General features: G+C 67.5%; 55 protein-coding genes, 1 tRNA gene and 2 pseudogenes (1 of these 58 only partly in view). 21 read left to right on the top strand and 37 right to left on the bottom strand.

Translation table 11 applies throughout. From position 1 onward, the window contains the following. Both CXY79_RS03220 and CXY79_RS16845 read left to right on the top strand, forming a co-directional pair. On the top strand, positions 1-393 hold part of the coding region annotated (locus CXY79_RS03220; protein WP_233191193.1) for a molybdopterin-dependent oxidoreductase (this coding region is incomplete at its 5' end). Its footprint begins 1,120 nt before the window's first position; 393 of 1,513 annotated nt are visible. A gap of 183 nt (positions 394-576) precedes the next feature. Further along, entirely contained in the window at positions 577-969 is a 393-nt protein-coding gene (locus tag CXY79_RS16845; protein ID WP_104099715.1) for a TraR/DksA C4-type zinc finger protein, read from the top strand. Between the two features lie 79 nt (positions 970-1,048). Here the strand turns inward: CXY79_RS16845 and CXY79_RS03210 are convergent. From CXY79_RS03210 to CXY79_RS03195, 4 genes and pseudogenes are all read right to left on the bottom strand, one after another. Continuing rightward, positions 1,049-2,164: pseudogene (locus tag CXY79_RS03210) on the bottom strand (ABC transporter ATP-binding protein); the annotation flags it as partial. Then, positions 2,163-3,746 (bottom strand): annotated as a pseudogene (locus CXY79_RS03205) (ABC transporter ATP-binding protein); the annotation flags it as partial. The pseudogenes CXY79_RS03210 and CXY79_RS03205, both read right to left, overlap by 2 nt. A gap of 8 nt (positions 3,747-3,754) precedes the next feature. Beyond that, complete coding sequence (locus CXY79_RS03200; protein ID WP_104099714.1) at positions 3,755-4,345, bottom strand: TetR/AcrR family transcriptional regulator; 591 nt, start codon at positions 4,343-4,345, stop codon at positions 3,755-3,757. Between the two features lie 70 nt (positions 4,346-4,415). Next, the gene (locus CXY79_RS03195; RefSeq protein WP_104099713.1) at positions 4,416-5,378 is read right to left on the bottom strand and encodes an aldo/keto reductase; all 963 of its coding nucleotides are present in this window, start codon (positions 5,376-5,378) and stop codon (positions 4,416-4,418) included. 83 nt (positions 5,379-5,461) lie between these two features. Here CXY79_RS03195 and CXY79_RS03190 point away from each other — a divergent pair, with 83 nt between their 5' ends. From CXY79_RS03190 to CXY79_RS03180, 3 genes are all read left to right on the top strand, one after another. After that, entirely contained in the window at positions 5,462-6,580 is a 1,119-nt protein-coding gene (locus CXY79_RS03190) for a N(5)-(carboxyethyl)ornithine synthase (protein WP_166785906.1), read from the top strand. Positions 6,581-6,676: 96 nt separating this feature from the next. After that, positions 6,677-7,177 carry a methylated-DNA--[protein]-cysteine S-methyltransferase gene (locus CXY79_RS03185; protein WP_104099711.1) on the top strand — a complete coding sequence of 167 codons (501 nt, stop codon included), beginning with the start codon at positions 6,677-6,679 and terminating at the stop codon, positions 7,175-7,177. After that, on the top strand, positions 7,174-7,794 hold the full coding sequence (locus CXY79_RS03180; protein WP_104099710.1) for a DNA-3-methyladenine glycosylase I: 621 nt from the start codon (positions 7,174-7,176) through the stop codon (positions 7,792-7,794). Before CXY79_RS03185 ends, CXY79_RS03180 begins: the two co-directional genes overlap by 4 nt. Positions 7,795-8,184: 390 nt before the next feature. Here CXY79_RS03180 and CXY79_RS03175 read toward each other — a convergent pair whose 3' ends face one another. From CXY79_RS03175 to prmC, 14 genes are all read right to left on the bottom strand, one after another. Next, the gene (locus CXY79_RS03175; RefSeq protein WP_104099709.1) at positions 8,185-9,165 is read right to left on the bottom strand and encodes a malate dehydrogenase; all 981 of its coding nucleotides are present in this window, start codon (positions 9,163-9,165) and stop codon (positions 8,185-8,187) included. A gap of 44 nt (positions 9,166-9,209) precedes the next feature. Continuing rightward, positions 9,210-9,980: a YaaA family protein gene (locus CXY79_RS03170; protein ID WP_104099708.1), complete on the bottom strand. Its 771-nt coding sequence runs from the start codon at positions 9,978-9,980 to the stop codon at positions 9,210-9,212. A 5-nt stretch (positions 9,981-9,985) separates the two neighbouring features. After that, complete coding sequence (locus tag CXY79_RS03165) at positions 9,986-10,252, bottom strand: F0F1 ATP synthase subunit epsilon (protein WP_104099707.1); 267 nt, start codon at positions 10,250-10,252, stop codon at positions 9,986-9,988. Positions 10,253-10,254: 2 nt separating this feature from the next. Continuing rightward, entirely contained in the window at positions 10,255-11,718 is a 1,464-nt protein-coding gene (atpD, locus tag CXY79_RS03160) for a F0F1 ATP synthase subunit beta (RefSeq protein WP_104099706.1), read from the bottom strand. A gap of 18 nt (positions 11,719-11,736) precedes the next feature. Then, complete coding sequence (locus tag CXY79_RS03155) at positions 11,737-12,639, bottom strand: F0F1 ATP synthase subunit gamma (protein WP_104099705.1); 903 nt, start codon at positions 12,637-12,639, stop codon at positions 11,737-11,739. Between the two features lie 103 nt (positions 12,640-12,742). Then, positions 12,743-14,380 (bottom strand): F0F1 ATP synthase subunit alpha, encoded by a 1,638-nt coding sequence (gene atpA, locus CXY79_RS03150; RefSeq protein WP_104099721.1) that lies wholly within the window; start codon positions 14,378-14,380, stop codon positions 12,743-12,745. An 86-nt stretch (positions 14,381-14,466) separates the two neighbouring features. Then, positions 14,467-15,264, bottom strand: a complete 798-nt coding sequence (locus CXY79_RS03145; RefSeq protein WP_104099704.1) for a F0F1 ATP synthase subunit delta — start codon at positions 15,262-15,264, stop codon at positions 14,467-14,469. After that, positions 15,264-15,806, bottom strand: coding sequence for a F0F1 ATP synthase subunit B (locus tag CXY79_RS03140; protein ID WP_104099703.1), 543 nt, complete (start codon positions 15,804-15,806; stop codon positions 15,264-15,266). Before CXY79_RS03140 ends, CXY79_RS03145 begins: the two co-directional genes overlap by 1 nt. 11 nt (positions 15,807-15,817) lie before the next feature. Beyond that, positions 15,818-16,048 carry an ATP synthase F0 subunit C gene (gene atpE / locus CXY79_RS03135; RefSeq protein ID WP_174720104.1) on the bottom strand — a complete coding sequence of 77 codons (231 nt, stop codon included), beginning with the start codon at positions 16,046-16,048 and terminating at the stop codon, positions 15,818-15,820. 51 nt (positions 16,049-16,099) lie between these two features. After that, positions 16,100-16,882, bottom strand: a complete 783-nt coding sequence (gene atpB, locus CXY79_RS03130) for a F0F1 ATP synthase subunit A (RefSeq protein WP_104099701.1) — start codon at positions 16,880-16,882, stop codon at positions 16,100-16,102. A gap of 179 nt (positions 16,883-17,061) precedes the next feature. Beyond that, on the bottom strand, positions 17,062-17,547 hold the full coding sequence (locus tag CXY79_RS03125) for a hypothetical protein (protein ID WP_104099700.1): 486 nt from the start codon (positions 17,545-17,547) through the stop codon (positions 17,062-17,064). Next, entirely contained in the window at positions 17,544-18,767 is a 1,224-nt protein-coding gene (locus CXY79_RS03120) for an MraY family glycosyltransferase (protein WP_104099699.1), read from the bottom strand. The genes CXY79_RS03125 and CXY79_RS03120 overlap by 4 nt, the downstream gene beginning before the upstream one ends. A gap of 2 nt (positions 18,768-18,769) precedes the next feature. Further along, positions 18,770-19,573, bottom strand: coding sequence for an L-threonylcarbamoyladenylate synthase (locus tag CXY79_RS03115; protein WP_104099698.1), 804 nt, complete (start codon positions 19,571-19,573; stop codon positions 18,770-18,772). A gap of 40 nt (positions 19,574-19,613) precedes the next feature. Continuing rightward, a complete protein-coding gene (prmC, locus tag CXY79_RS03110) occupies positions 19,614-20,495 on the bottom strand; it encodes a peptide chain release factor N(5)-glutamine methyltransferase (protein ID WP_233191194.1) in 882 nt (293 codons plus the stop codon). A 140-nt stretch (positions 20,496-20,635) separates the two neighbouring features. Between prmC and cysK the strand changes: the two genes are divergently transcribed. The 3 genes from cysK to CXY79_RS03095 are packed head-to-tail and all read left to right on the top strand — an operon-like array spanning position 20,636 to position 23,206. Next, positions 20,636-21,574, top strand: a complete 939-nt coding sequence (gene cysK, locus CXY79_RS03105) for a cysteine synthase A (RefSeq protein WP_104099697.1) — start codon at positions 20,636-20,638, stop codon at positions 21,572-21,574. Between the two features lie 29 nt (positions 21,575-21,603). After that, on the top strand, positions 21,604-22,182 hold the full coding sequence (epsC, locus tag CXY79_RS03100; RefSeq protein ID WP_104099696.1) for a serine O-acetyltransferase EpsC: 579 nt from the start codon (positions 21,604-21,606) through the stop codon (positions 22,180-22,182). A gap of 13 nt (positions 22,183-22,195) precedes the next feature. After that, positions 22,196-23,206: an isopenicillin N synthase family oxygenase gene (locus CXY79_RS03095; protein WP_104099695.1), complete on the top strand. Its 1,011-nt coding sequence runs from the start codon at positions 22,196-22,198 to the stop codon at positions 23,204-23,206. A gap of 51 nt (positions 23,207-23,257) precedes the next feature. Here CXY79_RS03095 and pdxH read toward each other — a convergent pair whose 3' ends face one another. The 10 genes from pdxH to argS all read right to left on the bottom strand — a co-directional run bounded on the left by pdxH (position 23,258) and on the right by argS (position 36,145). Beyond that, positions 23,258-23,899 (bottom strand): pyridoxamine 5'-phosphate oxidase, encoded by a 642-nt coding sequence (gene pdxH, locus CXY79_RS03090; RefSeq protein WP_174722130.1) that lies wholly within the window; start codon positions 23,897-23,899, stop codon positions 23,258-23,260. Between the two features lie 106 nt (positions 23,900-24,005). After that, on the bottom strand, positions 24,006-25,085 hold the full coding sequence (gene prfA, locus CXY79_RS03085) for a peptide chain release factor 1 (RefSeq protein WP_104099694.1): 1,080 nt from the start codon (positions 25,083-25,085) through the stop codon (positions 24,006-24,008). After that, positions 25,085-27,649 carry a transcription termination factor Rho gene (rho, locus tag CXY79_RS03080; RefSeq protein ID WP_369827928.1) on the bottom strand — a complete coding sequence of 855 codons (2,565 nt, stop codon included), beginning with the start codon at positions 27,647-27,649 and terminating at the stop codon, positions 25,085-25,087. Before rho ends, prfA begins: the two co-directional genes overlap by 1 nt. A gap of 545 nt (positions 27,650-28,194) precedes the next feature. Then, the gene (gene thrB / locus CXY79_RS03075; RefSeq protein WP_104099692.1) at positions 28,195-29,148 is read right to left on the bottom strand and encodes a homoserine kinase; all 954 of its coding nucleotides are present in this window, start codon (positions 29,146-29,148) and stop codon (positions 28,195-28,197) included. Next, positions 29,145-30,266 (bottom strand): threonine synthase, encoded by a 1,122-nt coding sequence (thrC, locus tag CXY79_RS03070; protein WP_104099691.1) that lies wholly within the window; start codon positions 30,264-30,266, stop codon positions 29,145-29,147. Before thrC ends, thrB begins: the two co-directional genes overlap by 4 nt. Continuing rightward, complete coding sequence (locus CXY79_RS03065) at positions 30,266-31,603, bottom strand: homoserine dehydrogenase (RefSeq protein ID WP_104099690.1); 1,338 nt, start codon at positions 31,601-31,603, stop codon at positions 30,266-30,268. Before CXY79_RS03065 ends, thrC begins: the two co-directional genes overlap by 1 nt. Next, complete coding sequence (lysA, locus tag CXY79_RS03060) at positions 31,600-33,048, bottom strand: diaminopimelate decarboxylase (RefSeq protein ID WP_104099689.1); 1,449 nt, start codon at positions 33,046-33,048, stop codon at positions 31,600-31,602. The genes CXY79_RS03065 and lysA overlap by 4 nt, the downstream gene beginning before the upstream one ends. A gap of 207 nt (positions 33,049-33,255) precedes the next feature. Next, positions 33,256-33,543, bottom strand: a complete 288-nt coding sequence (locus CXY79_RS03055) for a hypothetical protein (protein ID WP_104099688.1) — start codon at positions 33,541-33,543, stop codon at positions 33,256-33,258. 143 nt (positions 33,544-33,686) lie between these two features. Beyond that, positions 33,687-34,466 (bottom strand): DUF2993 domain-containing protein, encoded by a 780-nt coding sequence (locus CXY79_RS03050; RefSeq protein WP_104099687.1) that lies wholly within the window; start codon positions 34,464-34,466, stop codon positions 33,687-33,689. 2 nt (positions 34,467-34,468) lie between these two features. After that, the gene (argS, locus tag CXY79_RS03045) at positions 34,469-36,145 is read right to left on the bottom strand and encodes an arginine--tRNA ligase (RefSeq protein WP_104099686.1); all 1,677 of its coding nucleotides are present in this window, start codon (positions 36,143-36,145) and stop codon (positions 34,469-34,471) included. Between the two features lie 53 nt (positions 36,146-36,198). On the opposite strand from argS, the gene CXY79_RS15615 reads away from it, so the two are divergent. Beyond that, positions 36,199-36,846, top strand: coding sequence for an iron ABC transporter ATP-binding protein (locus CXY79_RS15615; RefSeq protein WP_134415485.1), 648 nt, complete (start codon positions 36,199-36,201; stop codon positions 36,844-36,846). Between the two features lie 168 nt (positions 36,847-37,014). Then, positions 37,015-37,086: transfer RNA gene (locus tag CXY79_RS03035), tRNA-Arg, on the top strand. Positions 37,087-37,985: 899 nt separating this feature from the next. On the opposite strand, the gene CXY79_RS03030 is transcribed toward CXY79_RS03035, so the two are convergent. Beyond that, the gene (locus tag CXY79_RS03030; protein WP_158250213.1) at positions 37,986-39,542 is read right to left on the bottom strand and encodes a DUF222 domain-containing protein; all 1,557 of its coding nucleotides are present in this window, start codon (positions 39,540-39,542) and stop codon (positions 37,986-37,988) included. A gap of 349 nt (positions 39,543-39,891) precedes the next feature. On the opposite strand from CXY79_RS03030, the gene CXY79_RS03025 reads away from it, so the two are divergent. Beyond that, positions 39,892-40,107: a GYD domain-containing protein gene (locus CXY79_RS03025; protein WP_233191191.1), complete on the top strand. Its 216-nt coding sequence runs from the start codon at positions 39,892-39,894 to the stop codon at positions 40,105-40,107. 476 nt (positions 40,108-40,583) lie between these two features. Further along, positions 40,584-41,492, top strand: a complete 909-nt coding sequence (locus CXY79_RS03020) for a hypothetical protein (protein WP_104099683.1) — start codon at positions 40,584-40,586, stop codon at positions 41,490-41,492. A gap of 94 nt (positions 41,493-41,586) precedes the next feature. On the opposite strand, the gene CXY79_RS03015 is transcribed toward CXY79_RS03020, so the two are convergent. After that, positions 41,587-41,784, bottom strand: a complete 198-nt coding sequence (locus CXY79_RS03015; protein ID WP_369827927.1) for a hypothetical protein — start codon at positions 41,782-41,784, stop codon at positions 41,587-41,589. 118 nt (positions 41,785-41,902) lie between these two features. On the opposite strand from CXY79_RS03015, the gene CXY79_RS03010 reads away from it, so the two are divergent. Further along, positions 41,903-42,256 carry a hypothetical protein gene (locus CXY79_RS03010; RefSeq protein ID WP_104099682.1) on the top strand — a complete coding sequence of 118 codons (354 nt, stop codon included), beginning with the start codon at positions 41,903-41,905 and terminating at the stop codon, positions 42,254-42,256. Between the two features lie 60 nt (positions 42,257-42,316). On the opposite strand, the gene CXY79_RS03005 is transcribed toward CXY79_RS03010, so the two are convergent. From CXY79_RS03005 to CXY79_RS02980, 7 genes are all read right to left on the bottom strand, one after another. Continuing rightward, on the bottom strand, positions 42,317-42,673 hold the full coding sequence (locus CXY79_RS03005; RefSeq protein WP_347232367.1) for a GntR family transcriptional regulator: 357 nt from the start codon (positions 42,671-42,673) through the stop codon (positions 42,317-42,319). Continuing rightward, positions 42,670-43,617 (bottom strand): hypothetical protein, encoded by a 948-nt coding sequence (locus tag CXY79_RS03000; protein WP_104099681.1) that lies wholly within the window; start codon positions 43,615-43,617, stop codon positions 42,670-42,672. The genes CXY79_RS03005 and CXY79_RS03000 overlap by 4 nt, the downstream gene beginning before the upstream one ends. 182 nt (positions 43,618-43,799) lie before the next feature. Continuing rightward, positions 43,800-43,937 (bottom strand): hypothetical protein, encoded by a 138-nt coding sequence (locus CXY79_RS15875; RefSeq protein ID WP_158250212.1) that lies wholly within the window; start codon positions 43,935-43,937, stop codon positions 43,800-43,802. A 52-nt stretch (positions 43,938-43,989) separates the two neighbouring features. Next, positions 43,990-44,433, bottom strand: a complete 444-nt coding sequence (locus CXY79_RS02995) for a DUF1294 domain-containing protein (RefSeq protein WP_104099680.1) — start codon at positions 44,431-44,433, stop codon at positions 43,990-43,992. A gap of 23 nt (positions 44,434-44,456) precedes the next feature. Next, positions 44,457-45,788: a M20/M25/M40 family metallo-hydrolase gene (locus tag CXY79_RS02990; protein WP_104099717.1), complete on the bottom strand. Its 1,332-nt coding sequence runs from the start codon at positions 45,786-45,788 to the stop codon at positions 44,457-44,459. A gap of 76 nt (positions 45,789-45,864) precedes the next feature. After that, positions 45,865-46,437, bottom strand: a complete 573-nt coding sequence (locus CXY79_RS02985; RefSeq protein WP_104099679.1) for a GNAT family N-acetyltransferase — start codon at positions 46,435-46,437, stop codon at positions 45,865-45,867. A 35-nt stretch (positions 46,438-46,472) separates the two neighbouring features. Next, the gene (locus CXY79_RS02980; protein WP_104099678.1) at positions 46,473-47,321 is read right to left on the bottom strand and encodes an aldo/keto reductase; all 849 of its coding nucleotides are present in this window, start codon (positions 47,319-47,321) and stop codon (positions 46,473-46,475) included. Positions 47,322-47,654: 333 nt separating this feature from the next. Between CXY79_RS02980 and CXY79_RS16795 the strand changes: the two genes are divergently transcribed. From CXY79_RS16795 to CXY79_RS02940, 8 genes are all read left to right on the top strand, one after another. Then, positions 47,655-49,739, top strand: coding sequence for a TPM domain-containing protein (locus CXY79_RS16795; protein WP_104099677.1), 2,085 nt, complete (start codon positions 47,655-47,657; stop codon positions 49,737-49,739). A 151-nt stretch (positions 49,740-49,890) separates the two neighbouring features. Next, positions 49,891-50,622, top strand: a complete 732-nt coding sequence (locus CXY79_RS02970; RefSeq protein WP_104099676.1) for a PspA/IM30 family protein — start codon at positions 49,891-49,893, stop codon at positions 50,620-50,622. A gap of 67 nt (positions 50,623-50,689) precedes the next feature. After that, positions 50,690-51,337 carry an NADPH-dependent F420 reductase gene (locus CXY79_RS02965; RefSeq protein WP_104099675.1) on the top strand — a complete coding sequence of 216 codons (648 nt, stop codon included), beginning with the start codon at positions 50,690-50,692 and terminating at the stop codon, positions 51,335-51,337. A 73-nt stretch (positions 51,338-51,410) separates the two neighbouring features. Beyond that, positions 51,411-52,256: an arginase family protein gene (locus tag CXY79_RS02960; RefSeq protein WP_104099674.1), complete on the top strand. Its 846-nt coding sequence runs from the start codon at positions 51,411-51,413 to the stop codon at positions 52,254-52,256. 44 nt (positions 52,257-52,300) lie between these two features. Beyond that, positions 52,301-53,107, top strand: coding sequence for a crotonase/enoyl-CoA hydratase family protein (locus CXY79_RS02955; RefSeq protein WP_233191189.1), 807 nt, complete (start codon positions 52,301-52,303; stop codon positions 53,105-53,107). 67 nt (positions 53,108-53,174) lie between these two features. Then, entirely contained in the window at positions 53,175-54,647 is a 1,473-nt protein-coding gene (locus CXY79_RS02950) for an NAD(P)/FAD-dependent oxidoreductase (protein ID WP_104099673.1), read from the top strand. A gap of 149 nt (positions 54,648-54,796) precedes the next feature. Next, entirely contained in the window at positions 54,797-55,156 is a 360-nt protein-coding gene (locus tag CXY79_RS02945; RefSeq protein ID WP_174720223.1) for a Fe-S oxidoreductase, read from the top strand. 15 nt (positions 55,157-55,171) lie between these two features. Continuing rightward, positions 55,172-56,014, top strand: a complete 843-nt coding sequence (locus CXY79_RS02940) for an SDR family NAD(P)-dependent oxidoreductase (protein WP_104099671.1) — start codon at positions 55,172-55,174, stop codon at positions 56,012-56,014. The last annotated feature ends 194 nt before the right edge of the window (positions 56,015-56,208 follow it).

Raw genomic sequence — 56,208 nt, 5'->3', positions numbered from 1 at the left:
CGCTTCGACCGGGAGACCGCCTACTGGACGACGCGCGGCTGGACCGCCCGAGGACCGGTCAAGCTCTCCTCCCGGATCGATGTGCCGAGCCGGAACACCGACGTCGCGGCCGGACCGGTGATCGTGGCGGGTGTGGCCTGGTCGCAGTACGTGGGCATCCGCGGCGTGCAGGTGCAAGTTGACGACGGAGCCTGGAACGACGCGACCCTGGCCGACGCGATCTCGGCCGACACTTGGCGCCAGTGGAGCTGGGTCTGGCCGGCATCGGCCGGGCGGCACACCCTGCGGGTGCGGGCGACGGATGCCGCGGGCCTGGTGCAGACTTCCGTGCGCCGGGACGTGATCCCCGATGGGGCCACCGGCCTGCACGATATCCCGGTCACGGTCGCCTGAAGCGACCCCTCGCAGTCCCGCGGCAGCCGGCCGGCGCGGGCGTATCTTCAACAGCGAGAACCACGCAGCGTGCCGGCGCATTACCGTGCCCGGCTTGAGAGGACGGGAATCATGCACCGGAATGACGGATCGACAGTGCGCGCCGGCGGCTCACGTCGCCCCCCGGCGGCGGAGTAGACGCCCATGCCCACCCGGACGAAACTGACCCCCGCCGACCTGCGGCACTTCGAGAAGCTGCTCCGCCATCAGCGCCGCGACCTCGACATCACGCTCGGCCGGATCGGCACCACCCTCGACGGTGTGATCAAGGCCAGAAACACCGGCACCGCCGACGACGAGCACGACCCCGAAGGACCCACCCTGACCATGGAGTGGTCGCGCATCTCGGGTGTGCACAGCGACCTGGCGGCGCAGTCTGCGGCGATCGACCAGGCCTTGGCGCGCATCGTGGACGGCAGCTACGGGTTCTGCACCCGCCGGGGCGAACCGATCGGCCGGGAACGACTCGGGGCCCGGCCGTCCGCGGAGCTGTGCATCGACTGCGCGCGCGAGTTGGAGGCGCACCGCCGGGCCTGACTGAACCAATTCGACGGAGATTCTGGTCTCCAGAGCGGTTTTTGGTCATTCTAGGGCCGCTTTGGGCAAAATCTCCGTCGAATTCGTTCCGGACGGCGCGGAGGGCGCGCATCGCTTTCTGCACGAGCACCTCGGTGCGCGTGTCGACGGAGCTGGTCGCCTCGTCCAGGATCTCCTTCTCCGTGGCATCTGGACGCACGTAGGCGATGTTGTCGCGGATCGTGCCGCCAAACAGCCAGGTGTCCTGCAGCACCATGCCCATACGTCCACGCAGGTCGTCGCGGGCCATTCGGCGCACGTCCACCCCATCGAGCGTGATCCGGCCGGCGTCGAGCTCGTAGACGCGCATCATCAGGTTCACCAGGGTGGTCTTGCCTGCCCCGGTGGGGCCCACGATGGCCACGGTCTGGCCGGGCTCGGCCACCAGGCTCAGGTTGTCGATCAGCGGCTTGTCCGCCGTGTAGCGGAACGAGGCGTTCTCGAAGACCAGCCGGCCGTGGGCGGTCGTGGGTGCCTCGGCACGCTCCGGGTCGGGGCTCTGCTCATCGGCGTCGAGCAGGGTGAAGACCCGCTCGGCGGAGGCGACGCCGGACTGCAACAGGTTCGCCATCGACCCGAGTTGGGCCAGCGGGTGGGTGAATTGGCGGGAATACTGGATGAACGCCTGCACATCGCCGAGCTGCATGGCCCCGGATGCCACCTGGAGGCCGCCGACGACGGCGATCCCGACGTAGACGAGGTTGCCGATGAATGTCATCGCCGGCATGATCAGGCCGCTGACGAACTGGGCGCCGAAGCTGGCCTCGTAGAGCTCGTCGTTCTTGGCCCGGAAGCGTTGCTCGACCTCCTTCTGGCGGCCGAACACCTTGACCAGGGCGTGGCCGGTGAAGGTCTCCTCAATCTGGCCGTTCAGCTCGCCGGTGTGGGTCCACTGGGCGACGAACAACTTCTGCGAGCGCTGGGCGATCAGGACGGTCGTGACCAGGGTCAGCGGCACTGTGACCAGGGCGATCAGGGCCAGGAGAGGCGAGAGCAGGAACATCATCACGATGACGCCCACCACGGTGAGCAGAGAGGTGACGGCCTGGCTCAGCGACTGCTGCAGGCTCTGTGAGACGTTGTCCACGTCGTTGGTGACCCGGCTGAGCACCTCGCCTCGCTGCACCGTGTCGAAGTAGCGCAGCGGGAGGCGGTTGGGCGACGATCACCATGGTGGCGCCACCCGTGCCGACGGCCAGTGCCTCGCGCAGCCGAGCATCCGTCGCCAAGTCGAGCGAGGAGAACGAGTCGTCGAAGATATAGAGTTCGGGCCGTTTGACCAGGGCCCGGGCAATGGCCAGGCGCTGCCGCTGCCCGCCGGACACATTCATGCCGCCCTGCGCGATCGGGGCATCGAGGCCGTCCGGCATCTCCGCCACGAAGTCGCGGGCCTGCGCGATGGTCAGTGCCTCCCAGAGTTCCGCCTCAGTGGCGTCGGGCTTGCCGTAGAGCAGGTTGCTGCGCACGGTGCCGGAGAACAGATGCGGCTTCTGCGGCACCAGCCCGATGCTGCCCCAGAGCAGGTCAGGGTGGAGCTCGCGCACGTCCACCCCGTCGACCCGCACGCTGCCGTTGGTGGCGTCGAAGAGGCGAGGCAGCAGGTTGACCAGGGTGGTCTTGCCCGATCCGGTGCTGCCGATGATCGCGGTGGTCTGCCCCTGATGCACGGTAAAGCTCACGTCGGAGAGCACCGGCTGCTCGGCGCCGGGGTAGGCGAAGCCCACGTCCACGAGTTCCACCTCTCCGCGGCCGATACTGTCGACGACGGGGTGGAGCGGCGGGCGCACGCTGGAATCGGTCTCGAGCACTTCGCCGATCCGGTCGGCCGACACGGTCGCCCGCGGGATCATCACGGCCATGAACGTGGCCATCATCACGGCCATCAGGATCTGCATCAGGTAGCTAAGGAAGGCAACCAGGGTGCCGACCTGCATGGACCCGTCCTCGATCCGGAACGCCCCGAACCAGATCACGGCCACGCTGGAGACGTTCAGGACGAGCATGACGACCGGGAACATCAGGGCCATCAGGCGGCCGGCCTGAAGGGCGGTGTCGGTGACATCCACGTTCGCCTTGCCGAACCGCACGGACTCGACGTCTTCGCGCACGAACGCCCGGATGACGCGGATGCCCGTGAGCTGTTCCCGCAGCACCCGGTTCACCGTGTCGATGCGGGTCTGCATCAGGAGGAACAGCGGCACCATCCGCGCGATGATCAGCCCGACCGCGATCAACAGCACGGGCACGCTCACGGCGATCAATCAGGATAGCTGCACGTCCTGCCGGACGGCCATGATCACGCCGCCGATGGACAGGATCGGTGCGGTGACCATCATGGTGGCGGTCATCAGCACGCGCATCTGCACCTGCTGCACGTCGTTGGTCGACCGGGTGATCAGCAACGGGGCGCCGAACCGGGTGACCTCCTGCTCGGAGAACTCGCCGACCCGGGTGAAGACAGCGCCGCGCAGGTCGCGTCCGAGCCCCATGGCGGCCTTCGCGCCGAAAAAGACGGCGACGATCGCGCACACGATCTGGAACAGGGTGATCAGCAGCATCAGACCACCGATGCGCAGGATGTACACGGTGTCTCCCGTGGCGATGCCCTCATCGATGATGTCGGCGTTGAGGGTGGGCAGATAGAGCGAGGCGATCGACTGGGCCAGCTGGAACACGACGACGGCTGCCAGCAGCCGCCGGTACGGCCGCAGGTATTTCAGGAGCAGTTTCCAGAGCATCGAATCTCCTAGCAGGGGGCGTTCGGCGGCGTCGGGAAGCCGATGATGCCGTAGAGGATGAGGGCGGTGAGCTCATCGTCGTCGAAGTCGGGGCCGGCCGTGATGTGGGGCACGGATGCCGCAAGCGCGATCATCCGGATGACCTGCCCTGAGCGCTCCGGGGCAACCGTGAGGCGCAGGAGGTCAGGCGCGAGCACGTCGGCGAGCAGCACGGTGAACTCGTGCGCGACGTCGTGGGTGTGGGGTCTGCCCATCGAGCCCACCGCCGTCATCAGCGCGAAGACCTGCGCGAAGCGGCGGCGCAGCAGGGAGACCATGGCGCGCACCCGTTCCTCGAGCGGGAGCTCACGGTCGAGCGCGGCAAGTTCGAGACGGAACGGCTCGGGGTCGAGCTGACGGTCCATGGCCGCCCGGAGCAGGTTGTCCTTGCTGTCGAAGGCTCGGAAGATGGTGCCCTCGGCGATCCCGGCGCACTGGGCGATCTGTCGAGTGGTGACGGTCTGGCCGTGCTCGATCAGCAGCGGCGTGACCGCGTCGAGGATCATCGACTGCCGGTCCTCGACGGACAGGGCTTTCGCGCGCGCAGGTTTGACGGACATCCCCCCAGCTTGTATGAGTGAGCGCTCACTCACAAAGTGGAATCGGGGTTCGGGTTCCAGAGAGGACGGTTCAGGCGAAGAGGTCCGAGATCCAGGCCACGTCCTCGGGCGACGGCCTCCACGCGCTGCCCTCGGTGGCGTTCTGCAGGATCTGTTCCGGGCGGGTTGCTCCGGCGATGATGCTGGTGAGCCCCGGCTGGGCCAGCAGCCAGGCGAAGGTGGCGGCGAGCATGGTCACGCCGCGCTGGTCGCAGAACGCTTCGTACTTTTCGATGACGTCCCAGGGCGCGTTCCGGGCCAGGTGCGGCCGGACCATCATGATGCGGCTGTCGGCGGGGCCGCCCGCACGAGAGAACTTGCCTGTGAAAAGCCCGTTGTAGAGGGGGAAGAACGGCAGGAAGCCGAGCCCGTAGGCGTTGACGGCCGGCAGCACCTCGTCTTCGGCGTCACGCACCAGCAGGCTGTACTCGTTTTGCGCCGAAACGAACCGCGGATGCCCCGTCAGCCGGGCGGTGAACTCCGCCTCGGCGATCTGCCAGCCGGCCAGGTTGGAGTGGCCGATATAGCGCACCTTTCCCTCGCGGATGAGGTCGTCGAGGGTCTGCAGGGTCTCTTCGATCGGGGTGTTCGGGTCAGGCTGGTGCAGTTGGTAGAGGTCGATCCAGTCGGTCTGCAGGCGCCGGAGGGACGCCTCGACGGCCAGTCGAATGTAGCGACGTGAGGCGCGGGCGCCCCAGTCGGGTCCATTCCGACCGTTCATGTCCATGCCGAACTTCGAGGCGAGCACGATCTGGTCGCGCTTGCCCCGCAGCGCGCAACCCATCAGGGTCTCGCTGAGGCCGCGTTCCGCGCCGTAGATGTCGGCCGTGTCCAACAGGGTGATCCCGGCGTCGACGGCCGCGTTGACGACGGCGGTGGTTCCGGCCTGGCTCTCCGTCGCGGTTCCGGCGCGTCCGAAGTTGTTGCAGCCCAACCCGATCGTGGACACCATGAGCCCCGAATTGCCCAGCCTGCGGTACTCCATCTGCTCCATCCCTCCACATTAGGCTCGCCGGCCTGTGCTAGACAGGACTCAACTACAAAGGGGTGTCAGTGAGTCGTTTCACGCTCGGCGTCATGTCGCGTTCCGGTAAGCCGAATGAACGGCGCTTGCCCATTCATCCGTCACATGTCGAACGGATCGATCCGGACCTCCGGGAGCGAATGTTTCTCGAGCGCGGCTACGGCGAGCAGTTCGGTGTGTCGGACGAGCAGCTGGCCCCGCTCGTGGGAGGGCTTTGCTCGCGCGCGGACCTCATCCGGGAGTGCGACGTCATCCTGCTCGCCAAGCCTCTGCTGGCGGATGTCGCGGCACTGCGCGACGGACAGGTGCTCTGGGGCTGGCCGCACTGCGTGCAGGATGAGAAACTCACCCAGCTTGCCATCGACAAGCGGCTGACCCTGATCGCGTTCGAGGCGATGAACCACTGGACCGGAGGCGGCGAGTTCCACCTGCACGTGCTGCACAAGAACAACGAGCTCGCCGGGTATTGCTCCGTGCTGCACGCCCTGTCCCTGATCGGTTCGACGGGTGACTACGGCCGCAAGCAGCGTGCCGCGGTGATCGGCTTCGGGGCCACCGCCCGGGGCGCCGTGACGGCGCTCAACGCCCTCGGTGTCTACGATGTCACGGTGCTGACCAATCGCGACGTGACCGCGGTCAGCTCCCCGATCCACTCCGCCCAGATCGTGCAGCTCGACCACGGCGACGGCACGAACGGGAACTTCGCCCTGCCGGGAAACGAACGGGTGCCGCTGCCCGAGTTTCTCGCCGGCCACGACGTCATCGTGAACTGCGTGCTGCAGGACCCAAATGCCCCGCTCATCTTCCTGAGCGACGATGATCTCTCGATGGTGGCCCCGGGCTCGCTGATCATCGACGTGTCCTGCGACACCGGCATGGGTTTCAGTTGGGCGAAATCGACGACGTTCGACGAACCGACCTTCCGGGTCGGCACCAACGTCACCTACTACGCGGTCGACCACAGCCCGTCGTACCTCTGGAACTCCGCCACCTGGGAGATCAGCGAGGCGCTGTTGCCGTACCTGCGCGAGGTCCTTGCGGGCGAGGCCGCTTGGACCGCCAACGAGACCCTTCGGCGGGCCATCGAGATCCACGAGGGGATCATCCGGAATCCCGACATCCTGGCATTCCAGCACCGCTCCCCCGAATATCCCCACACCCGGCTCGCCTGAAGCCGGCCGGCTCCTCCCCAGCCCAGCCCGGCCCTCCTTCCACGCCAGGTCCGAAACCCGCGCTGTGCGCAGGGCGCCGCCGACTACAGTCGAGGCATGACGACCATCGGAACCTTCCTGATCCGGCTGCCCAGCCCCATTGGGCGGCTGGAACTCACGAGTGACGCCGAGCGCATCCTCTCCCTCTCCATCGAACGCGACGGACAGCTGCCCCTCGACGAGACCCCGGAAGCCCCGTCGCCCCTGCTCGACCGGGCCGCGCGCCAATTGGCGGAGTACTTCGGCGGCACCCGCACGGTTTTCGACCTGCCCGTGGCGCCGAGCGGGGGCACTGCGTTCCAGCAGGGCGTCTGGCAGCGACTGTCCGAGCTCGGCTTCGGCGAGGCGACCTCGTACGGCGAGCTGGGACGATCGCTGGGCAAGCCGGGGTCCGGCCGGGCCGTGGGCGGCGCCGTCGGGGCGAACCCCGTTCCGATCCTGATCGGCTGCCACCGGGTGCTCGCCGCCGACCGTCGCATCACCGGCTACAGCGGCGGCAGCGGAGTGCCCACCAAGGTCTGGCTCCTCGACCACGAGGGCATCGAGCACCGCTCATGAGCACCCCGGCGACCAGCGCGCTGCCAGCCGAGGCCACGACATCCGCCTCACTGAAGCTCGGCGATGACGGGCTCACCCGCTGCGGCTGGGTCGGCGGCGACCCCGAATACCAGCGCTACCACGACGAAGAGTGGGGGCGTCCGCTCCGGGACGAGAGGCTGCTGTTCGAGAAGCTGTGCCTCGAGGGGTTCCAGGCCGGCCTGTCCTGGATCACCATCCTGCGACGTCGGCCGGCCTTCCGGGCCGCCTTTTACGACTTCGACGTCAACCGCGTGGCCGTGATGGACGACGTCGACGTCGCCCTGCTCCTCGCGGATGCGAGCATCATCCGGCACCGCGGCAAGATCGAGGCCACCATCCGGAACGCCCGGGTCACCCGAGACCTCGGCGAGAGCCTGACCGAGCTGATCTGGAGCTTCGCGCCCGAAGCCCGCGGCCCCCGGCTGCGGGAGCTCGGCGAGGTCCCGGCGACCACAATGCAATCGATGGCACTGAGCCGGGAGTTGCGCACCCGGGGCTACACGTTCGTCGGCCCCACCACCATGTACGCCCTGATGCAGTCGGCCGGCCTCGTCGACGACCACCTGAGCGGATGCCATCGGTCGAACGACGCCTGACCACCACAACGCCTTCGGCTGACGCTATGCCGATCGCCGCCCTGTCAGCCGCCACGCTGCCAACCGCCGCCCTGACGGCCACGGGCTGTTGTGCGTGAGGTGCTCCTCGAGGCGAGTAAGTCCTGAACGATTGGTTCTGTCGCGCCCGCACTTCAGCCCTGACTGCACCGTGTGGACGCCGTTCATCACGGGCGGAGCGCCGTGTCCGGTGTCGAACCAATTCGACGGAGTCGCCGCGAGGCCTCGGAATCAAACATACGGCGGTCGGAGCGCACGTTCATCCCCCTCCCTTTCGCGGTCACGGCTCTCCGACGTGTGCATCGAAAACAACCGCTTCGAAGCCCCCATCCGCGAATCCTCATCGCCCCCCAGCCATCAGGACTCGCGCGTCTATCGGAGGGACGGCAGCAGGCCGAGTGCCCGTACGGCCTCGCGCTCCTCGATCAGCTCCGCGACGGACGCGTCGATCCTCGCCCGCGAGAACGCGTTGATAGCCAGGTCCGGCACGATCTGCCAGCGGCCGTCGACAGCCCGAACCGGGAAGGAACATACGAGCCCCTCCGGGACGCCATAAGAGCCGTCGGAGCTGACGCCCGCCGAGGTCCACCGCTCACCGGTCCCGTTGACCCAGTCGTAAACGTGGTCGATGGCTGCGCTGGCCGCGGAGGCCGCGGACGATGCCCCGCGGGCCTGAATGATTTCGTAGCCTCGGTTCGCCACCCGGGGGATGAAGTCGTCGACGAGCCAGTCCTGCGCCACCAGCTCGGAGACCGGACATCCCCCGGCGGTGGCGTGGAAGACATCCGGGTACTGGCTGGCGGAGTGGTTTCCCCAAATGGTGAGACCGTCGAGTTCGGCGACGTGCACCTGCAGCCGGCTTGCTAGCTGAGCGATGCCGCGGTTGTGGTCCAGTCGCGTCATGGCGGTGAACCGGTCGGCGGGGATGTCGGGGGCGAAGGCACTCGTCACCAGGGCGTTGGTGTTGACGGGGTTGCCCACGACCAGCACGCGCACGTCGGATGCCGCGCCCGCGTTGAGGGCGGCCCCCACCGGACCGAAGATGCGGCCGTTGCTTTCGAGCAGCGCGACGCGCTCCATTCCAACGGCTCTAGGGCGGGATCCGACCAGGAGGGCGATGTTGACGCCGTCGAAGGCGCGCACGGGGTCTTCGGTGACCGTCACGGAGCGCAGGAGAGGGAACGCGCAGTCCTGCAGTTCGAGGGCGGCGCCCTCGGCTGCTGCGCGCCCCGAGGGGATCTCCATCAGGGTCAGGTTGACGGGAACGGTCGGGCCGAGGAGGTCTCCGGACGCGATCCGGAAGAGCAGCGAATAGCCGATCTGTCCGCCGGCGCCGGTGACGGTGACATTCATTGGTGTGGACACGAAAGCCAGCCTAGGGCCGGAATGTGCCCGCGTCAGCCTCGGGTTGCGGCAACCTCGGCGGCGACGACGAGATTCAGTTCCCGGACCGCTCCCGGGCGCAAATCGAAGCCTGCCCCCGGTGCCCAGTCGAGCAGCTCTACGGCGGTGTCGAAGGACCGACCGTGCCGGATCAGAGCCCGGGTGAAGTTCCCCTTGGCCGTCTTGTTGAAGTGGTTCACGGCTCGCGTCTGGCCGTCCGCCGTCTCCGTGACCACGCGCAGAAACACCGCGTCGGGCCGCACCGGCGCGGGGCCGAGCGCCACGTACCCGTTCGAGCGGAAATCCAGCAGGAGCCCCGTCGACCCCGCCAGAACGCAACCCACAGCGCCCGCCCAGTGCTTCTTCAGAGGCAGCTCCGGCAGCCTGGAATCGCAGGACAGCCGGTAGGCCGGGAGGAGATCGAGAGCGCCGACCGGCCCGAACAGGGCGGAATGCACGAGGACGTTCCGGCCTGCCCAGTCGCGTTCCAGCGGGGAGAGGCTGGCGGCGTCGAGGGCGTCATAGACGACGCCGGTGTACCGGTCGATGGCCGGCATTGTGGCGGCGGAGGACAGCACGCGATTGCGCTCCACCTCCGCGGACTGCGTGCGACCCAGTCTTAGGGCCGACATCATCGCATCCGGATGCTTCGCAAGCGACTGCAGCGCACGCACAAGTACCCGCCGCTTGGGTCCAAGCGACGGGTACGTGAGGCTCTGCAGGTCAAGCGGTAATTCGATGCCCCCGTGACGTTTCGTCTCGGACGGCGGCAGAAGGATCAGCACACTGACTAAACGAGTTCTGCCTTGCGAGCGACGATCGTGACCACATCGTTGGCGACCGACAGGAAGCCGTCCGCCGCCTCGGCGACGATTTTCTCGCCGCCGCTCAGGGTCACGCGCACCTCACCGCTGGCCAGGATGGCCAGCATGGGCTCGTGCCCGGGGAGGATTCCGATCTGGCCTTCGACGGTGCGGGCGACAACCATGCTCGCCTCGCCGGACCACACCTCGTGGTCCGCCCCGACGACGCTGACCTTGAGCGAAGAATCGGCCATGACTAGTCGTTCTCCTTCTGGATTTTCGCCCACTTCTCTTCGACGTCGGCGATGCCTCCGACGTTGAAGAAAGCCTGCTCGGCCACGTGGTCGAAGTCACCATTGGCAATCGCCGTAAAGGATTCGATGGTGTCCTTAAGCGATACCGTGGACCCCTCGACGCCCGTGAACTTTTTGGCCATGTAGGTGTTCTGCGACAGGAACTGCTGGATGCGGCGTGCGCGGGAGACGGTGACCTTGTCTTCCTCGGAAAGCTCGTCGACACCGAGGATCGCGATGATCTCCTGCAGTTCCTTGTTCTTCTGCAGAATCGCCTTGACGCGAACGGCCGTGTTGTAGTGATCGGCACCCAGGTAGCGGGGGTCGAGGATACGGCTGCTCGAGGTGAGCGGGTCGACGGCCGGGTAGAGGCCCTTCGAAGCGATCTCACGCGACAGCTCGGTGGTGGCGTCGAGGTGGGCGAACGTGGTCGCCGGGGCCGGGTCGGTGTAGTCGTCAGCAGGCACGTAGATGGCCTGGAGCGACGTGATCGAGTGGCCACGGGTCGACGTGATGCGCTCCTGCAGGATGCCCATCTCGTCGGCCAGGGTCGGCTGGTAGCCCACAGCGCTGGGCATACGGCCCAAAAGGGTCGACACCTCAGAGCCAGCCTGAGTGAACCGGAAGATGTTGTCGATGAAGAGCAACACATCCTGCTTGGCAACATCGCGGAAGTACTCGGCCATGGTGAGCGCGGAGAGGGCGACGCGCAGACGCGTCCCCGGCGGCTCGTCCATCTGGCCGAACACGAGGGCGGTCTTGTCGAAGACGCCCGCCTCTTCCATCTCGTGGATGAGATCGTTGCCCTCACGGGTGCGCTCACCGACACCGGCGAACACGGACACTCCACCGTGGTCCTGCGCGACACGCTGGATCATTTCCTGGATCAAAACGGTCTTGCCGACGCCGGCACCACCGAACAGGCCAATCTTTCCACCCAAGACGTACGGGGTGAGCAGGTCAATGACCTTGATGCCGGTCTCGAACAGCTGCGTCTTGGATTCCAGCTGGTCGAAGGGCGGTGGCTTGCGGTGGATGGGCCAGCGCTCAGTGATTTCGATCTTCTCGCCGGGCTCCGCATTGAGCACCTCGCCAATGGCGTTGAACACGCGCCCCTTGGTAACGTCCCCGACGGGAACCGTGATGGGCGAGCCGGTGTCCCGGACCTCCTGGCCACGAACCAGACCGTCGGTCGGGTTCAGCGCGATGGCGCGAATGAGGTCGTCGCCCAAGTGCTGGGCAACCTCGAGCGTGATCACGGTCGACACATCACCGATGACGATGGTGGTCTTCAGTGCGTTGTACATGCCCGGAATCGAGTCGTGCGGGAACTCGATGTCGACGACCGGGCCCGTGACCCGGGCGATCCGGCCCACGGCCACGGTCTCGACCGGTGCATGGACTGGCGCGGTTGCGGTGTCAGTCATAGCTCTCTCTTCTCTGGTTTAGTGCTTGGCGGATGAGAGCGCGTCGGCTCCACCCACGATCTCGGAAATCTGCGACGTGATCTCGGTCTGCCGGGCGTTGTTGGACAGCCGGGTGTAGTCCTTGATTAGCTTGTCCGCGTTGTCGGAGGCCGATGACATGGCCTTCTGACGTGCGGCGTGCTCGGCTGCGGCGGACTGCAGCATGGAGTTGAAGATACGGCTCTCGATGTAGACGGGCAGGAGCGAGTCCAGCACCGTTTCAACGTCCGGTTCGAACTCATAGAGTGGCAGGACCTGATTATCACCAGGCTCCTCACCGCCCTCCACGACCTCGAGGGGAAGCAGCCGGACAACCTGAGGAAGCTGGGTGACCATGCTGACGAACCGGTTGTAGACGACGTGAATCTCGTCGACGCCACCGTCGTCCGCTTCGCGGAGGAAGGCCTCGAGCAGCGCGTCGCTGATATCGCATGCGGTCTCGTACTGCGGCTGATCGGTGGAACCGGTCCAAATGCGCTCGGAGACGCGGCGGCGGAAATTGAAGTACGACGCGGCCTTGCGACCCACCAAGAAGTAGACGATGTCCTTACCCTGGCTGCGCAGCAGCTCGCTGAGCGATTCGGCCTCACGCAGCACCTGCGAGCTGAACGCCCCCGCGAGACCACGGTCGGAGGCGAAGATGACGACCGCAGCGCGCTCGATCTTCTCCGGTTCGGTCGTGAGCACGTGGGCGACATTCGAGTACGTCGCTACCGCGGACACCGCCTGCGTGACGGCACGAGCGAACGGGGTTGACGCGGCGACGCGAGCCTTGGCCTTTTGAATGCGCGAGGCAGAGATCAACTCCATGGCCCGAGTGATCTTCTTAGTCGTCTGGGCAGACTTGATCTTCTGCCGGTAGACCCGAAGTTGCGCTCCCATGTGTCTCCTGTGCTTCCTTGTCAGTGCTGAATTGGTGCGGACGATCGAGTGATGCCGGCCGCGCCCCGCGGCTCGAACGAGTCGGGAGCGCGGCCGATGTCACTTAGCGGCGGTGCTTGACGATCTTTTCCTGGTTGACCTTGTCAGCGGGAATCGCCTCGAAGACTTCCTTGCCCACCGAGGCGAGCGGCTTGCCCTCGCCCGTCTGGAATCCTTGCTTGAACTTGTCGACCTCGATCTCGAGCGTCGCGATGGTCGCGTCGTCGAGAACGTTGGTGTCGCGCAGTGTCGTGAGTACGCTCGTGGTGCGGCCCAGGTGGTCGAGCAGGCCACGCTCGAAGCGCAGGACGTCGGCCACGGGCACCTCGTCGAACTTGCCGTTCGTGCCGGCCCAGATCGAGACGACCTGGTCTTCGACGGGGTACGGCGAGTACTGCGGCTGCTTGAGCAGCTCGGTCAGGCGTGCGCCACGACCGAGCTGGCGACGGCTCGTCGCGTCGAGGTCGGAGGCGAACATCGCGAAGGCCTCGAGCGACCGGTATTGCGCCAGCTCGAGCTTCAGAGTGCCGGAGACCTTCTTGATCGACTTGACCTGAGCGTCACCGCCGACTCGGGAGACCGAGATGCCCACGTCGACCGCGGGACGCTGGTTGGCGTTGAACAGGTCGGACTGCAGGAAGATCTGGCCGTCGGTGATCGAGATCACGTTGGTCGGGATGTAGGCAGAGACATCGTTCGCCTTGGTCTCGATGATCGGCAAGCCGGTCATCGATCCGGAACCGAGGGCGTCGGACAGCTTGGCGCAACGCTCGAGCAGACGGGAGTGCAGGTAGAACACGTCGCCGGGGTACGCCTCACGTCCCGGCGGGCGGCGCAGAAGCAGCGACACCGCACGATAGGCCTCGGCCTGCTTGGACAGGTCGTCGAAGATGACGAGGACGTGCTTGCCGGCGTACATCCAGTGCTGACCGATGGCCGAGCCGGTGTACGGGGCGAGGTACTTGAAGCCGGCCGGGTCGGAGGCCGGGGACGCGACGATGGTCGTGAACTCCATGACTCCGGCATCCTCGAGCGCACCCTTGACGGCGGCGATCGTGGAACCCTTCTGACCGATGGCGACGTAGATGCAACGAACCTGCTTGTTCACGTCGCCCGTCGCCCAGTTGGCCTTCTGGTTGATGATCGTGTCAATCGCGATCGCGGTTTTGCCGGTCTGGCGGTCTCCGATGATCAGCTGACGCTGGCCGCGGCCGATCGGGATCATGGCGTCGATGGCCTTGATTCCGGTCTGCATGGGCTCGTGAACCGACTTGCGATCCATCACGCCGGGTGCCTGTAGCTCCAGCGCGCGGCGGCCTTCGCTCTTGATCTCGCCGAGCCCGTCGATGGGCGCCCCCAACGGGTCGACGACGCGGCCGAGGTAGCCGTCGCCGACGGGTACGGAGAGGACCTCACCAGTGCGGTGCACCTCCATGCCCTCGACGATTCCGGCGAACTCGCCGAGAACGACGACGCCGATCTCGTCTTCGTCCAGGTTCTGGGCGAGGCCGAGGGTGCCGTCCGCGAACGTGATGAGCTCGTTCGCCATCACGCTGGGAAGGCCCTCGACGTGCGCGATGCCGTCGCCGGCCGTGGTGACGTAGCCAACCTCGGTCGTCGCGGTCTTGTTCGGCTCGTAGGACTTCACGAAGTCCTGGAGAGCGTCACGGATCTCATCGGGGCTGATCGTTAGTTCTGCCATCATCTTCCCTTTTCTGTACTGGGTGTACAGGTTCTGTCGTGCACGAGACGCTGCCGTCCCGAGGTGTGTGGTACTGACTGAAGCGGTCAGCCAGCGAGCTGGATTCTCAGATCTTTAAGACGGGTGGCAATGCTGCCATCGATGACGTCGTCACCGATTTGAACGCGGACGCCCCCGACAATTTCGGGGTCAACAACCTCGTTGATCGTGAGCCGACGCCCATAGCGCACCGTGAGGCTGGCTCGAAGGCGATCAACCTGCTCCGGAGCCAACGCGGCGGCCGACGTGATCGTGGCGATCGAGCTGTCCGACTGGTCCGCGACGATGGATGCGGCGTAGCGCAGCAATTCCCCGATGCGGCGGCCGCGGGGCTGCTGCACCAGGTGTCGAACAATCGCGAGCGTCTGTTCGGAGACCTTACCGGCCAGGAGGGCGTCAACAACACTCACCTTGGCCGCTGTGGTGCCGAGCTTTGAGGCGAGGGCGAGTTCGAGCTCGCCGTTGGACGACACGGTCTTGCCGAACGCGAACAGTTCCTCCGCGACCTGCCCGGGGACAGTGGCCGAAGAGGCAATCACCCGCAGGCCGAGGTCTTCGATGCCGGCCAGAAGATCGGTGTGGTTCGACCAGCGTGCGGCGGAGGCGGCTTGAAGCAGCTCCAGCGCGGTCGGCGTCATTGCGCCCGAGAAGATTGCGCTCACGAGGGTGGCCTTCGCCGCCGCATCCGCTGACGGGTCGACCAAAGCCGACCGGAGCTGTGACGTGTGGCCAATCACACGACCGGAGTTCAACAAATTGACGCCGGTCGCGAGGTCGTTCGTTCCCCCGGGACGGGACAGAACCGCCCGTGTTGAGACTAAGGCTTCCCTGGTGGCGCTACCCATTACCGGACCACTTTCTCCGAGGCCTCGAGGTCAGCCAGGAATCGGTCGACGATGCCGCTGGCCTTTTCGTCGTTGGTCAGGCTTTCGCCGATGACGCCGGAGGCCAGGTCGATGGCCAGTGTGCCGACTTCGCTGCGCAGGGAGATCACTGCGGCCTGTCGTTCGGCCACGATCTGAGCCTTCGCCGTCGCGGTTACCCGAGCGGCGGCGATGACGGCCTGCTCCTTGAGCTCGTTCACGATCGTCTGTCCGTCGACGCGGGCGGCGTCGCGGATCCTGCCGGCCTCGGCCCTCGCCTCGGCCAGCTGGGTCGTGTACTGCTCGAGAGCAGCTTCGGCCTTGCGCTGGGCATCATCTGCCTTGGCGATGTTGCCCTCAATGGCCTCCGCACGATCGTCGAGGATCTGGCGGAAGCGCGGGATCGCGAAGCGCACGAAGAAGACCATGACGACCAGGAAGACAACAGCCGACCAGGTGATGTCGTAGATGGCAGGAAGGAACGGATTCGTTTCCGCTTCTGCTGCCAGAACAAGCTCAGGCATGGTGGCGATCCCTAGACGAAGATGAAGAAGACGGCTACACCGATGAATGCAAGGAGCTCCGTGAACGCTATGCCGAGGAACATGGTGACCTGGAGACGGCCTGCGAGTTCGGGCTGGCGAGCCATGGCTTCAACGGTCTTTCCGGCGACGATACCGATGCCGATACCCGGGCCGATCGCGGCAAGACCGTAGCCTACGGTGGCGATATTGCCGGTGATCTCGGCAAGAATGGTGGATTCCACTATGTGTGTCCTTTCAATCGAAAACGACGTCGGTCGACGCAGTTGTGTGTGTCAGTGCTCTTCAGCCACGGCCTGTTGGACGTACACCGCGGTCAAGAGGGTGAAAATGTACGCCTGGAGGATGAACACGGCGAACTCGACGAAAGTGAAGATGAACCCGAACGCCAGCGTCCCGATTCCGAAGAGCCCCAACCAGCCACCTGCAGTGAAGATGAAGAAGCTCGTCGCCCCAAAGCACAGCACGAGCAGGAGGTGTCCGACCATCATGTTGAGCAGGAGTCGCAAAGCGAGCGAGATCGGCCGCACGATAAAGATATTGATGAACTCGATCGGGGCGAGCAAGATGTAGATCGGCCACGGCACACCGGCCGGGAAGAGCGAATTCTTGAAGAACTTGGCGGCGCCGAGCTGCTTGATACCCGCGTAGATGAACACGACGTAGGCGACGAGACCGAGCAGCAGGGGCATGCCGATGAGTGCCGTGCCCGAGATGTTCAGGGCCGGGATTACGCCCGTGACGTTCATCGCAAGGATGCCGAAGAACATGCCGGCCAACAGGGGCAGGTAACGGCGACCCATCTCCTTGCCGAGGATCTGATCGGCGATCTGCACCTGGACAAAACCCAGTACAAGCTCGGCGATGCTCTGACCGCGGCCAGGGACTCGGGATGGTTTGCGCAGGGCGAGCCAGAAAAGCAGGAGCATCACGGCTACGGCGAGGATGCGGACCAGGATGATCCGGTTGATCTCGAAGGGCGTTCCCTCAAAGAACAACGCGGGGAGACCAAGGAACTCACTGATGCCCGGAGCCTGAAACTCATCGCCGGTAGCCATGGGAACCAGTAAGTTCGCAGCGTAATACAACAGCGCTATCTCCTGTTTCTGTGCGGATGCACAACGGCGACAATGGTCAAGTGTGGTCTGTGGCGCAGTGGATCACACTGCGGCCGGTGACAGTTTTTTGACTCTATCAACTTTCGCTCACGGCGACTAATCGACCGCCCCTGTTCCGGTCAGGACCAGGGGTGGTCGGATTTTTTTGGGAGCACGGCGTCACTCACGTAGCCCAAATGGGAGCGGAAGACCACCAGGACGTCGACGATCATGGTGCCGATGGCTCCGGCAATGACGGTGATGAACAGAACTGTCGTCTGCACGAAGGAAGCATCCCGAAGCAGAGCGAGTATCACGATGAACACGACGATTTTCAGCAGCCATGCCCCCATCACGATGCCGAAAAAAGCGGCAATGTCGAACCGCATGGCCCCGATGATGCTCACGGCAGTGATCGAAGCGAACAGCACGGCAAGCGCGGTGCCGATGAAGGCGCTGATGAGGCCTTCGGTTGACGCGAAAAGGTAGCCGAGTCCGCCGCCGACGATCGCGATGGCAATCGCGAGGAAGCCTGTGTATCGAAGGACTGCGGTCAGGACTCCCCTGGCGTTCGATGGCACCGCTCGGAGCGTGGTGGGCAAGCTGGTGGGATCGGGTGCGTTCATACGTTTTCCTCCACCGTCGCCGACGCCTCATCGAGGCGGTCGAGTCGGGCGATTTCTTCTCTGTGTTCGGCCGTTCGGGCGAGTTGGCTGGCGGACTCGACGGCCTTGCGCCGACTCAACGGAGCCAGCGTGACGAGGGTGCAGATCAGCAGCGCGACGATCAGGAAAATTGTGGCATACCAGGTGGGCAGCCCGAAATACACCGGGAGCAGAAAGTAGAGCAGGCAACCGACGGATGCCGCCGCGGTCCAGCCGTAGAAGATCAAAACGGCATGCAGGTGCGAATGGCCCATGTCCAGTAGCCGGTGGTGCAGGTGCTTGCGGTCGGCGCTGAAGGGTGATTTGCCGGCCCGGACGCGCCGGAACACCGCCAGACCGAAGTCGAGAAGCGGAATGATCAGGATGGCGACGGGCAGGATGATCGGGATGAACGCCGGGAAGAGCTGCGACCGGTTCACGGCGGTCGGGTCGACCTGGCCCGTGATCGCGATCGCGGACGTGGCCATCAGCAGACCCACCAGGAGGGCGCCCGCATCACCCATGAACAGTTTCGCCGGCCGCCAGTTGAGCGGCAGGAAGCCGACGCAGGCACCCACCAGGACGGCAGCGATCAGTGAGGCGAGGTTGAAGTAGTTGCTCGGGGAGGTGTCCCGGGCCAGCAGGTAGCTGTAGAGGAAGAACACTCCGTTCGCGATGAGCGCGACGCCGGCCACGAGTCCGTCGAGCCCGTCGATGAAGTTGATCATGTTCATCACGATCACGATCACGATCACGGTGATCAGGATCGACATCCAGGACGACCCGACGGTCAGGCCGCCGATCGGCAGCGACAACACCTGCACGCCCTGCCAGGCGATGAGGCCGGCAGCGATGAACTGCCCGGCCAGTTTGGTCATCCAGTCGAGGTCCCAGAGATCGTCGGCCACTCCCAGCAGCACGATCAGCAGGGCTGCACCCAGGATGGCGAGGATCTGCTGGGGGTCACTGAAGATGAGTCGCAGCGGCGCGAAGCGGGCCGCAACCAGGTAGGCCACACCGAAGGCGGTGACGATGCCGACGAAGATCGCGATTCCGCCGAGGCGGGGCGTGGGCCGCGTGTGCACATCGCGCTCGCGGATCTTCGGGTAGAGGCGGTAGCGGTGACTGAGCTTGAGTACAAGAACTGAGAACCCGAAGGTCACCAGGGCCGAGACCAGGCTGAGCAGGACGAAGACGGTCATGGCTATCGAGCGTCTGCCGTGGGATCGACCGGTTCGGCCCTCACTTCGGTGACGGGCTCGGTGGCCGACTCGGTGGTGGTTTCGGCAGCGGGCTTGTCCGCAGGCGCGCCGAACCCGATCGGCGCGAGCGCCTCTCCGATGACGCCTTCGATGGCCTCCCGTGAGATCACGCCGTTCCGCACGATGACGACCTTGCCACCGTTGGAGTCGAAGCCGGAGGCATCCACGATGGTCGACGAGGTATCCCCGGGCCGGTCGCCGATGGGTTCGTAGCCGAGTCCGGCCGTTCCGCCGTCGAGGTAGACGGCCACGCTGCCGCCGAGCATCTCTTCGGCGCCTTCCGCGTCGATCGCGGAGGGCCGGCCGCTGGTGTTGGCGGATGACACGGCCAAGGGTCCCGTCTCGGAGAGGAGGTCGAGGGCAACCGGGTTGCTCGGCATCCGCAGGGCCACCGTGCCGCGGGTGTCACCGAGGTCCCAGGCGAGCGACGGCTGGGCGTTCAGCACCACCGTCAGACCACCGGGCCAGAACACGGCGACGAGCTCGCGCACCGGTTGCGGAATGTTCTGGGCCAGGGCGTCGAGGGTGGGAATTCCGGGGATCAGCACGGGCGGCGGCGAGGAACGGTCGCGGCCCTTGGCGTCGAGAAGGCGCTGCACCGCCTCCGGGTCGAAGGCGTCTGCGGCGACGCCGTAGACCGTGTCGGTGGGGATGACAACGAGCGCGCCGCGACCGATGGCCGAGCGCGCGAGCCTCATGCCGGCCGCGTATTCCGTGTCAACCGAGCAGTCATAGATGCGAGTCATTGTGCCTGATTCTACTGCAGCCGCCCAGAGGGAACCGCCCTCACCGATCGGCGGGAACGGGGGCGAGGGCCGTGGTGGCGCGGTCGCGGGTGGTGTAGTCGCGGTGAGTGGCCGGGACGCGCCAGCCGTCGGCGGCCAGGAGGGCACGGATCTGCGCCCCCTGCAACTCACCGTGCTCGATCACGATCTGGCCGCCAGGACGCAGGAGGCGCAGGGCCGTGCGGGAGACGTGCCGCACCACGTCGAGCCCGTCGGGGCCGCCGAACAGGGCGCGGGCCGGGTCGAAGAGGCGTACCTCGGGGTCGCGCGGGATCGCATCCGTCGGAATGTAGGGCGGGTTGGAGATGACCACGGCCACGGTTCCGTCGAGTTCGGTGAGCTCTTCGGTGAGGTCGCCGAACACCAGCGTGGCATTCGGCGCGGCTACCTGCTCGAAGTTGCGGGAGGTATAGGGGAAGGCCTCCGGCGAGTTCTCGACCGCCCAGATGCGCGCGTTCGGCACCTCGACCGCCAGGGAAAGGGCTATCGCGCCGCTACCGGTGCCGAGGTCCACCCCGATCGGCTCCGCGTCGGGCAGTGCCCGGAGCGCGTCGATGGCGAACTGCGCCACCTGCTCCGTCTCGGGGCGGGGAACGAACACGCCCGGTCCGACGAACAGGTCGAGGGAGCGGAAGGGTGCCCGCCCGGTGATGTGCTGCAGCGGCTCGCGCAGGCAGCGGCGACGAACGAGTTCACGGATGGCAGCGGCATCCGTGGCGCCCAGGGCGGTGCGCAGGATGGCGGCGGCCTGCACCTGGCCGCGGCTCTGGGCGAGAACGTGACCGATCAGGAGATCGGCGTCGACGTCGGGGTCGCTGATCCCCGCCTGGGAAAGGGAGTCGATGGCACGGGTGCGCAATTCGGCAATGTCGGTGGGAACAATGTCGGTAGGAATTAAGCTGATGGGAATGGAATGGTGGCCGTGCGAAGTTGTCACGTATTGAAATGTAACGCACGCACACGCCCAATGCCGGAGCCGTAGGCTGGGCGAGGTTCCTGACCCCGATCGAAAGGCGACCACCGATGCCCGCACAGATTTACTCCGATATCACTGCTGCAGTCGGCAAGACCCCTCTGGTCAAGCTAAACCGACTCACCGCCGGCCTCGACGCGACCGTGCTGGTGAAACTGGAGTTCTACAACCCCTCGGGCAGTGTGAAGGACCGGATCGGGATCGCGATCGTCGATGCGGCCGAGGCCTCGGGCGAGCTGGCTCCGGGTGGAACCATTGTCGAGGGTACCAGCGGCAACACCGGGATCGCTCTCGCCATGGTGGGCGCCGCCCGCGGATACACGGTCATCCTGGCGATGCCGGAGACCATGAGCCGCGAACGCCGCCAGCTGCTGCGCGCCTACGGCGCCCGGATCGTGCTGACGCCGGGCTCCGACGGCATGCGCGGCGCGGTCACGACGGCCGAGGAAATCGCGGCCGCCACCCCCGGGGCGATTTTGGCCCGCCAGTTCGACAACCCGGCCAACCCGGCCATCCACTATGCGACCACCGGCGTCGAGATCTGGGACGATACCGCGGGAGCCGTCGACATCCTCGTCGCCGGAATCGGCACCGGAGGGACCATCACGGGCACCGGCCAGCTGCTCAAGGAACGCAAGCCATCCGTACGCATCGTCGGCGTCGAGCCGATCGACTCCCCCATCCTCACCGGCGGCAAGCCCGGACCGCACAAGATCCAGGGTCTCGGCGCCAACTTCATACCGAACGTTCTCGACACGCACGTCTACGACGAGGTCACCGACGTCACGCTCGCCGACTCCGTGTCCACGGCGCGCGCGCTGGCAACGGATGAGGGCATCCTCTCCGGCATTTCCGGCGGATCGGCTGTCTGGGTGGCAATCGAACAGGCCAAGCGCCCCGAGAACGCCGGCAAGACCATCGTGGCCATCATGCCGAGTTTCGGCGAACGGTACCTCTCCACGGTGCTCTACGAGGACCTGCTGGACTAGTCGGCGAAACCGGGCCGGCGACGCAGCGAATGGGTGTCTTTTCGAGCATCCGTGAGGACCTGGCGATGGCGCGCGCCCACGACCCGGCCGCCCGCAGCAACATCGAGGTGTTCCTGGCGTACAGCGGTCTGCACGCCGTGTGGTCGTATCGAGTGTCCCACCGGCTGTGGGAGGCCGAATTGCGGCTCCCGGCCCGGCTCCTGTCGCAGTTCACCCGGTTCCTGACCGGGATCGAGATCCACCCCGGCGCCCGCATCGGCCGAAGGCTGTTCATCGACCACGGCATGGGCGTGGTGATCGGGGAGACCTCGGACATCGGCGATGACGTGATGCTCTACCACGGGGTCACCCTCGGCGGGAAGACCCGGCACGGGGTGGCCCGGGGGGAGAAGCGGCACCCCACCCTGCACGATGGGGTGACGATCGGCGCCGGCGCCAAGGTGCTCGGGCCCATCGTCATCGGCGCCTGGAGTACCATCGGCGCCAACGCGGTGGTGACCCGGGATGCCCCACCCAAGTCGCTGCTGCTGGGGATCCCGGCCATCGTGCAGCCGGCCAAGACCGATACCATCGAATCCGCCCGCGGGCTGCTGCCCGGCGACGACTGAGGGACAGAGACCAATGACCACCGATACCGCCGCCCTCACCCTCCCCGTACTCGACCTCTCGCGGCTTGACCGGGGCGATGCGGAGGCGGAGGCTTTTCGAGCCGATCTGCGGGAGGCCACCCACTCCTTCGGGTTCTTCTACCTGACCGGTCACGGCGTGCCCGCGGACCTCACGGATCGGGTCATGCGCACCGCCCGAGCCTTCTTCGCCCTCCCCGAAGCCGACAAGATGGCGATCGAGAATCTGAGGAGCCCGCACTTCCGCGGCTACACCCGCGTGGGCGGCGAGCTCACCCAGGGTACGGTTGACTGGCGCGAGCAGATAGACATCGGGCCGGAGCGCCCGGCACTTCCGCGGCCCACGGATGCCGCCTACCGGCGTCTCGAGGGACCGAACCAGTGGCCGTCCACTCTCCCCGCGCTACGAGAAGTGATGACCCTCTGGCGCGAAGAGCTCACCGCGGTCGCCCTCCGCCTGATGCAGGCCTGGGCGCTGTCGCTCGGTGCCGACGAGCACGTGTTCGACGCGGCCTTCGTCGAGAAGCCGTTCACCCTGATCAAGATCGTGCGCTACCCCGGCAAATCCGATCCCACTCCCCGGCAGGGCGTCGGCGCGCACAAGGACTCCGGGGTGCTGACCCTCCTGTTCGTCGAACCCGGCAAGGGTGGCCTGCAGGTGGAGAAGGATGGCGACTGGATCGACGCTCCCCCGCTCGACGGCGCCTTCGTGGTCAACATCGGCGAGCTGCTGGAGGTGGCCACGAACGGCTACCTCAAGGCCACCGTGCACCGGGTGATCTCGCCTCTGATCGGAGACGACCGGGTCTCGATTCCGTTCTTCTTCGGCCCCGCGCTCGACGCGACCATCCCGCTGCTCAGTTTGGCGGACTCCCTCGAGGCGCCCGGGGTCACGGCCGACCCGAACAACCCGATCTTCTCCACCTACGGGGAGAACGCCCTGAAGAGCCGACTGCGCGCGCACCCGGACGTGGCGGCCATCCACTACTCCGACCTCGCCGAGTAGCCACCGCAGCCGCCGTTGCCGGCGCAGCGATCGTCGCTGCCCTGGCGGGCGCTACGGCTGGAGGCGCTCCAGCGCCCAGCCTCCGCCCTCCAGCGCCGTGAAACGCAGGCGGTCGTGCAGCCGGGACGTGCGGCCCTGCCAGAACTCGATTGCGTGCGGAATGACCCGGAACCCGCCCCAGTCGGTGGGCCGCGGGATCTCCATGTCGTCGGGGTAACGCCGCTCGACCGCGCGCACCTGCTCTTCGAGCAGTTCGCGGCTCACGATCGGTTCCGATTGCTCACTGGCCAGGGCGGCGATGCGGGCGGGCCGCGGACGACGCGCGAAATAGGCGTCGCTGACGGCGGCATCCGTGGCGTGGGCAGTGCCGTAGACGATCACCTGGCGCTGCATCGGATACCAGGGGAATAGCAGCGTCACACCGGAATTCTTCCGGAGCGCGCGCCCCTTGCGCGAGTCGTAGTTGGTGACGAACTCGAACCCGCTGCCGTCGAGCCCCTTGAGCAGAACCGTGCGGCTGCTCGGCCGCCCGTCGGGGTCGATGGTGCCGACGACCATGGCGTTCGGCTCATACAGCCCGGCTCCCTCAGCGGCCGCCAGCCAGGTCGCGAACTCGAGCAACGGGTCAGAGTTCACCTGCGCCTCGGTCAGGCTCACAGCACCGTAGTCGGTGTGACTCGTCAGGGATTCCATCAGCATCCTCGCCTCGTTGTCGAACGGTGGATGCGAAAAGCCCAGCCTCCGTTCTCTCCAGACTACGAGAGACCGACGGCTGGGCAACCGCTGCGTGCGGGGTTGATCAGTCGTGATCACCGATCTCGGCCAGCCGGGTGGCTTCGTCGGCCGTGATGCAGGAGTCGATCACGGCGTCGAGGGCGCCGTTCATGACCGTATCCAGGTTGTAGGCCTTGTAGCCGGTGCGGTGGTCCGCAATCCGGTTCTCCGGGAAGTTGTACGTGCGGATGCGCTCGGACCGGTCCATGGTGCGGATCTGGCCCTTGCGCACGAGGGAGGCGGCGGCGTCGATTTCTTCCTGCTGCCGGGCAAGAACGCGGGCACGCAGAACGCGCATGCCCGCTTCCTTGTTCTGCAGCTGGCTCTTCTCGTTCTGCATGGCCACGACGATGCCGGTCGGAAGGTGTGTGATGCGCACGGCGGAGTCGGTCGTGTTCACGGACTGGCCGCCGGGGCCGCTCGACCGGTACACGTCGATCTTGAGGTCGTTCGCACTGATCTCGACCTCTTCGGGCTCGTCGACCTCAGGGAAGACGAGCACGCCGGCGGCGGAGGTGTGGATGCGTCCCTGCGACTCGGTGGCCGGCACTCGCTGAACGCGGTGCACGCCCCCCTCGTACTTGAGGTGCGCCCAGACGCCCTCGGCAGGGTCGCTCACGTTGCCCTTGATGGCGAGCTGGATGTCTTTGATGCCGCCGAGGTCGCTCGTGGTCTGCTCGATGATCTCGGTTTTCCAGCGCTTCGACTCCGCATAGTGCAGGTACATGCGGAGCAGGTCGGCGGCGAATAGTGCGGATTCCGCACCGCCCTCCCCCATCTTGATCTCCATGATCACGTCGCGAGCGTCGAGCGGGTCGCGCGGAATCAGCAGGCGCCGCAGCTTTTCGGCCGCGTTTTCCAGCTGCTTCACCAGACCGGGGATCTCCGCGGCGAAGTCGGCGTCCTCGTCCGCGAGTTCCCGCGCGGCATCGAGGTTCTCGCCGATCTCTTTCCACTCGTGCCAGGCCGCGATGATGCGGCTGAGCTCGGCATAACGACGGTTGACCTTCTTCGATCGGGCCGGGTTCGCGTGCAGCTCGGGATCCGCCAGCTGAGACTGGAGCTCATCGTGCTCAGCCAGCAGAGTCAGGACAGACTCGAACATCAGTGGTCCTTGTCTGACCCACCGAGGGTCGGCATCGACTTCTGAACCTGCATCAGGAACTCGACGTTGGACGTGGTCTCCTTGAGACGACCGAGGATGACCTCCAGTGCCTGCTGCTGTTCTAGCCCGGCGAGGGCGCGTCGCAGTTTCCAAGTGATCTTGACTTCGTCCGCGCTCATCAGCATTTCTTCACGCCGGGTGCCGGATGCGTTGACATCCACCGCGGGGAAGATGCGCTTGTCGGCCAGGTGGCGCGACAGGCGGAGCTCCATGTTGCCCGTGCCCTTGAACTCCTCGAAGATAACCTCGTCCATCTTGGATCCGGTCTCCACCAGGGCGGAGGCGAGGATGGTGAGCGAGCCACCGTTCTCAATGTTGCGCGCCGCGCCGAAGAAACGCTTCGGCGGGTACAGCGCGGACGCGTCGACGCCGCCGGAGAGGATCCGGCCCGACGGCGGGGCCGTCAGATTGTAGGCGCGGCCCAGGCGGGTGATCGAGTCGAGCAGCACGACGACGTCGTGGCCCAGTTCGACGAGACGCTTGGCGCGCTCGATGGCGAGCTCGGCGACCGTGGTGTGGTCTTCGGCGGGACGGTCGAAGGTGGAGGCAATGACCTCACCCTTCACCGTGCGCTGCATGTCGGTGACCTCTTCGGGACGCTCATCGACCAGGACAACCATGAGGTGGACCTCGGGGTTGTTCGTGGCGATGGCGTTAGCAATCTGCTGCATGACGATGGTCTTGCCGGCCTTAGGCGGTGCGACAATCAGGCCGCGCTGTCCTTTACCGATCGGGGCGACCAGGTCGATGATCCGCTGCGTCAGCTTGCCCGGCTCGGTTTCGAGGCGCAGCCGCTCCGTCGGGTACAGCGGGGTGAGCTTCTGGAACTCGACGCGGTTCGCGGCCTCTTCGACGGTCAGGCCATTTATGGAGTCGACCTTGACGATCGCGTTGTACTTCTGGCGTCCGCTCTGATCGCCTTCGTGCGGCTGGCGGATGAAGCCGACGACGGCGTCGCCCTTGCGCAGGTTGTACTTCTTGACCTGGCCGAGCGAGACGTAGACGTCGCTCGCACCCGGCAGGTAGCCGGAGGTGCGCACGAACGCGTAGTTGTCGAGGATGTCGAGGATGCCGGCGACGGGGATCAGCACGTCGTCGTCGTTCAGCTCCGGCTCGAAGTCGTCGCCGGTGGTGACGCCGCGACGCTTGCGGTCACGGAAACGGTTGCGGTTGCTACGGCCGTTCAGGTCGTCTTCGAGTCCGGCGCGGTCGGGACCGGCGTTGCGCTCCTGACCCTGACGCTCTTGGCCCTGGTTGCGGTCCTGGCGGTCCTGACCCTGACGCTCCTGGCGGTCCTGGCGGTCTTGGGCGCGATCCTGGCTCTGCTGGGCCTGGCGGTCCTGACCCTGGTTGCGGTCCTGATTCTGATTGTCCTGGCTCTGGCCCTGGCCGCGGTTGCCGGTCTGGCGTTGCTGACGGGCGGTCTCCTCACCGCGCTCGGCGCTACGCTCGGCGCCCTGCGTGCGGTCGCCCCCGCGGCTGCGGTTGCGGTTGCGGCCCTGTCGGGGCTGTTCCGTCTGCTCGGACAGTTCGCCCTGATCGGCGTGGTCGCCGCGCTCGGTCGATTCGGCCTGATCGGTGACGACGGTCCCGACCGGGGCGTGCTGCTCGGTTCCGGTCTCGGTGCCGGTATCGGTGCCGGACTGGGTTCCGGTCTCCGTGGCGAATTCGTCGGCGTTGTTGCGCGCGTCGATGCTGTTGCGGGCATCGATGCTGTTGCGGGCGCCGCCGCTGCGGCCACCGCGTGAGCTACCGCGACGCGACCGGCCGGAACCGGTGGTCTCGGGTGCCGCCTCGGTGATCTCGGGGGTCTCCTCGGCCACGACTGCGGTCTCGGCGACCGCCTCTACCGGGGCAGCAGCCTCGGTGGTTGTTTCAGTCTCAATGGTGGGGGCCTCGGTGTCCACGATGGGGGCGGCGGCGGCTTCGGCCGCTGCCTTCACGGTGACCGACGTGGCACGTTTGCGAGCCTGGCGGGCCGGCTTCGTGGCCGGGACTACGGTCTCGGTCACGGGTGACTCCGGCAAGGCGCCGGCATAGGTGGTGGGGGCAGTGGTACGGCGGAGGGCCGCGGCGTCATCCGGAACGATCATGCCGATGCCCAGGTCGCCGTCAGCGTTGACGTGCGCCACGGCGGGAGCCGCGGTCGCGGTGGAGGCGCGGCGGGACGCGCGCTTGCGCGGCGCGGCACCGGTGACGTTGGCAGCAACGTCGGTGGTCGAGGCCGCGTCGGTCGCGGCGTCGGCCGCGGGAATCGCCTCTTCGACGGGAACGGCGGCCGTGGTGTCGGCGGCCGTGGCCTCGGCGGCCGTGGTCTCGGCGGAGACACCCGAGGATGCGCTCTTGGCCTGCTCGGCGGTGATTGCTCCTACGAGCTCTCCCTTGCGGAGCTTTGATGCACCCGGGATTCCCAACTCGAGCGCCAGAGCCAGAAGCTCGGCGACGCGAAGGGTGGTGAGGTGCGAGGAATCCGCACCGGGGGTGAGGAGGTTGACGTCAGTCACGAAAATTGTCCTTTCCCCTGGCGTCATGCGAGCGGGCCAGGGAAGCTGTTGCGGCGTCTCACGCGCTGCGGGTGGTCCAATCCCAAAGTGATGTGGATTGAAGTGAACACACACAGCTACGCATAGATGATGCGATAGCAGTGAGTTACAGGGAATGCACCGGAGAAGAGAGCCGGGCGTTACGCGGTTCCATCGGGTGCACTTTTACTGTAGCAGAACGTAAGAACGCCGAGGACCGACCGGATACGGCGTGTCCTTGGCTTTCAGATACTCCTTGACCTGAGTGAGTCCTCACAGCCGTCAGCGATGAGTCACCGCTGCCGGGTCCAACCGGCTCGGTGCTCCGGCCTGCGTCCCGAACGAATTCGACGGAGATTTTGCCCAAATCGCACCTGATTCACCCGAAAGAGCGGTTTCACACGAGAATCTCCGTCGAATTGGTTCACCACCGGATCGGGCGCTGCGCCTGCGAGGAACACTGCCCGGGCGGTGCAGTCGACTGACCGACCGGGAGCGACACAACCGATCGATTCGGACTCGCTTCTCTAACGCTCGGTGCGGGTGACGGTTGCACCCAGCACGTCGACGGCCAGCATCAGCGCCTGCCAGGGCGTTTCGGACTCGGCGGCGATGAGCTCGGCCGCGACGAGTCGCTGCCCTGGGTCACTGGCCAGCACCAGGATCGATGGGCCGGCGCCGGAGACGACGGCGGCGAAGCCGTGCTCCCGGAGCAGGGTGATCAGCCGGTTGGTCTCCGGCATGGCGGCGGCACGGTAGCTCTGGTGCAGTTTGTCCTCGGTGGCCGCGAGGAGCAGTTCGGGGCTCTGAATCAGGGCCGCGATCAGCAGGGCCGAGCGCGACAGGTTGAAGACGGCGTCTTCGTGCGGCACGCTCTCGGGCTGCAGGCTGCGGGCGAGCGCCGTGGACATGGCGTGCTCCGGAACGAACACGAGCGGTTTGACGCCGCGGTGCACCATCAGCTTCTTGTGACGCGGTCCCTCGGGTGTCATCCACGCGATCGTGAGACCACCGAACAGGGCGGGCGCCACGTTGTCGGGGTGCCCCTCCATCTCAGTCGCGAGGGCCAGAAGCGCCTCCGCGTCGATGTCGACGATGCCCTCGAGCAGGCCCTTCGCGGCCATGATCCCGGCGACGATGGCGGCGCCGGACGAGCCCATGCCGCGGCCGTGCGGGATCTCGTTGTGGGCAACGAGGTTCAGTCCGGGCAGTTCCTGGCCGTAAGCGGCGAAGGCGTGGATGAGGGCGCGCACGACGAGGTTGGTCTCATCGGTGGGCACCACGCCTTCTCCGACGCCGTGCACCTCGACCGTGACGCCCGGCTCATCGCGAACGGAGACCTGGAGGTGGTCGTGGTGTGCCAGGGCCAGACCCAGGGTGTCGAAGCCGGGGCCGAGGTTGGCCGTGGTCGCCGGCACCTGCACGGTGACGGAACGGCCCGAGAGCACCGACTTGCCGGAGAGGGCCTCGGCGATGGTCATTTCTGGACCAGCCCGAGGACGCTGGCGATTTCGGCGGTGTCGACAGGCACGATGGTCGGCTTGACGTCGGAGCCGTCTGCGGTGCGGAGCGCCCACTGCGGGTCCTTCAGACCGTGGCCGGTGACCGTGAGTACCACGGTGGAGCCGGCCGGGATGAGCCCGGCTTCGGCGCGTTCGAGCAGGCCGGCGACGCTGATCGCGGAGGCCGGCTCGACGAAGATGCCGACCTCGGCCGACAGGATGCGGTAGGCCTCGAGGATCTTTTCGTCGCTGATCGCGCCGAAGTAGCCGTCGGTCAGGGTACGCGCGGCGAGGGCGAGGTTCCAGGATGCCGGGTTGCCGATGCGGATGGCGCTGGCGATGGTCTCCGGGTGGTCGACGCGGTGGCCGAGCACGATCGGGGCGCTGCCAGCAGCCTGGAACCCGAACATGCGCGGCAGCTTCGTAGTGGCGCCGCGCTCGAGCTCTTCGGTGTACCCGCGCGTGTAGGCGGTGTAGTTGCCAGCATTGCCGACGGGGACGATGTGGATGTCCGGCGCGTCTTCCAGCACCTCGACGACCTCGAAGGCGGCCGTCTTCTGGCCTTCGATCCGGTCGGGGTTGACCGAATTGACCAGGTGCACGGGGTAATTCGCGGAGAGGTCGCGGGCGATGTCGAGGCAGTCGTCGAAATTGCCCTGCACCTGCAGCAGCTGCGCGTTGTGTGCGATGGCCTGGCTGAGCTTGCCCATGGCGATCTTGCCCTCGGGCACCAGCACGACGGCCTGGATTCCGGCGTGGGTCGCGTAGGCGGCGGCCGACGCGGAGGTGTTGCCGGTGGACGCGCAGATGACGGCCTTGGCACCGTCTTCGACGGCCTTGGAGATGGCCATGGTCATGCCGCGGTCCTTGAAGGAACCGGTCGGGTTCATGCCCTCGTACTTGATCCAGACCTTCGCGCCCGTGCGAACGGAGAGCGCCGGAGCCGGAATCAGCGGGGTGCCCCCCTCGCCGAGAGTGATAATGGGCGTCGCATCCGTGATGTTGAGGCGGTCCGCGTACTCGCGCAGCACGCCGCGCCACTGCCGGGAAGCCGTCTTCACGACTGGTTTCGGCAGAGTCTCTCGTTCGCTGGACATCAGGCTCCTTCAACTCTCAAAACGGATGCGACATTGGTGACAAATCTGTTCGCGGCGAGGTCTGTCACGGTGGCCGCCAGGGCGGCCTCCGTAGCCTCGTGCGTTCCGATAACTAGGGTAGCCGTGGCGGAGACGGCGGAGCGACTCGCGGTGCCCGGCTGGGCCGGCGTCATCGACTGCTCGACCAGGGCCAGGGACACGCCGTGGTCGCTGAACACGCTGGCGAGCGTGGCGAGAACGCCGGGTTCGTCGGTAACTTCCAGGGTGACGGCGTAGCGCGTGACGATCTGGCCGATGTCGAAGACCGGCAGGTCGGCGTGCTGGGACGCGGGAACGCCGGGGCCACCGGCGATGTGGCGGCGGGCCAGTGACACCAGGTCGCCGAGCACGGCGGACGCCGTCTCCACTCCCCCGGCGCCGGCGCCGTAGAACATCAAGCTGCCGGCCGACTCCGCTTCGACAAAAACCGCGTTGTTGGCGCCGTGCACGGAGGCGAGCGGGTGGCTGCGGTGAACCATGGCCGGGTAGACCCGGGCGGAGACGCCCTGCTGGCCGCTTTCGGCGTCGACGAGGCGTTCGCAGATGGCGAGCAGCTTCACGACGTAGCCGGCCTTGCGGGCTGAGTCGATCTGCGCGGGCGTGATGGCGGTGATGCCCTCGCGGTAGACGGATGCGAGCGGCACGGTCGTGTGGAAGGCGAGGCTGGCCAGAATGGCCGCCTTCTGCGCCGCGTCGTACCCGCCGATGTCGGCGGTCGGGTCGGCCTCGGCGTAGCCGAGGTCGGTGGCCAGGGCGAGAGCCTCCTCGAGGGTGTCCCCCTCAGTGTCCATCCGGTCGAGGATGAAGTTGGTGGTGCCGTTCACGATGCCGAGGATGCGGTTGACCTGGTCGCCGCCGAGACTCTCGCCAAGCGGCCGAACGATCGGGATCGCACCGGCCACGGCCGCCTCGTACTTCAGCTGTGCGCCGACCTGGTCGGCGGCGGCGAAGAGTTCGGGCCCGTGGGTGGCCAACAACGCCTTGTTGGCGGTGACGACATCCGCCCCCGAGTTGATCGCCATCAGAATGTATGAGCGTGCGGGCTCGATGCCGCCCATCAACTCGATGACGACGTCGGCGCCGAGGATCAGGGTCTCGGCGTCGGTGGTGAACAGCTCGCGGGGCAGTTCGACGGTGCGCTCGGCGTCGACGTCGCGCACCAGGATGCCGACGAGCTCGAGGCTGGCACCCACCCGGTTGGCGAGTTCTTCACTGTTTTCGAGCAGCAGCCGGGCGACCTGAGCGCCGACGGAGCCGCCTCCCAGCAGTGCGACGCGCAGATTGCGGTATTCGATCATCGGGCGGGTTCCTTCGGTAGATCGGTCGAGCCGGTGGTCGAGCCGGTGGTCGAGCCGGTCGAGGCCGAGACCCCGGTGTCGCGGGCGAGCAGGTCGGCGATGGTCTCGCCGCGCACCAGCATCCGCGGGATGCCGCCGGCCACCGCGACCACGGCCGGCCGGCCGAGGAAGTTGTAGTTGTTCGACAGCGACCAGCAGTAGGCGCCGGTGGCCGCGACGGCCACCAGGTCGCCCGGAGCCACGTCGCCGGGGAGATAGTCAGCGTCGACGACGATGTCGCCGCTCTCGCAGTGCTTGCCGGCGAGGCGTACCAGCACCGGGTCGGCCGCCGACACGCGGCCGGCGAGCCGCACGGTGTAGTCGGCGCCGTAGAGGGCGGGGCGGGCGTTGTCGCTCATGCCTCCGTCGACACTGACATAGAGGCGCGGGTTGCCGGCCACGTCGACGGACTTGGTGGTTCCGACCTCGTAGAGGGTGATTCCGGCCGGGCCGATGATGCAACGTCCCGGCTCGAAGGCGACCACGGGCACCGGGATGCCGAGGGCGCTGCACTGCGCGGCGACGATGTCGGCCAGGCTGGCCGCGAGCTCGCCGATCGGGGTGGGGGTGTCGGCCAGGGTGTAGGCGATGCCGAAGCCGCCGCCGAGGTTCAGCTCGGGGACGGGGCCGCCTGCGAGCAGGGCGGCGTGCACGGCGAGGAGGCGCGACGCGGATTCGGCGAAGCCGTCGGCGCCGAAGATCTGCGAGCCGATGTGGCAGTGCAGGCCGCGGAAGCCCAGGCTCGACTCGGCCCGGATGAGGCCCACCAGCGCCGCGGCATCATCGAGCGTCACGCCGAACTTCTGGTCTTCGTGCGCCGTGGCGAGGAATGCGTGGGTGTGCGCGTGCACGCCGCTGTTCACGCGCAGCCGAACGGCCTGCACGATGCCGTGCCGGGCGGCGGCCGCGGCGACGCGCCCGATTTCGACCAGGCTGTCGATCACGATGGTGCCGACGCCGACGCGGCAGGCCTCGTCGATCTCGGCCAGGGATTTGTTGTTGCCGTGATAGCCGAGCCGGTTCGGCGGGCTGCCGGCCGCCAGCGCCACGGCGAGTTCGCCGCCGCTGCAGACGTCGATGTTGAGACCTTCGGCCAGCATCCAACGGGCGATCTCGGTGGACAGGAACGCTTTGCCGGCGTAGTAGATGTGCACGCTCGTGCCGATGCGGGCGAACTCGGCCTCGAAGGCGGCGCGGAGCGAGGCCGCGCGGGCGCGGGCATCCGTTTCGTCGACCAGATAAAGAGGAGTGCCGAATTCGGCGGCCAGGGCGGAGGCGGTGCAGCCGCCGATGAGAAGTTCCCCCTGCGGAGTGCGGTCGATGGTGGCCGGCCAGAGGCCATCGGCGAGCGCATTGGCGTCGTCGGACAGGCAAAGCCAGTCGGGGGCGAGCGGGTTGGTGGCCACGGGTGAAAACCTCACGGGAAATGTCGAGTGGGTGTCTCACTGAGTGGCGAGCGAACCCGGATTGGTCCCTGAAGCCAGTGAAAGGATGCCGTCGGCTGCGACCGGGGACCTGTTCCGAGTGTAGCGAACGCCGCCGGTGCACGCCGAATCGCGTTACGTCCCGCTGCGTGGCGGGCTGCGCGGGCTGGGCAGCGGGGCGGGCTGCGATCAGACCAGCGCGGCAGTTTCGGCCACGTCGACGATCCACGCCTCCGGGTCGCTCATGACCGACGAGCCGCTGCTGCACCAGATGCGCCGCATCTTGAGAAGCATCTTCTCCGCTTCCCGGATGGTGCCCAGTTCCAGGTCGACCATGACGAAGTTCGGATCAGTCACCGAGCGGAAAATCGTGTAGCGGATCACCCCCGATCCGCGGCGGTCGGCCGGGTCCAGATCGAAGGCACGTTTCCAGCGGCCATAGTCGGGCACGGGGTGTTGAATGCGCAACAACGTCATGGTGCCTCCTCGAAAAGGCGAATGCGCGACCGGCGGATACCTCGAGTGTACGACCCCGCGGGCGTCGTGTCAGGCCCCGGTTTGATCACGGTCCGAACGATGTGCGAGCGTGTCGGCGTGCTGCAAGGGCGTGAAGTGCGGGGTCAACCGGCGGTGCAGCTGCCGAGGGTGGTCAACGACTGTCGGCTCAGCGTCAACGAGCTCGACTGCAGCGTGAGTCGCGCTCGATCCGCGGTCACGTTCACTCCGGCGAGGGTGACCCCCTCGGGGAGGTACTGGGCCACGCAGATGCGGAGCGGTTCCTCACCCAGAACACGAGACAGCAGGTTGCCGGCATCGATGCTGCCGCCGCCTGAGGTGACGCTGGCACCGCTCGGCGTGAGCAGCAGTGCGTCGGCGTCCACGCTCGGCGTCGCCGAGGCGCGGTAGCCGATCGGGAAGCCGAGCACCTCCAGGCTGCCGCTGTAGCTGATCTCGTCCTTCCCGAGTTCGACGCCGGCGTCGGGGACATTGCTCGGCAGAGCCTGGCTCAGCAGGGTGTTGAGGGCGTCGGGTTCGAGGTCGATGATGCCGCGCACGTCGCCGACGGACTGGGATTGGTCGAGCGGGACATCCGTCGCCACGACGTGCACGGATGCCGGCACGCCGTCCACGGTCAGGGTGCCTGATTCCAGGGCCACCCGGTCGAAGCTGCCGCCGAGGTACTGCGCGATGACCGACAGGCCTCCGATGGAGACGGCCACGTCCCCGGTCACGGTGTCGGGCAGGTTCGAGGCGATCTCCTGCTCGATCTGGCCCTCGGCGTAGCTGCGCAGTCCCCCGTCGACGAAGAAGAAAGCAGCGACGAGCCCGACCACGACCAGACCCGCGACGATGAACGCCCCGAGCCCGCGACGACGGGATTTCCTGGCGGACGCGTCCATGCCTACATACGTTCCGGTGCGGAGACGCCGAGCAGGCCGAGGCCGTTGCGGATGACCTGGCCGGTGGCGTCGTTGAGCCAGAGCCGGGTGCGGTGCAGGTCGGTGATCGGTTCGTCGCCAAGCGGGATCACCCGGCAGCTGTCGTACCAGCGGTGGTAGTAGCCGGCAACCTCTTCGATGTAGCGGGCGATACGGTGGGGCTCACGCAGTTCGGCGGCCTGCGCGACGACGCGCGGGTATTCCTGCAACACGCCGAGCAGGGCCGATTCGCTGTCGTGGGTGAGTAGCTCCGGGGCGAATGCGGTGCGTTCCACCCCCGCGGTGGCCGCGTTGCGGGCGACCGAGCAGGTACGGGCATGCGCATACTGCACGTAGAAGACCGGGTTCTCGTTGGTGCGCTTGCCGAGCAGGTCGAGGTCGATGTCGAGCTGAGTGTCGCTGCTGGAGCGCACTAGGGAGTAGCGGCCGGCGTCCACGCCGACGGCGTCGACGAGGTCGTCGAGGGTGACGATCGTTCCGGCGCGCTTGCTCATCCGCACCGGTTCGCCGTTGCGCAGCAGGTTGACCATCTGGCCGATCAGGATCTGCAGGTTCACACCGGGCACGTCGCCGAACGCCTCGACCATGGCCATCATGCGGCCGACATAGCCATGGTGGTCGGCGCCGAGCATGATCAGGTTCTGGTCGAAACCGCGCTCACGCTTGTCGAGGTAGTAGCCGAGGTCACCGGAGATGTAGGCCGGTTCGCCGTTGGAACGGATGATGACGCGGTCGCGGTCATCGCCGAACGTGGTCGTGCGCAGCCAGATGGCCCCGTCTTCTTCGAAGATGTGGCCCTGTTCGCGCAGCCGTTCGATGGCCCGGTTGACGGCGCCGGACTCGTGCAGGGAATCTTCGTGGAAGTACACGTCGAAATCCACGCCGAAGCCGTGCAGCTTCTCCTTGATCTCGGTGAACATCAAATCGACGCCGACGCTGCGGAACACTTCCTGCTGCTCGTCGCGGGCCAGCACCGCGATGTCGCCTTCGTGGCTGGCCACGACCTGGTCGGCGATGTCTCCGATGTAGGCGCCGCCGTAACCGTCTTCGGGGGTGGGCTCGCCGAGGTAGCCGGCGAGCACGCTGCGGGCGAAGCGGTCGATCTGCGAGCCGTGGTCGTTGAAGTAGTACTCGCGGGTGACGTCGGCGCCCTCCGCCTGCAGCACCCGGGCCAGGCTGTCACCCACGGCCGCCCAGCGCACGCCGCCCATGTGGATGGGGCCGGTGGGGTTGGCGGACACGAACTCGAGGTTGATCTTGAGGCCGTCGTAGAGGTGCCCGGTGCCGTAAGCGGGGCCCGCATCGACGATGGTCTTGGCGAGTGCGCCGGCGGCGGCGGCCTCGAGACGGATGTTGATGAAGCCGGGTCCGGCGACGTCCACCGAGGCCACGTCGGGAAGCTGTTCCAGGCCGGCAGCCAGTTCGGCGGCCACCTCGCGCGGGTTGGAGCCGAGTGGCTTGGCGATCTTCATCGCGATGCTGGAGGCCCAATCACCGTGGTCGCGGTTTCTCGGACGCTCGAGGGTGACATCCGCCCCGGTCAGGTTGACGTCGGTCACGTCGATTCCGGCCTCGCGTCGACGCTCGCTCAACTGGAGGATGAGGTCGAGCAGGGATTGGGAAAGCTCAGCGGGAGTCACGACTAGCAAGCTTACCGGCCCGGTCACAGACAACCCTCTTGGTAAGGTCAAGCGTGACTCACTCCCTCTCGCCCAGACTCCCGCGCGGACGGCTCCTGCGCACCACCCTTCTCCTTGCCACCGGCACGGTCGCCGTCGTGGCGCTGGCTGCCTGCGGTTCGGGTTCCACCCCGGAAAGCAGCCCGTCGGCAGCGTCGCCATCAGCTACTCCCGGGTCGACGTCGGACGCGACGCAGACACCGGGGCCCACCGCGACGCCGACGCCCACGGCAGCAGGCACCCCGGTCACATTTACCTGCGACCAGGTGCTCACCCTCGACGACGTCTACGCCTTCAACCCGAGCTACGGCACTGCCCCCGGTTTCGAGCCGACCATCGCCGCGGGTCAGACGGCGGCAGAGTACCAGGGGCTGAATTGCGGACTGCTCAATCAATCCAGCGACGGAACGATCGAGGTCTCGGTGACCCAGCCCAACGACGTGCTGCTGTCGCAGCTGAAGAACGATGCCATCAGCTCCAGCCAGATCGTTCCCACGTATGGCACGCCGCCCGCCGTCGAGGGCTATTTCTCGGCTGCCGGCGGCATTGGTGTGGCTCAGGTCTTCACCTCCACCTACTGGATCACGGTGGGCTCGAGCGAGTTCGTCGAGCCGGGCGACGCCGAGTCACTCGTTTCCGCGGCGATCGCGAACCTGCAGTAACACGCCCGGGGGGACCGCGCGGCGGAACCCACCTGAACCTGCCCGAACCTGCCGAATTCGGCCTTTCCGGTCGAGTTCGGGTGGTGTGCCGGGCGGGCTCGACCGCATCCGTCGAACTCGATGCGGAACATCGCCTGCCCGGATGCTGATAACCTAGTGCTTTCCCTGGCCCCCATAGCTCAGGGGATAGAGCACTGCCCTCCGGAGGCAGGGGCGGCAGTTCGAATCTGCCTGGGGGCACAACTGTCAGAGTCCGTGCGAACACTCGGGTCGCGGGCTAATCGGCGACACGATCTGAAGGCTTTGTCACGCCGTTTGCCCACACTGGCCCACAGCTCCTCGCCGCCGACTCGTGGCCCTGGCGTTCGACTACGCCAGGATGCGTGACCCGGTAGGTGTGCGGCATGAAGCCCTCGCCGACGAGGCTCGGCGTCGCTATGCCGTGGTCGCACCGGTCACCCGCGCCACCGACAGGTCAGCGATGACCATTGAGCCACACCGGGACGGGACCGCCGCCATCCGATGGGTACGCCGATCAGCTGAGGAGCGCGACGGGATCACGTGGACGTCGGCGCCCGCGGCGGTCGGTCGGGTCTGGGAGCACGTCGTCGGAGCCCCACCGCAACGACTCGAGACCGCGGCACTTACAGACGATGGCCGGGGACGGCTGCCACCAAGACCTTCCCCCCGTTCGAATCCGGAAGCAGCGTGGTTGCCGTGCCCCGGCCCCTCCGGAATCGCGTGCAACGCGGAGAATACCGCTACCGCCTCTGAAGCTGCGGGCCCGGTGGTGGACCGATTCGACGGAGATTCTGGTCTGAAACCACATTTTTGGGTTTCCTGGGGCAGTTTCGGGCAGAATCTCCGTCGAATTCGTTCGGGAGAGAGTTGCTGCTCAGCCAGTGACGAGAAGACACGGGAGTCCCGGAACGCTCGCTCGGGAACCACGGACCGCTCCCTGAGAAGTCGCGGAACCCACGCTCATCCCGCGTCGCGGTCGATCGCCTGTGCCGGTTTGGGAGCAACTGCCCCGCCCCTTGACCCGCCCCTGCCCGCGACGCGGGTCGAGCCCGTCGAGACCCGGTTAGGAACCCACTCGAGGTTCCCGCGACGCGGATCGAGCCCGTCGAGACCAAGCGCTACAGCGCTGCCCTCTTGCTCGGCAACGCCACCAGCGTCTGCTTGGGGTCTACCTCGATCGGTGGCCTAAGCCAGTACTGCGTTCCGGTGCGGCTGATCGTCCAGTGCTGGTTGTGCAGCAGCAGATGGTGGGGATGGCAGAGGAGTACCCCGTCGGCAAGGTCCGTACATCCGTTGTTTTTGAGCCACTCGTTGATGTGATGCGCTTCTGCCCACGCTGGCGGTTTCTCACAGTCGATCCAGAGGCATCCGCCGTCGCGTACTGCCATTGCGGCGCGCTGTTTCTCGGTGAAGAGTCGTTCGTCGCGGCCGACGTTGATGATCTGGCCGTTGTCGTCGAATTTGATGCCGCGGGTGCCGGTGTCGCAGAGCAGCCGGTCGATGGTTTCCTGCGAGATGGGGACCGGGTTGCCCTCGAGCTGCCCATGAGTGGCCCCTTCGGCGGGTTCGACGGGTTCGACGGGTTCGACGGGTTCGACGGGTTCGACGGGCCCAGATTCGCCCGTTTCAGTCTGGACGGTCGTCGGCGCCGGCCCGGTCTGGCCCGGCTGCCCGGTCTCACCGGTCTGACCGGCCTGGCCACCTTTCAGCGCCTTCTCGGTCACGATCACGCGCACCGAGGGTCGGCGTCCGCCGAAGACCCGGCCCGGGTCGGCTTCGCCGGCGATTTTGAGCAGCTGCACGAGGGAGTCCGCGGCGATCTGTTCGGTCGTGCGGGGGTCGTCTTGCATCTTCTTTGCCCAGGCTGCCCGCTCTGCGTCCACGAATCGCACCCCGCCGCGGCGCGGGCCCGTGATCGAGTCGAAGGTGGAGAGCACGAACTCGCCGTCTTCGGGCGCGAACAGCCCGCTGAGTCGTACGGTGCCGTTGCCCAGCCGGTAGACCCGCAGGTAGCGGTCGTCGTGGGCCTGCTTCTCGCGGGCGGCAATGCCGGCCTCATCGAGCCGGTCGCGCATCCGTCTCGCCTGCTTGAACACCTGATCGGCATTCAGCGACGACACCTCCGCCAGGAGCGCTTCCAGCGCCACCGCGAGCTTCTCGGCGGTGACCGAGGCATCGATTTGGCCGAGCCCCGCGCGGATCGACTCGGCCGCGTCAACCGAGAGCGTGCCGGCGGTGACGGCCCGGGCGATCGGTGCCTGCCAGGGCACCTTCGCCTCGACCTCGGCGACCTCGGCGGCATCCGCGTCGGGCGTCGAGAGCGCCGCCTCGACGAGCCTGTCGGCCGCCTCGGCATCGGCCATCATGGTGCCGACTGCGACCAGCTTGTAGGCGTCGCCCTTCGACGAGTCGGTCGAGTTCTGAATCAGGGCCACCGGGGAGAGATACCCCTGCTGCGCCGCCAAACCCGAGTGCCCGAGCTCCGGTCGGGAACGCTCGGCGATGGTCGCCGCCATCCAGGCGGCATAGGTATCGACGAGACGGCGGATCGAAGCGATTCGCTTCTGACCGGCCAACACCTCGGCATCAGGAAGGGCCGAGAAGTCAGCGCATGACGAGCCCAGCAGGGCCACGGCATCGGCCGCCTGCCTGAGGTCTTCCGCGAGGTTGGTCATGTTACGAGGATACCTCATTGCGTACACATAGTCGAGTGTTCGTCAGATGGTTGCGGATTTTTGGAGGTTGAGATTCGAAGTTATGTTCATCGACCTTGGAGGCATCGCTTCGGGTCTCGCCCAGCTCGACCACCGGGTCGGCAGCCCTCTGAGGCTGGGCGGCCGCCCCGTTGTCCCCGGGAACAGCCGGGCCTACCATGTGTCGCAGCCCCACTTCGGGGACCGAGCGTCGTTTCCGTGCCTCGGCGGGTTGCCGCACACAGGTCTCGGGCATTGCTCCGGATGTCCGCGTCCTGCACATCACAGGACGGGACTGACCATGAGCCAGTATTTATTTGGAGCGAACTAGGTGGACGAGGGCATCAGGGGCTTCATGCGCGAAGGCGGAACCGGCCGTCGGGAGGCGCTGGTCGCAGCCCTCAAATCGGTGGGTGGGTCGGTCGGTCGGTCGGTCGAGAGTTTCTACTACGCCTTCGGGGAGACCGACGTTCTGGGGGTCATCGAGGTTCCGGAGCCGTCCGACGCCGCCAAGAAAACGCCGGCGTATCAGGCTCCCGGCCAGTAGGTCTGCAGCGGTGTTCTTCCGCTCTAGCGGCGCATCCATGGGCACTCGGATGCGGTGACGCCCCGAGCCGGATGGCTACCGGCTGACACCTACTCCACCCAGTTGCCCGGAACGACGACGACCAGTCTGCAGCGCGGACATCGGTGACAGGACTCGAGCCCCTGAGCGGTGTCTACACCGTCGGGGGTCATTTCGGCCCCGCACGCCGGACACACCGGGCCGTCACCGTCGAAAGCGAACTCTTCCATTACTCCAGTCTGCGGCATCCGTGCGGGCCGGTGCCGCGGCAACCGTCTCGCGCGCATCGTGCGCCGTTGCGCGCGTGGCACGCAACGGGCGCAGCGGCGCAGTTCCGGCGCGACGCCGATTGGCGGCGACGCGGACGGGGAATCGGCACGCGACGCGGAAAGGGAAGCAGTGCGGGGAACGAACGGGCACTGTGCGATGCTGGCCGAATCGACGATCGGGGGCTCTCAGTGGTGCGTGACCACGGCTCCGAAGACGCGTACTCGCTGGCCCAGCGCGATCCGGCCTACCTCGCAGCGGTTGGGGTCGCTTACTCGGGAGAGAAGAACGTGCTCAACGCCCTGTGGTGGGCGACTCACCCCGCCGAGGCGGCACCGGATGGCTCACCGTCCCCGGCAAACCAGATGCGCGACCTCCAGAAGCGCGTCTTCTCGGCGAACGGCGACTTCGTCGGCGATCCGAAGGCCACCGCCGCGCTGCGGGAGCTGCAGGCCACGGTGGCCGCCGACCGTGCCGCGATCGCCGCCGCGATCCGTGCGGCCGAATTCGAGGTCAACACCCAGCCGCCCCGCTCCCCCGGTGAGTCGACGGCACCGAGGAAGACTGGTCCCCGGACGATGCACGAGGGGACGTCCAAGGGTTCGCTTCAACCGTTTTTCGAAAAGGTAATCGACGAGACTGCGCTGCCCGCCGGGGGACGCGATCGCAACGCCCTCCTGGTTCTCGGCATCCTTGTCGCACTGGGCGTCGGTTTCGTCGTCGGCACTCAAACGAATGCCTCGCTCGTCACCGCATCGCCTTCTGCGGATCCCGTGAACGCGGAGGACACCTGCGGCAAGGTGAGAGACGTTGTGACGTTGATGCACAATGCGTACGGTTCGCTGCTCGCAAAGCCCTCAACCCAGCAGGAGTTCGCGGGTGCCGCACGGCTCGTTGCGCGGCTGAGCACCCGCGTGGACACCGTGCCCGGCTCCGCGGTGGCGGACCAGGTGGAGGCCCTGAAGGGCCTGCTGCCGTCGTCGGCCAGCGAGCAGATCGATCCGCTGTCGACAGAGTGGGGGCAGGCTCTGGCCCGTGTCAGCGCGGCCTGCAGCGCTGCCGGGTTCGACATCAGCGTGGACGCCTGGATTGGCGGCTGACGGCACCGGCCCGGTCGGGAGCGCGATTTCTCGGATGCATGGACCTTCGGTTCGATGACCTGGATTTTCCGTCTTGGCCGCCGGCTCCGCGCGATCAGGCGGTGCGCTCTACGCCCGCCAGAATCGCGGTGCCGAGCTCGGCCGGCCTGGTGAACTGGAGCCAGTGCCTGGTGGGCAGGTCCACGTACTCGACGTCGTGCAGGCGGGCCAGCTCCGCCACAAACGGATACCCGGCGGCGATCCACTCGGTGAGCAGCGCGGACGGGATCTCGCAGGAGCGGTGCGGAGGCATGGGCTGCCGCGGGTCATCCGGTGCGCCCGCAGCACCAACCTCGGAGATTTTCGCGACACGCCGCTCATGGCCCCCGAACCGGCGTTTCCCGAAAATCTCCGCGATTACGTGACGACGGATGCCTGTCAGCGAGCCCGTGTTTCACGAGCGCTCGCACGGCGAATCCTTCCTCCACCTCGTCGCGGCACGGTCCCGCTACCCGGGCTTGTGGATCCTCGACGAGTCGGAGTCGGCCCTCTCCTCCACCGGTTCTCTCGCCCTGATCCGCCACCAGCAGGACATCCTGGACGCGGGCGGATCCCAGGTCATCCTCTTGACGCACTCCCCGATCCTGGCGTCGCTCCCGGGCGCCGCCATCTACGAGGTCGGGCCCTGGGGTTACCGCCCGTGCGCCTGGGAAGACCTTGACCTGGTGCGCGACTGGCGCTCCTTCCTGGAGGCCCCGGAGCGCTACCTGCGGCACCTGTTCTGACCCGGGGCAACCGATGACCACCGGCCGCGACCGGCACCCGATCTCACCAACGGCCGGGCCTCAGTTCTGCAGGAACGTGGTGACGTACGCCACCGTGTCGGCCGGGCTGACCCCCAGCTCCCGCAGCCGTTCGACATAGGTCTTTGCCGCGCCGAGCGCCTGCTGTTCGACCGAGTCCGGTGCGGCCTTGACGAAGGAACCGGCCCTGCCGCGGGTCTCGATGAACCCCCCCGCCTCGAGTTCCTTGTAGGCACGCGCCACGGTGTTCGGCGCGAGCACCAGGTCAGCGGCGAGCCTGCGCACCGTGGGCAGGCGTGTTCCCGCGACCATGGCCCCGCTCCGGATGTGCGCAATGACCTGCACGCGCAGCTGGTCGAACGGCGGTGTCGCCGAGCGCGGGTCGATGCGGAGAATCACTGCGGGCCGACCGGGCGCGAACCGGCATCCGCGTGGAGGGTTCGCCGAAAGTGACGCCGTGACGAGGTGAGAACGGATGCGGCGGCACCCGCGCCCAGCACGACCAGCCCGAACAGGTTGAACGACTCCACGGAGGCTACGCCGCCACCGATTCCCGGTCGCACCGCCATCGCGATCTCCTGAAGGCCGAAGAAGACACCAAAAGCACCGAGGAGGAACGCGGCGGCGACCAGATCCAGGATCGCGGCCGAGCGCATCGCATCGTCCCAGGCCAGCTCCTGCTCCGACGCCATGGTCTGGGGACGCGCGACGACGATGCGACCGCCGATTTCGAAGGCCGCGAGCAGCGCCACGGCCAGCCCGGCCACGACGACCGCCACGCTGAAGGACTGCGGGAAGACGGAGAGCTGCAGCTTCCAAAAAACAGGCAGCAGTATCAGCACACCGACGACCGCCAGATTGAGGAATACGGTGCCACGAACGCCGACGCGTTCCCACCGCGGAACGTAATCGGCCAAGCGGGTGCGCCGCCCATGGGCAACCCGCTCACCCTCACCGGTCCTCGCCACCTCGCCGGCCACGGCTGCGATCGCGCCACCCAGCACCCCGACGATCACGAAACCGCCAAGCAGGAACACGGTGGCCGAACCACTGCGGTCCGCCCCGATGAAGTACACGAGGAAAATCGAGACGATCACGCCGAGGAATCCGCCGCCGGAGAAGCCCCGCACTCTCCGCACCTGGGCCGCCAAGACCATCGGATGCGAGGCGTGCGGCAGGCCGAGCCCGGCGACCGTTGACGCGTGGGCGACGAGCCGACGCTGCACGGCGGGAACATGGGTCAAGACCCACAGCAGCACGCACGACCCCACGAGCAGACCGGCTACCGTCCACGTGGACACGGCGACGTGGAAGATCATGTTGGACCAGACGTCACCGAGCATCAGATCCCCTTTTTGTGTTCTTAGTTTTGTATCACCTTATCAATACAAGCATAAATACACAACAGGGATCCCGGCGTGCTGCCGTTCTATCGCCGCGCCATATGAGCTCGGAGCTCGACCTACGTCCACGGTCACCTCGCGGATCGTGCCGGTGAACCAGTACGGTCTCGGGTATGCCGGCGTCACCGGGGAATCCGGGTCGGCGTTCCCTTGCCCGCCTTCAGGTCGGGCGGTCCGGTCGGCAGGATGTCAGGGCAGGAGACGGTATAGAGTTCGTCCACCACGGAATTGTGCACGAAATACGTCGCCGTCCTCGACATCGAACGAGTATCCCGCGGCCGGGCACGCGCCCCCGGCTCGGCTCGGCTCGGTTCAGCGGGCCAGCATATCCGGCAGCAGCGGCGAGAAGATCACGACGAAAGCCAGCACATTCAGGGCCACCGTGCCCCAGAACGCCTGCCGAAAACCGGCCTTCTTGGTTTTGTGCCGCAGCACCTGCTGCGCCACGATCGCGCCCGGCCAGCCGCCGGCGAATCCGAGCAGCAGCAGGGTGTTCTCCGGCACCCGCCAGCGCGCAGCGACCGCTGCGGTCTTGTCCATGGCGTAGGCGACGAAGCAGGCGAGGCTGACGGCCAGGTAGAACGCGGCCACCCAGATCGAGACCGGTCGGTAGGCGTCGACGACGAGGTAGATCGACGTGAAGGCGACGATGGCGAGGTAGGCGACGGCTCCCGAACCGGTGCGGGCGGGCATCCGTCGCCGCGTGCCGGTCTGCCTCGTGCGTGGGGACTGCCGCCTGGGCTTGGTCTGTCTCATCTGTGTCTCCTCGCGGCAGCAGCTCAGTCGAGGAAGTCGCGAACGACGGTGTCGAGGGCCGCGACCGTCAACGCGATCGAGCCGATGTCGATGCGCTCGTCGTTGCCGTGGAACAGCTGCCGGAAGGTGCCGTAGTCCCAGTGCCGGCCGAGCAGCGCGAAACCGTAGGCAGGGACGCCGCGGCGGCGGTAGAACCGCGCATCGGAGCCGCCGACGCTGAGCACCGGGAGCAGGTCGGCGTCGGGGTAGGCCCGGCGCACGGCCTTGCCGAGCGAGTGGAAGAGCGGCGTGTCGACCGCGGACCGGGTGGCCGCGGCGAATTCGTCGCCCTCGATCGTGACCTCGTCGGCCAGGTCGCCGAGCGCCTCCCGCAGGTAGGCGTCGACGTCGACGGCTGACAGGTCGGGCAGCACCCGGATATCGAGGGTGATCGTGGCGAGCGCGGGGATGACGTTGTCCTTCACCCCGGCCCGCACGATGTTGGGCGAGATGGTGGTGTGGGTGGATGCGTGCGCGAACCCGGCCAGGCTGCCGAGCTCGTTCAGGGCGCCGTCGATCCGGTGCGGGTCGAGCAGGCGCGCGGCAAGGTCGGGTTCCAGGTCGAGGGCCTGCACATATCGGCGCCAGTCGGCGGTGATCTGCACCGGGGCGCGGTAGCGGGCCAGGCGCCCCACGGCATCCGCCGCGATCACCGCGGCGTTGCGCGCGCCCCACGGGGCCGACCCATGGCCGGGGGTGCCGCGCACGGAAAGGCGCCGCCCGGCGATACCTTTTTCGCCGACGGCCGTCGAGATCAGCGGCCGCGGCCCGACCATGGCCCCGCCGGACTCGGTGAGCACGGCGTCCGCGTCGATCAGATCGAGCCGGTGCTCGGTGAGCCATTCCACGCCGAAGTGGCTGCCGTCTTCCTCGTCGGCAACCGCGGCGAAGATGAGGTCGCCGCGCGGCCGGAACGGTCCGGTCGCAATGGCCCGGGTGACGACCGCGTAACTGGCGGTCAGGTAGAGCATGTCGAGGGCGCCGCGTCCCCAGATCTCGCCGTCGATGATCTCGGCGCCGAAGGGGTCGCGGCTCCAGCCGCCGTCGTCGACCGGCACCACGTCGAGGTGGCCGACCAGGGCGAGCGTGGGCGCCGTGGGATCGGTGCCCCGGATTCGAGCGATCAGGGAGGCGCGGCCCGGATGCGGTTCCACCACCTCGAGGTCGAGTCCCGACCCGGCGAAGAACCCCTCGAGCGTACGCACGCTGCGAATCTCGCCGCCCGAATCGGGAGTGCCGTCGTTGACGCAGGCGTTGCGGATGAGGTCGCGCAGCAGGTCCACCGTCTGGCGGGTCAGGGCTTCATGGTCGCTCATGCGCACGCTGGACGGAGATGGTGCGCGACAGTCGATTCCATGGTGGCGGCCAGTCCTTTTGTAAAGTGCCTGAACTCTACCGGGTGAGATCGGCCGCGGCGCACGCCTGGGCGGCGGCCGCCCGGGAAACCGCGTAGCGGATGTGAACCCGGAGCGGTGAGCCGACGGGAATTTTCGGATGCTGGAACTCGGCGGTCGCGGTCATCCCGAGTCGTTCCATCACGGCCCGCGACGGTTCGTTGATGACCGCCGTGATCGCCTGCACCTGTTCGAGATCGAGCCGCCCAAAAGCGACATCGAGGGCCGCCCGGGCGGCTTCGGTGGCGTAGCCCTGGCCCCAGAAGGAGCGGGCCAGCCGCCAGCCGACCTCGAGCCCGCCGGGTCCGGGGATGAACGCGGGCACGGGAGCGAGCCCGGTGAAGCCGATGAAGTCACCCGTCGACTGTTTCTCGAGCGCCCAGAGTCCGTAGCCGTGCGTCTCGAAGAGCCGGTCGGCCCGGCCGGCGAGCTCGTCGCTCTGGGTCCGGGTCAGCCGAGACGGGAAGTACCGCATCACCTCCGGGTCCTCCCCCATCGCGGCGAACGGCGCCAGGTCTGACTCACGCCAACGGCGCAGCAGGAGGCGGGCGGTGCGGGTCTCGAGCGGCATCCGTCCAGACTAGTGACCCGGACCCCTGCGGGTGGTCAGGGAATCCAGTTGAACTGGTCCGGGTCGGGGCCGGTGCGCTTGTCGCGGTTCAACGCTGTGATCGCAGCCAGGTCGTCGGCAGTCAATTCGAAGTCGAAGAGCGCGAAGTTCTCCTCGACCCGGCTGCGGGTGACGGACTTCGGGAACACGATGTCGCCACGCTGCAGGTGCCAGCGCAGGGTGACCTGAGCGGCAGAGCGGCCCAGGCGGCCGGCGATGGCCGTGATCACGGGGTCGCCGAGCACCCTGCCCTGTGCGATGGGCGACCATGCTTCGGTCACGATGCCGTGCTGCGTGTTGAACGCGCGCACGTTGTCCTGGGTCAGGTACGGGTGCACCTCGATCTGGTTGATGGCCGGCACTGTGCCGGTCTCGTCGAGGAGACGCCGCAGGTGCTGCGGCTGGAAGTTGGAGACGCCGATGGTCTTCACCCGCCCGGAGGCGTGCATCTCCTCCAACGCCTTCCAGGTCTCGACGAAGTCTCCGACGGCCGGCAGCGGCCAGTGGATCAGGAAGAGGTCGAGGTAGTCGAAGCCGAGGGTCTCGAGCGTCTGCTCGAAGGCGGCCAGGGCATCAGTTCGGGAGTGGAAGCCGTTGTTGAGCTTGCTCGTGACGAAGACGTCAATCCGATCCAGGCCGGATTCGCGCACGGCCTCGCCGACGCCCTGCTCGTTGCCGTACATCTCGGCGGTGTCGATGTGGCGGTAGCCCACCTCGAGGGCGGCGAGCGTCGACCGCCTGGTGTCGGCCGGCTCAATCTGGTACACGCCGAACCCGAGCTGCGGGATCGTCTCTCCATTGTTGAGGGTGATGCGGGGAATGGATGTCGTCGGTGCTGCGGTCATGTCGTAGAGCTCCTTTTGTCGACGAGGCGCACGGAGAAGACTGCGCGCCCCACCCTGACCTAAACGGCGCACGGTGAAGCGAATTCCCGTTCGGGGCCGATCGACAGGCTCGAGACCCGGCGGGCGCCGGCGAGGTGCTCGACGACCTCGACCTGACCATCAGGGGTGTCGTCGATGATCTGCAGCCCGCGGCAGATGCCCAGCCAGCCAGCCGGCCGCCGTGACAGTGGGCAACAGTGATACTCCTGCCTGGGCGGTGGACGGGCCTGTGTCGCCGTCCTATGCTCGACCTGGGAACGCCCGAGTGTCGATGGTGGTGTGAGGATGGGGTCCATGCGGTCACGGTGGTTGATTCCGGTCGCGGTTGCGGCGGTTCTGAGCTTTGCGATGTCCAGCGCGTCGGCGCCCACGGCGGCTTGGGCGCAAAACCCGGTCGACTTCGGCGCCAGCCACATCGTCGACACGGTCGACGCCGTCACCGCCCGCGCCGACGAGGTCACGGCCGCGTTCGACGAGCTCTATTCCGAGACCGGAGCCGACCTCTTCGTGGCCTATGTCGACAGTTTCACAGGGGTCGAGGACCGCGAGCAGTGGGCCGACCAGACGGCTGACAACAACGGCCTCGGCACCAACGACGTGCTGCTGGCCGTAGCGACGGATGACCGCCAGTACCAACTTTCCGTGGCCCCCGACTCCGCCCTGACGGATGCCCAGCTCCAGGAGATCGAGACCGTCGCCATCGAGCCGGCTCTGCGCCAGAACGACTGGGCCGGCGCCGCGATCGCCGCAGCCGAGGGTTTCTCCGCGGCTCTGCGGGGCGAGCCGGTCTCGGCCGGCGAGATCACCCCCGGGGACGAAAGCCCCGGCGGCGGTGCCGGCGGGTTTCTCATCGTCGTGTTCGTGATCATCGCCGTGCTGGTGCTTCTGGTCGCCGGAGCGGTCATCCTGCTCGCCCGACGCGGGCGGGGGCGTGCCCTGCCAGCCGGAGCCGGAGCGCCGACCGGGCTACAGTCCCTGCCGACGCCCGAGCTCAAGCGGCGCGCCTCGAGTACCCTCGTGCAGACCGACGACGCGATCCGTTCCAGTGAGCAGGAGCTCGGCTTCGCGATCGCCCAGTACGGCACGGAGGTCACCACCGCCTTCCGGGCCGCGCTCGAAACGGCGCAGAAGCAGCTCAGCCAGGCGTTCACCCTGCAGCAGAAGCTCGACGACGCCGAACCCGACTCCGAAGAGCAGGCGCGCGCCTGGCACGCGGCGATCATCGACCTCTGCAGCCAGGCCAACCTCACCCTCGATGCGCAGGCCGACGACTTCGACGAACTGCGCCAGCTGGAGAAGAACGCGCCTGAGGTCGCCGCTGCCGTGTCCCAGGGCGCCGAGGCCGTGCGGGCCCGGCTCGCCGGCAGCGAGGAGAGCCTGGCGGCCCTGGCCGCCCGGTACACCGACGTGGCGCTCGGCACGGTTGCCGACAACCCGGCCGAGGCCCGCGAGCGTCTCGCCTTCACGGAGACCGCTCTGGCCCGGGCCACCACCCGGCTGGGTGCCGGCGATACGGCGGCCGCGGCCGTGGACATCCGTGCGGCCGAGGTATCGGTCGACCAGGCGCGGTTGCTCCTGGACGCCGTGGACCGCCTGGGCACCGACCTCGCCGGCGCGACCCGGCAGATGGCGGCCACGGTCGCCGAGCTGCAGACCGATCTGGTGACCGCGCGCGGCCTGCCCACGTCGACCGAGGCCGCCGCCGCGTTGCCGGGAGTGATCAGCCAGACCGAACAGACCCTCGCCGAGGTGCGCGCTCGCTCCGCGGCCGGCCGGATCAACCCGCTCGAGGTGATGGCGATGCTCGACGCCGCCAACACCGCGATGGATGCCGCGCTGCAGGGCGTGCGGGACGCCGAGGCGCACGTCCAGCGCGCCCGGGCCACCCTCAACCAGAACCTGCTCGCCGCGCGCGGGCAGGTGTCGGCCGCGGAAGACTTCATCAGCGCCCGGCGCGGGGCGGTGGGCGCGGAGGCGCGCACCCGGGTCGCCGAGGCCGGCAGGGTTCTCGTGGAGGCCGAATCGCTGGCCGCCACCGACCCGGGTGCCGCTCTCGCCGCCTCGCAACGGGCCAACTCCCTGGCCGCGGCCGCCATCGCCGGCGCCCGGAACGACGTCGACGGGTTCGCCGGCCAGGTTCCGGGCGGCCACGGTCCCGGCTACCGAGCCGGCGGTAGCGGCGGGAACGGGGTCATGGGGGCCGTGCTCGGCGGCATCCTGATCAACACAATCCTCTCCGGCGGCGGGGGTGGCGGGGGTGGCGGGGGTGGCATGTTCAGTGGCGGTGGCGGCGGCCGGCGCGGCGGCGGCTTCGGCATGCCCGGCGGCTTCGGCGGTGCCGGTTCCCGCTCACGCCGGGGCGGGGGCGGGCGGTTCTAGAAACCGGCGCCGTCGCAGCCGTCGCAGCCGTTTCAGCCGTCGCAGCCGTCGCAGCCGTCGCAGCCTGCACGGCGGTCCACACGTCTTGACCAGCACAAACCGACACACTGGAGGTCAGCCGATGCTCCGGAACTCGAAAGGACACCGCACAATGACGAAACAGTCCATCTTTGGCCGTATCTCCCAGTTGGCGAAAGCGAACATCAACGCGCTTCTGGACTCCGCCGAGGACCCGCAGAAGATGCTCGACCAGATGGTTCGCGACTACACCAACAGCATCGCCGACGCGGAGAGCGCGATCGCCGTGACGATCGGCAATCTGCGCCTGCTCGAGGACGACTACCGGGAAGACGTCGAGGCCGCGACCGAGTGGGGTGGCAAGGCCCTGGCCGCGAGCCGCAAGGCCGACCAGCTGCGCACCGCCGGAAACGCGGCCGACGCCGACCGTTTCGACAACCTCGCCAAGGTCGCCCTCGGCCGTCAGATGCAGTCGGAGAAAGAGGCGAAGCTGGCCGAGCCTCAGATTGCCTCGCAGACGGCCGTCGTGGCCCAGCTCAAGGACGGCCTCAACAAGATGAAGGAGAAGCTGAACCAGCTCTCCGCCAAGCGCAGCGAACTGATCGCCCGGTCGAAGACCGCCGAGGCGCAGACCAAGGTGATGGATGCCGTCAAGAGCATCGACCTGATGGACCCCACCAGCGAGGTCAGCCGCTTCGAGGACAAGATCCGCCGCGAGGAGGCCCGCGTTCGGGGCGCCAGCGAGCTGGCCGCGTCGAGCCTGGACGCCCAGTTCGAGAGCCTCGAGGACCTCGGCGAGCTCACCGAGGTCGACGCCCGCCTCGCCGCGCTCAAATCCGGCGGCGCCGACTCCATCACGCAGTAGCCCTCAGCCTCCAGCGCAACCGGGCGCCGACGGGAACATCCCGTCGGCGCCCGGCGTTGTCCCTAGCATGACAACTCTCGGAATCATCGGCGCCGGCAACATCGGCAGTCAGCTCGCACGACTCTGCGTGGCCAACGGATACGACGTGGTCGTGAGCAATTCGCGTGGCCCCGAAACCCTCACTGATCTGATCGGCGAGCTCGGCCCGCACTCCCGCGCCGCGACCCCCGCCGAGGCCGCCGCGGCCGGCGACCTCGTGGTCGTGACCATCCCGCTGAACCAGATCCACACCCTGCCCACGACGGAGCTGGCCGGCAAGCTCGTGATCGATACGAACAACTACTACCCGCAGCGCGACGGCGACATCGCCGCACTCGACGACGAGAGCACCACCACGGCCGAGCTGCTCCGCGATCGCCTGCCGGAGTCCACGATCGTGAAGGCGTTCAACCACATCTATGCCGCCGATCTCACCGAGCACGGTCAGCCGGCCGGGTCCGTCAACCGGCGCGCCCTGGTCATCGCCAGCGACGACGCCCCCGCCGCCGCTACCGTGACCGCACTGCTGGACCGCTTCGGCTACGACACCGTCAACGTCGGCGCGCTCAGCGAGGGCTGGCGCATCCAGCGGGACACCCCCGGCTACGGCCCGCGCTTGAACGCGGCCGAGTTGCGGGACGCGACGGACGCCGCTGCGCGCTACCGCGACCAATAGGCGCTGCGCGTAGATCGGCCCGATCCAGCACGAAAATTCCGCGCGCGGGGAAGCTCTGGGAGCATACTGAAGTATGGCTCCCTCCTTCGTTGTCGTGCCACAGTGGCAGGGTTCGGTTTCTCCGCGCGCGATGCGCCTGAGTGACGGGGCGGAGGCGATCCGAGGTGATCTTCCCTACTCCGTCACCCGTGAAGTGCCGGTGCCGGTCGAGGCCGGCGATTCTCTCGACACCGGCATCGACCGCTTCTCCACCCTGATGATGGTGCGCGAACGCCTCACGGCTGCACTGCACGGCGGCGCTGGCCCGGTGGTCACGATCGGCGGCGACAACGGGGTGTCCCTGGCGGCCGTCGAGCATGCGTCGCGGCAGCATCCTGATGACCTGGCCGTGGTCTGGCTCGACGCCCACCCCGACCTGCACACCCCCGACACCTCACCGTCCGGAGGTTTCACGGGGATGGTGCTGCGCGCCATAACTGGCGAGGGTGCCGACGGCCTGACCCTCGACCCGGGTGAGCGCGTTCCTCTGGAACGCGTCGTGATCGGCGGCGCGCGCGCCATCGACCCGGCCGAGGACGCCCTGATCCAGGACCGCGGAATAGTGAGTCTTCCGGTCGAGGACCTCGACCCTCCCGACGCGCTCGTCGCGGCCCTGCGCGCCACGGGCGTGGGCACCTTCTACCTACACCTCGACCTGGACGTGCTCGACCCGTCGGCGCTGGCCGGCCTGGCCGACCTCTACCCGTTCGGGCTGAGCGTCGACACCCTGAACCGGCTGATCACCGCCCTGCGCGCCGAATTCGAACTGGCCGGCGCCACCATCGCCGGCTTCGCCCCGGCCTCGCCGGAGGCCGCCACCGACGACCTGCCGAGCATCCTGCGCATCATCGGCGCGCTGACCCGACCTGCTCAGCCATAGCATGGGACCGACGCGCCAGCGTCACGAGGCCAAGGGAGGCATCCGTGAACGAGCAGCACTCCGTTTCCGATCCGTCGAGGATCATCACCGAGAGGCGCGGGCACGTGCTGCTGATCGGGTTCAACCGTCCGGAGAAGCGCAACGCCGCCGATCTGGCGCTGCTGACGCAGTTGGCCCTCGCCTACGGTGAACTCGACCGCGACCCTGAGCTGCGGGTCGGCCTCGTCTACGCGGTCGGCGACCACTTCACCGCCGGCCTCGACCTGGCCGACATCGGCCCCCGGCTTGGCCCCGACGGCCTCGACATGGTGCCGCCCGGCGGCATCCATCCGTGGCAGGTCGACGGGCCAAGCGTGTCCAAGCCCGTGGTGATGGCCGTGCAGGGCACCTGCCTCACCCTCGGCATCGAGCTGATGCTCGCGAGCGACATCTCCGTGGCGTCAGAGTCCACCCGCTTCGGCCAGATCGAGGTGGCGCGCGGCATCCTGCCGTTCGGCGGCGCGACCATCCGCTTCCCGCGCGCGGCCGGCTGGGGCAACGCCATGCGCTGGATGCTCACCGGCGACATGTTCGACGCCCGCGAGGCCCACCGCATCGGGCTCGTGCAGGAGGTCGTGCCGGACGGCACCCAGTTCGAGCGCGCGCTGGAATTGGCCGAGCGGATCGCCGCCCAGGCCCCGCTGGCCGTGCAGGCCACGCTGGCCAACGCCCGCACGGCCGCGCGGGAGGGTGCCGCGGCCGCCGAGGCGGGGCTGCAGCCGGCCCTGGCCCGCCTGGCCGCGACCGAAGATTCCCGCATCGGCATGGAGGCATTCGTCAGCCGCCGGCCGGCTACTTTCGTGGGTCGTTAGGCTGGCATCACCACCTCATCGGAACTACAGCACCATTCATCTGCACCACTGACCAAAGGAGAGACGGATGTCTGCCGCCGCCAGCACCACCCCACCTGACCCTTCCGCCACGAGCTACGACGTCATCGTGATCGGCGCCGGCGCGGCGGGTGAGAACGTCGCCGACCGCACGACGCAGGCAGGCCTCCGCACCGTGATCGTCGAGGCCGAGCTGGTCGGCGGCGAGTGCTCCTACTGGGCCTGCATGCCGTCGAAGGCGCTCCTGCGCAGCGGAGCGGCCCTCGACGCAGCCCGGCGCGTCGGCGGTGCGGCCGAGGCCGTGACCGGCGACCTGGACATCGCGGCCGTTCTGCGCCGCCGCGACTCCTTCACGAGCAATTGGTCCGACGAGGGCCAGGTGCGCTGGCTGGAGAAGACCGGGATCACCCTGGTGCGCGGCCACGCCCGCCTCACCGGCGTGCGGGAAGTGACCGTGACCGCTGACGACGGCACCACGACCGTACTGGTCGCGGCGCACGCCGTGGTCGTCAGCACCGGGTCGGCGGCGCTGCTGCCCGATATTCCCGGTTTGGCAGCCGTGTCGCCGTGGACCAGCCGCGAGGCCACCAGTGCCCCCGGAATCCCGGACAGTCTGGCGATCATCGGCGGCGGCGTGGTCGCCGCCGAGATGGCCACCGCCTACGCCGGGCTCGGCGCCGAGGTCACGATGATCGTTCGGAGCGATTTGCTCGGCGGTCAGGAGCCCTTCGCCGGTGAACTCGTGCTCGCGGCCCTCCGCGGGGCGGGCGTCACCGTGCTGACCGGGGTGTCGACCACCGGGGCGGCCCGCACCGCCGACGGCGATGTGACACTCACCCTCTCCAACGGCAGCGGGGTCACCGCGACCGAGGTACTCGTGGCCACCGGCCGGGTTCCCCGCAGCGCGGATGTCGGGCTCGAGACCGTGGGCCTCACACCGGGCGACTGGCTCGAGGTCGACGACACCCTGCTGGTGCGGGGCACCGCGCCGGACCTGACCGGGGACTGGCTGTATGCCGTCGGCGACATCAACCACCGGGCCCTCCTCACCCACCAGGGCAAGTACCAGGCCCGCGCGGCCGGTGACGTGATCGCGGCCCGGGCCGCCGGCACGCCCGTCGACGACGCCCCGTGGGGATCGCACGTCGCCACAGCCGACCATGCCGCCGTGCCGCAGGTCACCTTCACCGACCCCGAAGTGGCATCTGTGGGACTGACCCAGGCTGCTGCCGAGAAGGCCGGGTTCCGCACCCGGGTACTGGACTACAACTTGGGCCAGGTGGCCGGGGCATCCGTGCACGCCGACGGCTACACCGGGTCGGCGCGCGCGATCGTGGACCTCGACCGTGAGGTTCTGATCGGGGTCACCTTCGTGGGGCCGGATGTCGCGGAGCTGCTGCACGCGGCGACCATCGCCGTGGTCGGTGAGGTGCCGATCCGCAGGCTGTGGCACGCGGTGCCGAGCTACCCCACCCTGAGCGAGGTCTGGCTGCGGCTGCTCGAGGAGTACGGTCGTCCGTAGCCGCGCTTTCGCCCTCGCGGCGCACCCGGTGGAGGCTGGCGCACTTTCCAACCCGCGCCACCTTCCACCACCTGCCCCGCGCCACCTCCGCAGTGAATCGATCATGGGAAACCCAGGCTTCTATCGTGGGGGCCACCTACGCTGGAAGAGTGCGCCGCATCTTCTTCGACTCCCCCATCAGCCGGGCCGGCTACCTCTACGCCACCACGGTCGGCGTGATCTGGGGTTCCATCTGGAGCACGGGCAAGGTCGAGCGCCGAGGCGGCCTCATCGTTTTTCGCGGCATGCCCTCCTGGGCATTCGGACGCGGCGGAGCCTGTGTCGGCGGCTGCTACCTGACCAACCAGAACGTGTCGATGGCCATCCTCGAACACGAGGCCGTGCACAAACATCAGTGGCAGCGCTTCGGGATGGTTTTCCCGCTGCTCTACCTGGCGGCCGGCCGCAATCCGCTGCAGAACCGCTTCGAGATCGAGGCCGGCCTCAAAAAGGGCGGCTATGTCAAATAACCCGGAGGACCCAGAATGACCGCACGCACCATCGTGATCACCGGCGCCAGCGACGGGATCGGCGCCGCCGCCGCCCGCGCCCTCAGCCAGTCCGGCGACCGAGTCGTGATCGTGGGCCGCTCGCCAGCCAAGACCGCCGCTGTCGCCGAGGCACTGGGTGCCGACTTCCTCGTGGCCGATTTCGCCTGCCTCGACGAGGTGCGCACCCTTGCCGCCGAGCTGCAGGAGCACTATCCGCGCATCGACGTGCTCGCCAACAACGCCGGCGGCATCATGGGCGACCGCGTAACCACCGTTGACGGCTATGAGAAGACCTTCCAGGTCAACCACCTGGCTCCCTTTCTGCTCACCACGCTGTTGATGGACCGGCTCGTCGCCAGTCGGGCCCGGGTGATCAACACGTCCAGCGCCGCCAACCAGCTCTTCGGCAAGATCGACCTCGACGATCTGCAGGGCGAGACGAAGTATTCCGCGAACAAGGCGTACGGCGACGGCAAGCTCGCGAACATCCTCTTCACCAGGGAACTCCACCGCCGCTACAGCGACGAGGGACTCACCACTGCAGCCTTCCACCCCGGCGTGGTGGCAACGAGCTTCTCCACCGGGTCGACGACCCTCATGCGCCTCATTTACCAGACTCCGCTCAAACGCCTGCTGCTCGGCGCTGAACAGGGAGCCGACACCCTGGTCTGGCTGGCCACCGCGACGCCGGGCACCGACTGGGCATCGGGCGAGTACTACGAGAAACGCCGCATCCAGAAGGCGAACAAGCAGGCCTACGACTCTCAGCTGGCCGCCGCCCTCTGGGAGCAGAGTTCCGCGCTGGTCGCCGCGCACTCGGCGCCTCTGGCCTCCTAGCCGGATCCTCCTAGCCGGAGCCTCCTGGACGAGGCTTCCGGTGTCGAACGAATTCGACGGAGATTTTGCTTCGAAACGGCTTTCTCGCGCTGTTTTGGGCCGATTCGGCCAAAATTCTGGCTCTCCTGCTGCTTCTGTGGGTTAATCCCGGCCGGGGAGCACTGGTTTGTGGCCGCCGAGGCTGAGCATGGCGA

Source organism: Cryobacterium sp. M96 (assembly GCF_002929845.1).
Lineage (GTDB): Bacteria > Actinomycetota > Actinomycetes > Actinomycetales > Microbacteriaceae > Cryobacterium > Cryobacterium sandaracinum.
The sequence above is the reverse complement of the archived record's forward strand: the minus strand, read 5'-3'. Positions and strand labels throughout refer to the sequence as shown.

What these genes read in the sequence shown, in the direction of transcription:
- CXY79_RS16845 (WP_104099715.1), top strand. Translation starts at nt 577, where the DNA reads ATGCCCACCCGGACGAAACTGACCCCCGCCGACCTGCGGCACTTCGAG.
- CXY79_RS03200 (WP_104099714.1), bottom strand. Translation starts at nt 4,345, where the DNA reads ATGTCCGTCAAACCTGCGCGCGCGAAAGCCCTGTCCGTCGAGGACCGG.
- CXY79_RS03195 (WP_104099713.1), bottom strand. Translation starts at nt 5,378, where the DNA reads ATGGAGCAGATGGAGTACCGCAGGCTGGGCAATTCGGGGCTCATGGTG.
- CXY79_RS03190 (WP_166785906.1), top strand. Translation starts at nt 5,462, where the DNA reads ATGTCGCGTTCCGGTAAGCCGAATGAACGGCGCTTGCCCATTCATCCG.
- CXY79_RS03185 (WP_104099711.1), top strand. Translation starts at nt 6,677, where the DNA reads ATGACGACCATCGGAACCTTCCTGATCCGGCTGCCCAGCCCCATTGGG.
- CXY79_RS03180 (WP_104099710.1), top strand. Translation starts at nt 7,174, where the DNA reads ATGAGCACCCCGGCGACCAGCGCGCTGCCAGCCGAGGCCACGACATCC.
- CXY79_RS03175 (WP_104099709.1), bottom strand. Translation starts at nt 9,165, where the DNA reads ATGAATGTCACCGTCACCGGCGCCGGCGGACAGATCGGCTATTCGCTG.
- CXY79_RS03165 (WP_104099707.1), bottom strand. Translation starts at nt 10,252, where the DNA reads ATGGCCGATTCTTCGCTCAAGGTCAGCGTCGTCGGGGCGGACCACGAG.
- atpD (WP_104099706.1), bottom strand. Translation starts at nt 11,718, where the DNA reads ATGACTGACACCGCAACCGCGCCAGTCCATGCACCGGTCGAGACCGTG.
- CXY79_RS03155 (WP_104099705.1), bottom strand. Translation starts at nt 12,639, where the DNA reads ATGGGAGCGCAACTTCGGGTCTACCGGCAGAAGATCAAGTCTGCCCAG.
- atpA (WP_104099721.1), bottom strand. Translation starts at nt 14,380, where the DNA reads ATGGCAGAACTAACGATCAGCCCCGATGAGATCCGTGACGCTCTCCAG.
- CXY79_RS03145 (WP_104099704.1), bottom strand. Translation starts at nt 15,264, where the DNA reads ATGGGTAGCGCCACCAGGGAAGCCTTAGTCTCAACACGGGCGGTTCTG.
- CXY79_RS03140 (WP_104099703.1), bottom strand. Translation starts at nt 15,806, where the DNA reads ATGCCTGAGCTTGTTCTGGCAGCAGAAGCGGAAACGAATCCGTTCCTT.
- atpB (WP_104099701.1), bottom strand. Translation starts at nt 16,882, where the DNA reads ATGGCTACCGGCGATGAGTTTCAGGCTCCGGGCATCAGTGAGTTCCTT.
- CXY79_RS03125 (WP_104099700.1), bottom strand. Translation starts at nt 17,547, where the DNA reads ATGAACGCACCCGATCCCACCAGCTTGCCCACCACGCTCCGAGCGGTG.
- CXY79_RS03120 (WP_104099699.1), bottom strand. Translation starts at nt 18,767, where the DNA reads ATGACCGTCTTCGTCCTGCTCAGCCTGGTCTCGGCCCTGGTGACCTTC.
- CXY79_RS03115 (WP_104099698.1), bottom strand. Translation starts at nt 19,573, where the DNA reads ATGACTCGCATCTATGACTGCTCGGTTGACACGGAATACGCGGCCGGC.
- cysK (WP_104099697.1), top strand. Translation starts at nt 20,636, where the DNA reads ATGCCCGCACAGATTTACTCCGATATCACTGCTGCAGTCGGCAAGACC.
- epsC (WP_104099696.1), top strand. Translation starts at nt 21,604, where the DNA reads ATGGGTGTCTTTTCGAGCATCCGTGAGGACCTGGCGATGGCGCGCGCC.
- CXY79_RS03095 (WP_104099695.1), top strand. Translation starts at nt 22,196, where the DNA reads ATGACCACCGATACCGCCGCCCTCACCCTCCCCGTACTCGACCTCTCG.
- pdxH (WP_174722130.1), bottom strand. Translation starts at nt 23,899, where the DNA reads ATGGAATCCCTGACGAGTCACACCGACTACGGTGCTGTGAGCCTGACC.
- prfA (WP_104099694.1), bottom strand. Translation starts at nt 25,085, where the DNA reads ATGTTCGAGTCTGTCCTGACTCTGCTGGCTGAGCACGATGAGCTCCAG.
- thrB (WP_104099692.1), bottom strand. Translation starts at nt 29,148, where the DNA reads ATGACCATCGCCGAGGCCCTCTCCGGCAAGTCGGTGCTCTCGGGCCGT.
- thrC (WP_104099691.1), bottom strand. Translation starts at nt 30,266, where the DNA reads ATGTCCAGCGAACGAGAGACTCTGCCGAAACCAGTCGTGAAGACGGCT.
- CXY79_RS03065 (WP_104099690.1), bottom strand. Translation starts at nt 31,603, where the DNA reads ATGATCGAATACCGCAATCTGCGCGTCGCACTGCTGGGAGGCGGCTCC.
- CXY79_RS03055 (WP_104099688.1), bottom strand. Translation starts at nt 33,543, where the DNA reads ATGACGTTGTTGCGCATTCAACACCCCGTGCCCGACTATGGCCGCTGG.
- CXY79_RS03050 (WP_104099687.1), bottom strand. Translation starts at nt 34,466, where the DNA reads ATGGACGCGTCCGCCAGGAAATCCCGTCGTCGCGGGCTCGGGGCGTTC.
- CXY79_RS03030 (WP_158250213.1), bottom strand. Translation starts at nt 39,542, where the DNA reads ATGACCAACCTCGCGGAAGACCTCAGGCAGGCGGCCGATGCCGTGGCC.
- CXY79_RS03015 (WP_369827927.1), bottom strand. Translation starts at nt 41,784, where the DNA reads ATGCCTCCGCACCGCTCCTGCGAGATCCCGTCCGCGCTGCTCACCGAG.
- CXY79_RS03010 (WP_104099682.1), top strand. Translation starts at nt 41,903, where the DNA reads ATGCCTGTCAGCGAGCCCGTGTTTCACGAGCGCTCGCACGGCGAATCC.
- CXY79_RS03000 (WP_104099681.1), bottom strand. Translation starts at nt 43,617, where the DNA reads ATGCTCGGTGACGTCTGGTCCAACATGATCTTCCACGTCGCCGTGTCC.
- CXY79_RS15875 (WP_158250212.1), bottom strand. Translation starts at nt 43,937, where the DNA reads ATGTCGAGGACGGCGACGTATTTCGTGCACAATTCCGTGGTGGACGAA.
- CXY79_RS02995 (WP_104099680.1), bottom strand. Translation starts at nt 44,433, where the DNA reads ATGAGACAGACCAAGCCCAGGCGGCAGTCCCCACGCACGAGGCAGACC.
- CXY79_RS02990 (WP_104099717.1), bottom strand. Translation starts at nt 45,788, where the DNA reads ATGAGCGACCATGAAGCCCTGACCCGCCAGACGGTGGACCTGCTGCGC.
- CXY79_RS02985 (WP_104099679.1), bottom strand. Translation starts at nt 46,437, where the DNA reads ATGCCGCTCGAGACCCGCACCGCCCGCCTCCTGCTGCGCCGTTGGCGT.
- CXY79_RS02980 (WP_104099678.1), bottom strand. Translation starts at nt 47,321, where the DNA reads ATGACCGCAGCACCGACGACATCCATTCCCCGCATCACCCTCAACAAT.
- CXY79_RS16795 (WP_104099677.1), top strand. Translation starts at nt 47,655, where the DNA reads ATGCGGTCACGGTGGTTGATTCCGGTCGCGGTTGCGGCGGTTCTGAGC.
- CXY79_RS02970 (WP_104099676.1), top strand. Translation starts at nt 49,891, where the DNA reads ATGACGAAACAGTCCATCTTTGGCCGTATCTCCCAGTTGGCGAAAGCG.
- CXY79_RS02965 (WP_104099675.1), top strand. Translation starts at nt 50,690, where the DNA reads ATGACAACTCTCGGAATCATCGGCGCCGGCAACATCGGCAGTCAGCTC.
- CXY79_RS02960 (WP_104099674.1), top strand. Translation starts at nt 51,411, where the DNA reads ATGGCTCCCTCCTTCGTTGTCGTGCCACAGTGGCAGGGTTCGGTTTCT.
- CXY79_RS02950 (WP_104099673.1), top strand. Translation starts at nt 53,175, where the DNA reads ATGTCTGCCGCCGCCAGCACCACCCCACCTGACCCTTCCGCCACGAGC.
- CXY79_RS02940 (WP_104099671.1), top strand. Translation starts at nt 55,172, where the DNA reads ATGACCGCACGCACCATCGTGATCACCGGCGCCAGCGACGGGATCGGC.